We start from the raw sequence: 57,671 nt of genomic DNA on the forward strand, positions 1-57,671 counted from the left end.
CGGTCGGGACCGCCATTTATGAAGGCTCGGTAGCTCAGTCGGTAGAGCAGAGGACTGAAAATCCTCGTGTCGGCGGTTCGATTCCGTCCCGAGCCACCATTTTAGATATAATGCCGGCTTAGCTCAATTGGTAGAGCAACTGACTTGTAATCAGTAGGTTGGGGGTTCAAGTCCTCTAGCCGGCACCATGTAAGTCGGAGGGGTAGCGAAGTGGCTAAACGCGGCGGACTGTAAATCCGCTCCTTCGGGTTCGGCAGTTCGAATCTGCCCCCCTCCACCATTTACATTTTATATAGGGGCATAGTTTAACGGTAGAACAGAGGTCTCCAAAACCTCCGGCGTGGGTTCGATTCCTACTGCCCCTGCCAACACAGCATGGCGGCTGTGGCGAAGTGGTTAACGCATCGGATTGTGGCTCCGACACTCGTGGGTTCGATTCCCATCAGTCGCCCCATTTTTAAATATTACTTTACAAATTAAATTAGTTATGATAATATACTAAATGTCGAGTTTGGATATTTAAAGTAATAAAAATGATAATAAATCATATAATGTATTAATAATTCGATGGGCTATAGCCAAGCGGTAAGGCAACGGACTTTGACTCCGTCATGCGCTGGTTCGAATCCAGCTAGCCCAGCCATTTTTGCGGAAGTAGTTCAGTGGTAGAATACAACCTTGCCAAGGTTGGGGTCGCGGGTTCGAATCCCGTCTTCCGCTCCAAATTTAATATGGCGGCATAGCCAAGTGGTAAGGCAGAGGTCTGCAAAACCTTTACCACCGGTTCGAATCCGGTTGCCGCCTCCATATTATGCCGATGTGGCGGAATTGGCAGACGCGCACGACTCAAAATCGTGTTCCGTAAGGAGTGTCGGTTCGACCCCGACCATCGGTACTGTTTAGACGAGGATAACTCGTTTTTTTTGTGTTTCTAGACGTATAATAGGCGTGGATAATTTGATTATATCAAGCGTTTTCTACCGCAGTAGAAAACGTTTTTTTTCTTTCATTTAAATTACAACTTTGTAAGGAAGTTGTAAGAGAAATCGATTGGATATTTTTAAAAAGCAAGGTATTCTTAAATTAAGAACAATGAATATTGGAAGGAACGGGGGGTGTCTGTTGTGAAAGAACGAACAGTACATCGTACTGCTTTTGATCATCATATTACTTTAACTCCGATAACAAAAATTTTTTATAGAGCTCTTATATTATTATTATTACTAGGCTGTGCATTATTATTTGCTGGAAATAAAATGATTGAAAACAAAGATATAAGTAAATTGAAAGTACCTGTTCATTTTGAGGTGCCAGAACAATTAGGTACTGCATTTATTGCAACTGAAGATAAGCGCTTCTATCATCATAATGGATTAGACTATATTGCAATTGTCAGAGCGACAGTAGAAAATATAAAGGCTGGTCATGTTGTACAAGGTGGTAGTACAATAACTCAGCAACTTGCAAAAAATGTTTTTTTAACAAATGAACGAACATTTTCTCGTAAATGGGATGAAGTTTTCTATACAAAAAAAATAGAACGAACATTTACGAAAGATGAGATTTTAAAATTGTACTTAAGCAATATTTATTATGGAGAAGGAGCATGGGGAGTTGAGGAAGCAGCCAAACTTTATTTCGGTAAAGAGGTAGATCAATTAACATTGAGTGAAAGTGCTATGCTTGCAGCTGTTGTGAAAGCTCCAACTTATTATTCACCAATACAACATTATGATAAAGCTGTAGAAAGACGTAATATTGTGCTAAAGCTTATGGAGCAAGAAGGGTATATTACTCATGCAGAATATGTACAAGCTACAAATGAAAAGCTTGTCATTCGTCAGGATATTCCTAAAAATCAACCAGTACAGCATGTAAAGGCGGTTAGTTAAGAGTAAGTTCAAAATGAACTTACTCTTTTTTATCCCGCACTAACGGGCAGTAAGACTCCCACCTCAAGATTCTGAGAAAACAAAGAAGATAGGTGGGAGATAACTGCCCGTAAGAGCCCGATTGGTTAACCATCAGTGAGGGATAAAGAAAACCCCCACTGATGGAAGTTTCACTTTACGTGAATGAATTTAAGAAAAGTGAGACACAATATTGTCACATTTGTTTAATTTTGCTTATTTTATGAGCAACTTCAATGGACTGTTTATATGAGAATTGATATCATGAGTAATGTATATAAGCATCATACAAAGAATAAAAACATTAAAGAGGAATGTGTATGAAATCAAAAAATATTATAATTCTCGGTGTTATTTTTACTGTTGCGGTACTTATTGTAATTGGGACGATTGCATATAGCATTGTGAGTAATAAGACGGAAAAAGGAAAAGATACATTTTCATATGGTACACAACAATCGTTAGGAGAGAAAGATGCTCCAATTCATGTTGTTGAGTTTGGAGATTTTAAATGTCCAGCTTGTCGTACATGGGATGCAACGGTATTACCACGTTTAAAAGAAGATTATATTAACAAAGGGAAAATTCAGCTGCATTTTATTAATTTTCCATTCATTGGGAAAGATTCTGATTTAGGAGCAGCTGCTGGGGAAGCGATTTATAAGCAAGATCCAAAAGCTTTTTGGACATTTTATGATGAAATATATCAAAAGCAACAGAATGAACAAGAAGAGTGGATTACAGAGGATTTATTAGTAGATATAGTAAAGCAAAAGCTTCCTAGTATTGATGTAGCGGAATTTAAAAAGGATTTAAATAGTAAGGAAATAAAAGATAAAGTACAGAAGGATCTTGACCTTGCTGAGAAATTAAAAGTACAAGGTGCACCATCCATATACGTAAATGGTAAGCTTGTTAATCCGGACTACGATAGTATTAAAGCTGCAATTGATAAAGAGTCGAAAAAGTGATGAGTGATTCATCACTTTTTCGACTTTTTTCGATAAAATTCTTGCAACACCTTATATTCCATGCTATACTTCTTAACATAAGTTAACAAAAAATTAATATTTTCTTTATATTTGCGGGTGTAGTTTAGTGGTAAAACAAGAGCCTTCCAAGCTCTGGTCGAGAGTTCGATTCTCTTCACCCGCTCCAGATATCATTCCAAATTTCTATAATAATTGTGATCAACGCAGTGTTTCGTTTCTCAGATAAACGAGGTATTGCGTTTTTTTATGTTTGGAATGCATGAATATGCGTGAAAATAGTAATGTGGAATTTCCTATGATATATGTTGTTATAATAAAGTGAAATGTTTATCAGTGAATATATTAAGAAATAGTGAATCGTTTGTAAATATAAATGAAACATAATTAATGAGGACATTAAAGTGTGAACAACAACCTCTATATGGATTGTATCCCGCTATTCGTGGGCAGTAAGACCCCACCTCAAGATTGAGAAAGCAGCGAGGAAGATAGGTGGGGTCTTACTGCCCGTAAAAGCCCCATTGGGTGGGCTTTCCATCAGTGGGGGATCAAAAAACCCCACTGATGGAAGTTTCACTTTATAAAAAGAAAGGTGGTAAAACTGTTACTGAAAAGAGGCGGAACCTCAATAAGCAGAATATGTTGTATGAATTTAATCAACCAACATATATATACCGATGGCTGGGCAAATAATTAGGCCTATGGGGGACGATACAAACCAAGGTGACGAGATTGGGTTTGTAGAAGCTGGAAAACTCTAAATGGGTATGTTTGTACACATTTTCAGTAGCAGAGTAAGTGTGAACTTCGAACAATTAAAGCAAGATGTGATAGCTTATAGTAAAACAATTGGAATTGATAAAATAGGCTTTACAAGTGCTTCGCCATTTGAAGAGTTAAAGCAACGACTTATGCAGCAGCAACAATTGGGATATCAATCTGGATTTGAAGAATCGGATATAGAGAAAAGAACGAATCCGCAATTATTATTACCGGGTGCAAAATCAATTATTGCTATTGCATTGGCTTATCCTTCAAAACTAAAAAATGCACCGCTAAGCAAACGCGGTGAGCGACGAGGTATTTTTTGCCGTGCTTCTTGGGGACAAGATTATCATCTTGTTTTGCGTGATCGTTTAGAGAAACTGGAGGCATATTTAATCGATCGCTTACCAAATATAGAAGTTAAATCGATGGTAGATACAGGGGAATTAAGCGACCGTGCTGTTTCAGAGCGAGCAGGCATTGGGTGGAGCGGAAAGAATTGTTCTATTATTACACCGGAATTTGGTTCGTACGTTTATTTGGGCGAGATGATTACAAATATTCCTTTTCCACCAGATACTCCAATTGAAGATCAATGCGGGAGCTGTACGAAGTGTATTGATGTTTGTCCGACAGGAGCGCTTGTCCAAGGAGGACAATTAAATTCTCAAAAATGTATTGCGTTTTTAACGCAAACGAAAGGATTTCTTCCGGAAGAATATCGAGATAAGATTGGAAATCGCATTTACGGATGCGATACGTGTCAAACTGTTTGTCCAAAAAATAAAGGGATCGATTTTCATAATCATCCAGAAATGGAACCCGATCCTGAACTTGTAAAACCGCTATTAAAGCCTCTTCTGACCATTAGCAATCGTGAGTTTAAAGAAAAGTATGGGATTATGTCTGGATCGTGGCGCGGGAAAAAGCCGTTGCAGCGAAATGCAATCTTGGCACTGGCTCATTTTAAAGATGAAACGGCCATTCCGGATTTAATTGCTGTAATGAAAGAAGATCCTCGTCCTGTTATTCGCGGCACAGCAGCATGGGCACTAGGTAAAATTGGCGGAGAAGGTGTGCAAGAGGCGATTGAAAAAGCGAAAGAGCGAGAAAAAGATGAAGAAGTTCTTTATGAGATGAATCGCGGTCTTGAACTGTTAGCTGAGAAAAAATAGCAGATTATCCCTCGGTCCCTCATATTGTAATAAGGGGAGGGGAGACTCTATGTCTATAAAACAGCATCTTCAACAGTGTCTGCAAGGGCAATTGGATTATATAACAAATAAACGTATGAATGAAGCAGAAATTCCAGATGATATTGTAGACATGTTACACCGTAAAAAGAAGCTCTTTACAAGGCGTAATGCGGAGATTGTAAAAAGCAATGCTAACGTATCTTTTCTTAGACAGTTAAAAGGTGTGAACTATGATGAAGTAGATTATCAAATTCATTTTCAGTATTTTATTCGTCATCATCATTTATTTTATGTAGAGGAAGAACAAATGGAGAGGCGTTTACGATTAGAAGATGGATGTATCAAGCAAGATATAGCAATTGGAACGCCGATAGATGAACAGAAAGTTGGAACGTTAGAACGTGAAGTAACAAAGGGAAAAGGACAATATATTCCATACAGTTATAATCGCTTAGAGGCAGTGAAATATGCAGAGCGGTGGTGGGATGATCGGAATCCAGCTTATCAGAATTTCCAAGATAATTGTACAAATTTTATTTCTCAATGTCTGCATGCTGGTGAAACACCAATGAGTGGATATCCGAATATTCGCAGTGGATGGTGGCAGCAAAATCGCCAATGGAGCTGGAGCTGGGCGGTAGCTCATTCTTTTCATTGGTACTTATCAAGTGATTCTCTAGGACTTCGAGCAAAGCAAGTTGAGAAGCCACAGGATCTAATGCTTGGAGATATCATTGTATATGATTTTGAAAATGATGGCAGATGGAATCATACGACAATTGTCGTGGCAAAAGATGCGAATGGTATGCCTCTTGTAAATGCACATTCTGCCAATAGTCGCAGACGTTATTGGGATTATGAAGATTCAAGTAAGTATACACCGCAAATGAAATATAAGTTTTTTCATATTCTTGATAATGACTAGAGATTTTTTATCCAAGTGGTATAATACGTAGTAGAAAAAGATTGAGGTGAACATTGTGGGAATACATGTTGTTTTATATCAACCAGAAATTCCAGCGAATACAGGTAATATTGCGCGTAGTTGTGCAGCAACAGGTGCAGAATTACACTTAATTAGACCGCTTGGATTTTCTACTGACGATAAAGCGTTAAAGCGTGCTGGATTAGATTATTGGGAGCACGTAAAAATTACGTATTATGACTCTATTGAGGAATTTTATGAGAAAAATGAAAATGGTGAATTTTTCTACTTAACAAAGTATGGAGAGAAAGCACACACAACATTTGATTATAGCAATGTGGAGCAAGATTACTATTTCGTATTTGGAAGAGAAACAAATGGTCTTCCAGCAAATGTGATTGAACATAATTTTGATCATTGCTTACGCATTCCAATGACTGATAAAGTCCGTTCTTTAAACTTATCTAATACTGCAGCAATTTTAATTTATGAGGCATTGCGCCAGCAAAATTATCCAGGATTAGATGTAGAAATTGTTTATTAAAAACCGTCATATGACGGTTTTTTTTTGAAGAAAACTAATATTTTTTAATAAAGCTTGCATCTGTTTGAAAAAACGACAAATTTCATTAGGGTTGAATATCATTGCCGAAGGAGCAGAGGAGGAAGAACAAATTCAATTTTTGAAAGAAAAAAATGCGATCTTAGCCCAAGGTTATTATTTTATGACAGATAAAAAGTGATGAGCATCAAGCTCATCACTTTTTTTATTTTGTTCCTGGTTTATCATTGTACCCTGATGTGAAAATAGCAGTGAGAAATGTGAGCATAACACCTAAAATTAATAAAAGTTTCATGAGAATTTAGCCCCCCATTCATATTCAGTCCCTATTACTTGTATTATATCGAATTTTCTTTCAATTTTGGTAATAAAATTTATAAAGTTTGTGTGCGATTTCATTTGGATTCGTACGAATGTTTAAGGACATCCTCGCATACTTTTATAATAATCCGCTTGAACAAGGAGATGGGGGAGGAGCTATAATGGATATTTTAAAGAAAATTGAACAGCACCGGGAAACAGAAGAACGTTTAAAGTGGGAAGGGACATTTGCTGATTATTTAGAACTTCTTAAAGAAAGACCATGGGTGGCACAAACAGCACATTCTCGTATTTATAATATGATTAAGGATGCTGGAATTGAAGAAGTAGACGGCCTGAGAAAATATAATTTCTTTAGTAATCAATTATTTGGATTAGAAGAAGCATTAGAGCGTCTTGTAGAAGAATATTTTCATCCATCTGCAAAACGTTTAGATGTAAGAAAACGGATTTTATTATTAATGGGACCAGTTAGTGGTGGGAAATCTACATTGGTTACGATGTTAAAGCGTGGATTAGAGGCATATTCACATACAGATCGCGGTTCGGTTTTTGCAATAAAAGGATGCCCAATGCACGAAGATCCGCTTCATCTTATTCCGCATCATTTACGTGATGATTTTTATGCAGAGTATGGCGTGCGAATTGAAGGGAATTTGTCACCATTAAACTTAATGCGCCTAGAAAAAGAGTATGGAGGCAGAATTGAAGATGTAATTGTGGAGCGTATTTTCTTCTCAGAAGATCGCAGAACAGGGATTGGAACATTTAGTCCATCTGATCCAAAATCACAAGATATTGCGGATTTAACAGGTAGTATTGATTTTTCTACTATTGCTGAATTTGGTTCAGAATCAGATCCACGCGCTTACCGCTTTGATGGAGAATTAAATAAAGCGAACCGTGGGATGATGGAATTTCAAGAGATGTTAAAATGTGACGAAAAGTTTCTATGGCATTTATTATCGTTAACGCAAGAAGGGAATTTTAAAGCAGGCCGATTTGCACTGATTTCCGCAGATGAATTAATTGTTGCACATACGAACGAAACAGAATATCGCTCTTTTATTTCTAATAAGAAAAATGAAGCACTTCATTCGCGGATTATTGTAATGCCAATTCCATATAACTTACGGGTAAGTGAGGAAGAGCATATTTATGAGAAAATGATTCATGAAAGTGATGTTTCTGATGTTCATATTGCACCGCATACACTTCGCGTTGCAGCAATGTTTACAATCTTAACACGCTTAAAAGATCCGAAGCGGCCAGACATCGATTTAATTAAGAAAATGCGTTTATATGATGGTGAAATGGTAGAAGGGTACAATTCTATTGATGTAGAGGAACTGCAGCGCGAATATCAAGATGAAGGTATGAGTGGAATTGATCCGCGTTATGTTATCAATCGTATTTCTTCTACAATTATTCGTAAAGAAATAGCATCAATTAATGCTTTAGATGTATTACGTTCTTTAAAGGATGGATTAGATCAACATCCATCTATTAGCAATGAAGATCGTGAGCGCTATATGAATTTCATTTCATTAGCACGTAAAGAGTATGATGAAATTGCGAAGAAAGAAGTACAAAAAGCATTTGTATATTCATATGAAGAATCCGCGAAGACACTTATGGATAATTATTTAGATAACGTAGAAGCATACTGCAATAAATCAAAACTACGCGATCCATTAACTGGAGAAGAAATGAGTGCGGATGAAAAACTTATGCGCTCTATTGAAGAACAAATTGGCATTTCAGAAAATGCGAAGAAAGCGTTCCGTGAAGAGATTTTAATTCGTATCTCTGCATATGCTCGCAAAGGGAAGCGATTTGATTATAATTCACATGAGCGTCTTCGTGAAGCAATCCAGAAGAAACTATTTGCCGATTTGAAGGATGTTGTGAAGATTACGACTTCAACGAAAACGCCGGATGAAAATCAGCTGAAGAAAATTAATAATGTTGTAGCACGATTAATTGATGAACATGGCTATAATTCCACATCTGCAAATGAATTATTACGTTATGTAGGTAGTTTGTTAAATCGATAATGATCATAGTTGTAGAAAAAGAAAAGCTGTCTCTTGGAAAGGGGCAGCTTTTTTATATTTTATTTTCGACTATAAGAGGTGCTTGTCCACTATGAGTAAATTAAAATGCAATCTTATGAATTTATTTGTCAATTATTTTCACAATGAGCATATGATAGAGTAACCAACCATTCATACAGAAAAAAGTCAACACAATACAATATGTTGTGCAGCTGTAAAGTGTGCAACAATGCATTGTGTTTCTTTCTTAATTGCGAAAGTGTATCAGTTTTTATTAATGTAAAAGTAAATTTCTCTTAGTCGGATTTTCGTGTTTTAATCTGTGTTTAAGTGAAAGTATAAAAAATTATGTAAGGAGGGAAAGGAATGGCAGAAGAAAATCAATATAATTATACGGTTTCACAGGAAAATTGGTCCCTCCATCGTAAAGGACATGATGATCAACAACGTCATCAAGAAAAAGTACAAGAGGCAATAAAAAATAATTTACCAGACCTTGTTACAGAAGAAAGTATTATCATGTCCAATGGTAGGGATGTTGTAAAAATACCAATTCGTTCACTAGATGAATATAAAATTCGTTACAACTATGATAAAAATAAGCACGTTGGTCAAGGAACTGGTGATAGTAAAGTCGGGGATGTTGTAGCGAGAGATGGATCGAGCGGTCAAAAGCAAAAAGGACCAGGAAAAGGGCAAGGAGCAGGAGACTCTGCAGGAGAAGATTATTACGAGGCGGAAGTATCGATTTTAGAGCTTGAGCAAGCATTTTTTAAAGAATTAGAGCTTCCTAATTTACAGCGTAAAGAACTGGATGAAAATCGTATTGAACACATTGAATTTAACGACATTCGTAAAACAGGACTTTGGGGAAACATCGATAAAAAACGGACAATGATATCTGCTTATAAACGAAATGCAATGAATGGCAATCCAGCTTTTCATCCAATTAAGCGGGAAGATTTAAAATTCCGTACGTGGAACGAAGTCTTGAAGCCAGAATCAAAAGCTGTTGTGTTAGCAATGATGGATACGAGCGGTTCGATGGGGCTTTGGGAAAAATATATGGCTCGTAGCTTTTTCTTCTGGATGGCCCGTTTTTTACGTACGAAATATGAAACAGTAGATATTGAATTTATCGCACACCATACAGAAGCAAAAGTTGTTACAGAAGAAGAATTTTTCTCAAAAGGTGAAAGCGGTGGAACAATTTGTTCATCGGCATACAGAAAAGCATTAGAACTGATTGAAACAAAATATTCTCCGGAACGCTATAACATATACCCGTTCCACTTCTCGGATGGAGATAATTTAACATCTGATAATGCCCGCTGTGTAAAACTTGTGCAAGAATTGATGAAAGTATCTAATATGTTTGGGTATGGAGAAGTGAATCAGTATAATCGTCATAGTACACTCATGTCAGCATATAAAAATGTGAAAGATGAGAAGTTTCGCTATTATATTTTAAAACAAAAAGCTGACGTGTTTCATGCGATGAGGAGCTTTTTCCGAGAAGAATCGAAGGAAAAGATGGCTTGAACCCCTAAGTGAAGGGGTTTTTGTTTTCTAGTGAAACCAAAAAGATTGAGTAGTAAAAACTACTCAATCTTTTTTATGCGATCAAATAATAAACCATCTGTCGTACCATTTTCTCCTATTACAAAATCTTTCATATAATATGAAAGATAATCACCATACTTCGAATTTGTATTTAAAAGAAGTTCATCTACAAAATAACAACCAAGCGGTAAATTGTCGAGTAAGAGGCTAGCAAGTGCCCCGTAAACGCCGCAAGCCACTTGAAAATAAGTTGCATTTGTTCCGTATTGTGTGTACACATGCTGGGTAGCAGTAGTGTTGTACATATATACCTCTTTTTCTTTATACACAAGTAAGATGCCAATTAAGTCTTCACCGATGAGTTGTCCGTTTTCTGGATTTAATACGTGATGATTCCAGCTCCATAATTCATCAATATTATGTTGATTTTTATGGATTAATTGTGTCATATAATCATTGATACGATATAAAAAACCAACCTCCATGTCGTACAATTTTCCGAGATTAATTACTTCTTCATGCCCCATTAAACAACCGAAAAACTGTTTATCTCCTAACGTTACTTTAAATTCTTGTTCATAAGCAGTGTTACATAAGAGAATGGGAGTTTGATGTTTCATAAAAAGAGGATAGTTTAAAATGCCTTCTTCTAAAAAACCTGCTGGAGACCATGTCGAGTATACTGTTTTTTCTTTAATAAGAGTTGGATCATGATAGAAAGTTGTATCGTGTTCGACGATGAAACAAGCAAGGGGGATTTCCGTAGGATTTTGCTTCATTAATTTAATTGCCATCCATTGGACGACGCCGGGATTCATACCGGAACAAATAATACCTGTCATTTGTGTGAAAGTAGGTTTATGCTCTTCAAAGAAATTTTGTCTTTCTAGTAAACTGAAGCGTTTTATATGCTCATTCGCATCGATTTTTGGTGATTGCAGTGCCGTATTAATATAATGCACACCAAATTCATTGCAGCATGTCAACATTTCTACTGCATCTGCCAAGGAAGCATCAACGACCAGGGTTGTCCCCGTTTTTTGTAGATGGTTTCGAAATAATGCGTTATCGCTTAGATCGAACATATGAAATGTAAAACTCTCGTATAATGCAGGATACATTTCTTTAAAATAGGATTGCGGTTTTTGCTTTATGTCAATTAAATGGATCGAACAGTTTTGCAATTGAGAGTATAAAGGATTATGACTATCTTTCACGGCATGATTTAATAAAGATAAAAATGCACGAGCAGCGCCGCCGCTGCTTCCAAGTATAGTAAGAATGAGTTGTTCTTTTTTCATGTTTTCCCTCCTATGTGATTAAGATATGCTCTTCATATGAGAAAGGATTATTTGTTTGTCCATACATGCATAAAAATTCATTGTTTATCCCGTATGGCAGTAAGCCCACCATCTCAAGATTGAGAGAGAAGCGAAGAAGATAGGTCCACTGATAGAAGTTTCACCTAATCTATGAATATGGAAAAAACCGCAGTCTATTTGGAAGACTGCGGATGGAATAGTGAAAAGTATGATTATCCAGTTTTTTGCACACTTTGCGATTTTGGTGTTCGTTGTATTGTAAAAGCTTCTTTTCGTAATTCTTTAAATAGCGATGTCACCATTAATATAATAACAATTGAAAATGGAAATGCTGCGAGGATTGCTGCAATTTGCAGAGCATCTAAACCACCTGCTTGTAATAAGATTGCTGCAATTGCTGAAATGGTAAGTCCCCAAATGAGTTTTAAGCGATTGCTAGGAGATAAATTTCCATTACTTGTTTGCATGGCTACAACAAACGTTGCGGAGTCTGCAGATGTAACAAAGAATGTAGCGATTAAAATTAACGCAACAATTGTTAGAAATGATGAAAACGGTAAATGAGAAATGACAGCAAAAAGACCGGTTTCTATACCGTTTTTTGTAATTTCGTCCGCGATTCCCAATGATTGGAACATATCCATGTGAATGGCTGTTCCACCGAATACTGTAAACCAAAATGTGCAGATTAATGTTGGGACTAATACAACGCCGAAAATAAATTCACGAATTGTGCGTCCACGTGAAATTCGTGCAATAAATGTACCGACGAATGGCGACCAAGAAATCCACCATCCCCAATAGAAGAGTGTCCATTTTTCAATCCATGCAGAATCGTGATCGCTAAAAGCACCTAAGTTCAAGCTCATACTTGGCAATGACCCTATATAAGATCCTAATGTTGATATGAAATATTTTATAATAAAAACAGTTGGCCCGAAAATTAAAAAGGAAACGAGTAAAATTCCTGCAAGGGAAATGTTCAAGTTACTCAAATATTTAATCCCACGATCTAATCCTGTTTGTGCACTCGTTAAATAGAGGACTGTAAAGATTAAAATTAGTACGAGCTGTGTGCCAACTGTATTGCTAATAGAAGGGAATAAGTAATGTAATCCACTAGCAATTTGCTGTGCACCAATTCCTACGGATGGAACGATTCCGAATACTGTGGCTAAAACAGCTAAAATATCAACCGTTTTTCCGATAGGTGATGTTTTCGATCGATTAAATAAAGGAGTAACTGCAGCGCTAATTGTACTACCTTTTTGTTTGCGAAAGGTAAAGTATGCAAGAACTAAAGCGACGATTGCATATAATGACCAAGGGAATAATCCCCAATGGAAGAATGAATATTGCATTGCGAGTTCAGCACTTTGTTGGCTGCCAGGTTCACTTGTAAGAGGAGCATTTAAATGTGATATTGGTTCGGAAATGCCATAAAAGACGAGGCCGATTCCCATACCAGCTCCAAATAACATTGCGATCCATGAAAGGTAACTATATTTTGGTTTTTCATCATCTTTACCAAGACGAATGGAACCGTATTTCGAAAATGCTAAGTAAGCGGCTAAAAGAACCATTGCGGTCATTAATAGAGAATAAAACCATCCAAAATTACTGAGGATAAAAGAGTTTAACGACGAGGTAACACTTTGTAAATCATAGCCTTGTATCCATTTTGCTGGAAGTACACCCCATATAATAAACAAGGTTGTCAGCAAAATAGAGATATAAAATACACTGTTTTCTTTTTTGAGCATCCAATCCCACCTTTATTTAATAAAGTTAATAATTATATTAACCATAACAATTTTTAAGAGACGTGTCAAAACACGACCTTAGAAGTCGATGATAGATAGTAGAAAATGTAATATAAACTGAAACGTTTACAAATAGAGTTTTATATATTGTTTGTTCATCATTTTTTGCCACTTAAGTGTGTTATATTTCCAACAAGTATTATCAATCATTTTTATGTAAATAAGGCATTCTACAATTAATATCAATAAACCATAATTTATGTGATTTTACATCATTTACCTTTTATCATACCATAATTTTTAGATGAATAAAAATGGATCAAAAGCTACTATCTTTGATTTTGTAGGAGTCATAAGTTTTTGTATTACAACAGCAATTATTAACATTATTTGGTTTTTTATAGTTTTTCGTTCATCGTCAGTATCAAGTAAAGTTAATTTTTAAAAAATTCTAACGCATGTACATCTTTACTTTTTATGTAAAATAATATATTATATGGATATACAACATACCGGTTATTTTTGAGGAGGAGCCTGTCACTACAGGCTCCTCTTGTGTCTTTTTAAGGGGTCTGTGATGCAGACCCCTTTTGCTACGGAATAAATAAATGAAAATTTCAAAAAGATAAAATTTGAAGGGGGAGATGCATACATATAAGAAGATGGACGCATTGATGAAAGGAGGGGGAAGCGCTGTTGTTTAGCCATGAACTTGAAATAATTTACTTATACGGGTTTATTATAACGACATTCATTACTGTTATATATTTATTTTTTAGTGATGTGTTTGAATCATTATTTCACATAGTAGGCGGACCGACTTCACCTGTAACAATATTATTTAGCTTTCTTGCTATGTTTTGTGGTTTTGGATATATCTTTGAATATATGCTTTCTTGGGGAAGTATTTTTATTTTTGTCGTTGCCTTTTTTCTTGCACTTGTTGGTGTTATTACAATGAAAATGCTTATTTTAGCACCAATTTCTAAGGCAGAGCAAAATACAATGCACCGTATGGAAGAATTTATTGGGTGTAAGGGAGAAGTGATTATAACAATTCCGAAAGAAGGACTAGGTGAAGTTTTGTTAGTTTCTCAATTTGGCAGTAATGCGATGCCAGCTAAAACGATAGGAAAGAAAGATATTTTACAAGGATCTTATGTCATTGTTGAAGCTGTGCAAGACGGTGTTTTGCTTGTGCAAAATTTAGCAATGTCTTTAAAGAAACCAAAATAATAAGGAGGATTTATTATGGTTCCATTAATTATTGGCGGTGTTTTATTAGCAATATTAGCTATCCTTATTTTAGTCTTTATTACAAAATATCGTACTGTCGGTCCAGATGAAGCCTTGATTGTAACGGGAAGCGGACTAGGCAGTGGGAAAAATGTTGTTACAACAGATGATGGTAAGAAAATTAAGATTATTCGCGGTGGTGGTACATTTGTTGTACCAATTATGCAACAAGCAGAACCTCTCAGTTTATTAAACTATAAGTTAGAAGTGGGAACACGCGATACATATACGAAGCAAGGCGTTCCTGTAACAGTAAATGGTGTTTCTATTATTAAGGTGGGTTCTACAATTGAGGAGGTATCAACAGCAGCAGAGCAATATTTAGGAAAAGAAACAGAAGAATTAAAAATAGAAGCAAAGGAAGTGTTAGAAGGGCATTTACGCGCCATTTTATCTTCTATGACAGTTGAAGATGCTTATAGTAATAGAGAACAATTTGCACAAAAAGTACATGAAGTGGCTTCCACTGATTTGAAGAAGATGGGACTTCGCATTGTATCATTTACTATTAAGGAAATTAGTGATAAAAATGGATATTTAGATGCACTTGGACAGCCGCAAATTGCAACAGTAAAACGTGATGCAACAATTGCAAACGCAGAACGAGAAAAAGAGGCACGGATTGAAAAAGCGCGTGCTGAAAAAGAAGCAAAAGAAGCAGAGTATCAACGAGATGCACAAATTGCTGAAGCAGAGAAACATAAAGAATTAAAGGTGCAAGCATATAAAAGAGAGCAAGAACAAGCGCGTGCTGATGCAGACCTTTCATATGAATTACAGCAGGCGAAAGCACAACAAGGTGTAACAGAAGAGCAAATGCGTGTAAAAATTATTGAGCGTGAAAAACAAATCGAATTAGAAGAAAAAGAAATTGCTCGTCGTGAAAAGCAATACGACGCAGAAGTGAAGAAAAAAGCAGACGCTGATCGTTATGCAGTTGAGCAGGCAGCTGAAGCAGAAAAAGTGAAACAAATAAAAAGAGCAGATGCTGAGCAGTATAAGATTGAGGCTGAAGCAAGAGCACGCGCAGAAGAAGTGCGTGTTGAAGGTTTAGCAAAAGCAGAAGTACAAAAAGCACAAGGTACAGCGGAAGCAGATGTCATTAAACTGAAAGGTCTTGCTGAAGCAGAAGCAAAACAAAAAATTGCTGAAGCATTTGAACTATACGGTCAAGCAGCGATTATGGATATGGTACTGAAAATGTTACCAAGTTATGCGAAAGAAATTGCAAGCCCGCTTAGTAATATCGACAAAATTACAGTTGTGGATACAGGCGGCGGTGGAAAAAACAGCGGTGCTGGTAAAGTAGCAGGCTATGCAACAGATTTAATGGCAACGATGCAAGAAACATTAAAAGCTTCTTCAGGGATTGATTTGAAAGAATTGCTGGAAAGTTTTGCAGGGAAAGGTGCAGTGCAGCAGACAACGAAGGAAAAGATGGTTGTGCAAGTAGTTGAAGAAAACAAAGATAATAATTAGTTAAAAATAAGAAAACTCTAGNNCTAGAGTTTTCTTATTTTTAGTATATCTATAAAAAAGACTAGATATGATTGAATCAAGTGACATAGGGATTACATTGCTATAAGGTTGGTTATAGATTCATAGCTTGTATAGGAAATAGATCTCCTAGTACAATCTATATAAGAGGAATGTGTTTCATATAATGCAAATTTAAATTTCTGTATATTCTTAAAATTAAAGTGTGATATCAGTTAGGGGATCTTGCTTTGAAACTGAAAAAACTAAAATTGCAGCCAAGAGTTGCATTATTTATAGGTATTCTTGTTTTGTTCGTTATCGTTCAAATGAGTATTTTATTTTATTACATATTATCTGATAGCATGGAAGATCAAATTGGGAAGAAAGCTTTACAGGTAGCTAAGACAGTGGCTTCTATACCAGAAATTCATAAGGCATTTCACACAAATCATCCATCTGAAGTGATTCAGCCGATTGCAGAACAAATTCGAGCTGAAACGGGTGCAGAATTTATTGTAGTCGGTAATAAGGAAGGGATTCGGTACGCGCATCCTGTGCCGGATAGAATTGGTGAAAAAATGGTTGGTGGAGATAACGAAGGTGTGCTAAAAGAGGGAAGGTCTTACGTATCAAAGGCGACTGGAACTTTAGGGCTTTCTGTACGTGGAAAAGTTCCAATTCGTGATGAAACGAATAAGGTTATAGGAGTTGTGTCCGTGGGATTTCTTGCGGAGGATATACATGAAGTAATAGAAAAACATAGTGTTCCAATCTTGTGGGTAGCTGTATGTGGACTTGTAGTAGGTATTGTTGGTTCTGTCTATTTGGCACGGGGTATTAAAAAATTAATGTTTGGATTAGAGCCGGAAGAGATTTCTTCTTTGTATGAGGAGCATAGCGCTGTAATTCAATCTGTACGTGAAGGGATTATAGTTATTGATAAACGAGGGTGTATTAGTTTAGTAAATCAGGCAGCCTGCGATATCCTTTCTCTAAGGCAAGAGGAGTCTGTTATTGGGAAGCCTATTTTGCAGATTGTGCCCAATTCTTCCATATTAGAAGTACTTCGGACTGGAGAGGAACAATTGGATCGACAAATGGATTTAAACGGGAAAGTAGTGATTGTAAATCGATTGCCTGTCAAAGTAGAAAATGAAGTAATCGGAGTCGTTTCTAGTTTCCGGCTAAAATCAGAGATTGATCAGTTAACCGAAGAACTCTCACAAGTAAAAACATATACAGAAGCACTTCGTGCTCAGACACATGAATATAAGAATTTTTTATATACATTATCAGGATTAATTCAACTAGAATCTTATGAGGAAGCGATAGAGCTTATTCATAAAGAAACAGCTCTTCAGCAGGATTTTGTGCAATTTATTATGACAAAATTACAAAATCCGTGGTTAGGAGGAATTGTAGTTGGTTTTTATAATCGTGCTAGAGAATTAAAAATTGATTTAATAATAGATCGAGAGAGTTGTTTGAAAGAATTGCCAACTCATATAGATAGTAACCATGTTGTATCAATTCTCGGCAATTTAATCACGAATGCTTTCGAATCAGTAGAGAGAAAAGAAGAGACTAAGAAAATAGTAAACTTATTTGTAACAGATATTGGAGATGAAATTATTATTGAAGTAGAAGATTCTGGATTCGGAATTGATGATAAGATTGTTGCACATATCTTTCATAAAGGTTTTTCTACGAAAGAAGGAGAAAAGCGTGGGTATGGATTGGCTAAAGTGAAAGAATTAGTAGATGAATTGCATGGTAACATTACGATTGAAAAAGGGGACTTAGGGGGAGCTTTATTTATTGTGGCGTTACCAAAGGAAAGAGGGGAATAGCATGTCTCAAACTATTGAGGTGTTAATTGTAGAGGACGATGTTCGCATTGCTGAAATTCATCGCCGTTTTACTGATAAAGTGGAAGGGTTTACTGTAGTGGGTACAGCAATAACAGGGGAGCAAGCAAAGGAATGGATCGAACTTGTAAAGCCGCAGCTTGTATTACTTGATGTTTATTTACCTGATATGAAAGGAACAGATTTAGTAACGTTCATTCGTCATAATGTGCCAGATACAGATGTTATTATGATTACTGCAGCATCTGAAGTTGAGGTTGTTCAGCGTGCACTCCGTGGTGGTGTATTTGATTATATTGTAAAACCGCTTATGTTTGAAAGATTCAAGGAAAGTTTAGAAAACTATCGAAATAAAGTGGAGAAATTAAAGCAATCTCAAAAATTATCACCAGAACAGATTGAAAGTTTATGGAACAGGAGAACGCAGGGGGTGGGTATTCATACAGAACATTCACCTAAGGGGATTGATCCTCTGACTCTAAAAAAAATTTTACAGTGTGTGCTAACAATGGAGTATAACGGAATAACTGCGGAAATGCTTAGTAAAGAATCGGGAGTCAGCCGTTCGACAGCAAGGCGATATTTAGAGTATTTAATTTCGCAGAAGAAAATTTATGCTGAACTGATTTATGGAAATGTGGGACGACCAGAAAGAAGATATTTCCCTATTTCTTCATAAATAAAGTAGAAGAGCAGCCTTCATACAAAGGGGATGCTCTTTTTTGTGGGAGGAGTAGCTCAGAGTAGATGAAAAAAGAAACTCCTTATGGGAAAGGAGTTTCTTGTATAGAATATAAGCGATTCTTGTTTCTATCGTATTAGACTAAAATATGATTATACATGTTACAAATTATTGTGATGCGGGCTTCTTTATCCCGCATTAACGGACAGTAAGCCCCCCCGCTTCAAGATTCGCAGGAGATAAGTGGCGGGAGTTTTCATAAAGAAATTACCCCTGTAAGAATAGCAATGAATAACATAAAGAGTGTCGTTCCAACGGCCCATTTTAATGTGAATCGTTGATGATCTCCAAAATCAACTTTCGCCATTCCTACTAATAAATATGTAGATGCAACGAGTGGACTAAGCATATGAACAGGTTGTCCTAATAAGGAAGCTCTTCCCATTTCAGCAGCACTAACTCCGTAGCTTGCTGCAGCTTTCGTAAGAATAGGTAGCACACCGAAATAGTAAGCATCATTAGACATAAAAAACGTGAATGGCATACTTGTAATTGCTGTAATGATTGGCAGATGCGGGCCAAGGGAATCTGGAATAAGAGCAACTAAACTATGTGCCATCGCATCGACCATTTTTGTTCCTGATAAAATACCCGTGAAAATACCAGCTGCGAATACTAAGGAAACAACTGCTAATACATTTCCAGCATGAGAAGCAATCCGTTCTTTTTGTTGTTCAAGGTTCGGATAGTTAATCATGACAGCAATTGCAAAGGCAAGCATAAATAAAACAGGAAGAGGTAAAATTTCCATAATTAAACATGTCATAAGAACCACAGTTAATAAGAAATTAATCCATAATAATTTTGGACGTTTATAATCATATACTTCTACAGTTGCTGCTTGCTCTGTAAAAGCTGATTTCTCTGCTTTGGAAAATTGAATATCGACGATTCCTAATCGTTTCTGTTCCTTTTTTCCAAGCATGTAAGCGACAAAAATCACCCATAGTGCCCCGCCGATTAACGCTGGAATAAGCGGTGTAAATAATTGAGAAGCGTCAAGGCCAAGTGCGCTCATTGCTCTAGCAGTAGGACCACCCCATGGAATAATATTTGTTACACCAGCGCCTAGCATGACAATTCCGGCCAAAATGAGCGGATTCATATTAAGGCGTTTATATAGCGGATACATAGCAGATACAGTAATCATATATGTTGTTGTACCATCACCATCTAAAGAAACAAGTAGTGTCAAAATGGCTGTTCCAACAACAATTTTTAATGGATCTCCTTTTACAATTTTTAATATTCTCGAAATAGCGGGATCGAATAAACCGCTATCAATCATAATACCAAAGTATAAAATAGCAAACATTAACATAATACCAGTGGGTGCTAAATTTTTAATCCCCGCTAACATCATCGGTCCTACATTAGCATAAAAACCGCTTATTATAGCAAATAGAGTAGGAATAAGCATTAAGGCCACTAGTGCGGACATTCGCCTTGTCATAATTAAAAACATGAACACAAATACCATTGCAAATCCTAATATCGCTAACATGAAAAACCCCTCCTTAATAAATTGATTACGCTTTCAATAAATGATTTAATTTTCAGATAATGGCGTTATTACGGTCATGATACGTGATAAAGGATACCTGGTAAATAATTAGAGAAATAAATCTATTAAAAGCATAATTTTTATATAGTTCATTTTGTTCACAGGTTTATCAGAAAATGGGCAAGAAACTCCCATCTTCAAAACGCGCAGGGCATAGCCCAGTTTAAGGTGGGGATGAAGCAACCCCGCTGATGGAAGTTTTACTTTACTATATTGGTATAGCTAACTAAAAAATGTAATACAATTCAAATCTTTTAAAATATAAAAGATCTGGAATAACAGTGATAGAATGGGTGAGGAAAATGAGATTTTGAATAGGAAAGTAAGGAGTAGAGCTTGTATGAAAGCAGTTATTGAAAGTGTCTATAGTCCATGTAATGGAGTAGTAGAAGAAGTGTTAATCAATGAAACGTCTCATATATATGAATGGGAAAAGTTACTTATTATTAGAAATAATAAAGGTGTATTAGAAGAAGCAGCGGTTGGGATTAGTGGAAATATAGTATCTGTAGATGTAGTAGTTGGACAGGAAGTAGATACGAATACGGTATTGTGTAAAGTAGAAGATGATTTTTTAATAACGGGATGCGAATAAATTTCATTTTATTAAAATATAAAAAACAAAAACGAGTATGTGTGTAAGTAATACATGTACTCGTTTTTTGTAATGAAAAATGATATACCGAAGGGTTCTATTCATTGCTATCTATTAATATTTTTAATATGAATGAAAGATTATCCCGCTATTCCCACCTGAAGATTGAGAGAAACGAAGAAGATAGGTGGGGAATAACTGTTGGCATGCTCCCGATTGGTGAGAGCTTTCCATCAGTGGGGATGAAGAAGACCCCCACTGATGGAAGCTTCACTTTATTTTTTATTTATTTTTGTTATCATAATTGATAATATAATCATAAGATATAGAAAAGGAAGTAGGTTTTTATATATGAAAGAAAAAAAGATGGATATATTATTTCATCCAATTCGCTTTCAACTTATTCAAGAGTTTATTGGAGGAGAACGGTTAACAGCAAAGCAGCTTGCTAAAAAATTACCTCATATTCCACAAGCGACGTTATATCGCCATTTAGAAAAATTAACAACAGCACATATTTTACAAGTTGCTCAGGAAACACAAATACGAGGAACGGTTGAAAAATTATATGTGTTAAATATCAGTATGGCCAGCATTTCACAAAAGGATTTGCAAGATGTAACGAAAGAAGAACATATGCAATATTTCATGATGTTTGTTACACAGCTTACAGCAAATTTTAAGGATTATTTGCAGCAAGATCAGATTGATTTTGAGAAAGATGGAGTGGGGTATCGTCAAGCAAGTTTTTATATGAGTGATGAGGAGTTTCAAGAATTTGCACAGGAAATGAGTGGATTGTTTTTAAAAGCAATGGAGCGCAAGCCATCTCCAGAGCGAAAGAGAAGAACAATTTCAACAATTGTAATTCCTGAAAAAAATGGGAAGGGAGAATAAAAAAGATGGGAAAAGAATTGTTCGTTACAATTGAAAGTGCAGTTTCACTTCAAGGGACGTTAACAATTCCAGTATACGAAGCACAAACATACCCAGCTATTTTACTTATTGGCGGAACTGGAAAAGGAGATCGGGATGGAAATGTTCGCGGTTTAAAACTACATTTATATAAAGGTTTAGCAGATTATTTCACTTCATTAGGATTTGCAACGCTACGTTACGATAAGCGCGGTACGCACAAAAGTGAAGGCGATTATTACAAAACAGGTGTTGCAGACTTAATTGATGATGGGGTTGCTTGCGTACGTTTTTTAAAGGAGCATCCGCAAATTGATCCAAAGCGAATCGTAATTGTAGGTCATAGTGAAGGAGCTTTACTCGCGCCAGCTATTTATGTAAGAGAATCAGTTGCTAACTTAATTTTACTTAGCGGCGGAGCTGAGCCTTCGAAAACATTACTTCCAAGACAAATGGAAACGGTAGTGAAAGAATTGGAAGTAACACCTGGATTTCGAGGATGGTTATATCGCTTTTTAAAACTTCCACAACGTATTAAGAAACAGAATGAAGCGGTGATGGGAAAAATACAACAATCATCAAAGCCTGTTATGCGAATAAAAGGGGCAAAGGTAAATGCAAAGTGGATACGTGAACAATTTCAATATAATGTCGTAGAGTATTTAGAGAAAGTAACATGTCCCGTTTTGGCGATTACTGGAGATCGAGATATACAAGTGCCGCCAGAACAGGCAAAGGATATTGCTGAATATGTAGCTGGTGAGGCAGAGTGGCATGTCATCCCGAACATGAATCATATTTTACGAGAAGTCGAGAAAAATCATACAATGCTAGGCCTAATGAAGGAATATAAGGGGCTTGTGGATAAGAATATTCAAGAAGAGTTATTGTATGTTATGAAGGATTGGTTAGCAAAATACAATCTTCCATAGGAGATGGGACTGTGCGAAGAAAAAACGTTTCATTTCTCGTGTTACTTGGACTATTGGTGGTAATGACAGCTTGTGGAAAACAGAATCAAACAGAGTTTATGATAGTGAAAAAGGAAGACGTAGATACAAAGAAAGAGAACTGGATGGATAAGCAGTTATTACTTTCATCACAGCTCGGAGATACAGAAACAGTTGTAAAATTGATAAAAAGCGGAGCAAATTTGAATGTAAGAGGTACACAAGGGGAAACACCGGTTATGGCAGCAACGTATTATAACCATATTGATACTGTGAAAACATTATTAGCAGCCGGAGCAGATGTAAATATTCAAGATAATCACAAAGATAATCCGTTTTTATATGCTGCGGCAGAGGGGACTTTAGAAATTTTAAAGTTAACAATTGAAGCAGGTGCGGATCCAAAGATAATGAATCAATTTGGCGATACAGCATTAATTCCAGCAGCAGAGCGCGGCCATGTTGAAGTTGTAAAGGAACTTCTCGCTTATACAGATATCGATGTCAATCATATTAACAATCTTGGCTGGACTGCATTAATGGAAGCTGTTCTTTTAGGAAGTGGAGGTAAAGAATATCAGCAAATTGTACAGATGTTAATAGAACACAATGCTGATGTAAACATTCCCGATAAAGAAGGGGTTACTCCGCTTCAGCATGCTAAAGAAAGAGGATTTACAAAAATCCAGTCTATACTAGAAAAAGCGGGGGCTTATTGATGGAAACACCTTACACGTTTCATTGTGTGAGGTGTTTTTTTATTATTAAAAGCATTATTTTTTGGTTTGTATCCAAATACCACTTACCATTCTTTTGTATCCATTCTTTTTGTGTGTAGTTATTTTGGTTTTATGATTTATAAGATAGTTGTGCAGCTTGTAAGATTTTTTTATCCCACATTAATGGGCAGTAAGACCCATTACCTCAAGGTTTAGAGTGAATCGAGGAAGATATAGGTGGGGGATGAAAAAAAACCCACTAATGGAAGTTTCACTTTATTACAATCATAGCAAAAAATGCAGAAGAACTGTTCTGATTTTGGTTGTTTTATCTTAAAAAACATAGTGTTAGCAAGGACTTTTAACTGTAGCTATCTCTTGTACAAAATACGTGCAAGAAATAGAAAAGTTAATTATACTAGTGCTACATTTCATTTTTTATTAAAAGAGGGATTCAGATGAATATGAGTAAGAAAATTTTCACACTAATGTTAGCTTTCACTTTGTTTGCCGTACCAACATTTGCACAAGCAAAAACCTATAGTGGTAGTAAATCGTCAGTTTCATCTCATTCTAGTAGCGGAGGATTCAGCACGAAAGGATCGACTTCTGGCAGCTCTCGTTCTTCAGATGGGACATATCATTCTGGCTATAAATCTTCGTCATCAAATGTGCAATCGAAGAAACCAGCTTCTGTAGATCGTACACCACAGTCACAGCCAGCTCCTAAGAAATCTAGCTTTTGGGGTCATGCAGCATCATTTGGGGCAGGAGCTTTACTAGGTAGTATGCTACATCCATTTGGAAATCATGGAGTTGGTGGAGTAGGCGGAAGCTTCTTTTCTAGTGGTTTATTAATAGATATCCTCATTATTTTAGGAATTATTTGGATTATACGTCGTATTTTCGCAAGACGTTAAGAAGGAGGGACGACGATGAAGATTTACTTTATTGAACAAGATATAGTTGATGCGGTTTGTGTACACTCGGCCGCTATACATGCGTATCGTCCGGAGCAAATTGATGTTGATTTGCAGTTTCATCCGAATAGAGGGTTTGGCGCCAGTGCTCGTTTACCGTATCGAACTGTAGAGCTTGGTGAGCAGGAGTTAATTGATGCAATTGCATTTTATCTAAGGGAATATCACAACTTTATTCCAGAAAGTTTGCGTATTGACTTACAATTCCATGAGCAAACAGGGTTTGCAGCGGATGTCGAAGTAGCGTAGATAAGAAACCCTTCCTAAAGTTAAGTTACTTTAGGAAGGGGGAGGAAAAATGCTTTTTTACGGAATAAAATAATATAAATGTGAAATCAACCTGATTATAGTATATGAAGTATGTTTTAAAGACTAGTGTCTAAATAGACGCTAGTCTTTTGTTTTAATAATATTTTTAGTTTGAAAATTGAGATATTAATAGAGCCTCTCTATAATATGAATTAACTTTTACAACTAGAAGGAAGGGAATAGATATGAGAAGGATGCTTGTGATAAGTGATATTCATGGTGAATTAGAGAAGTTTGAAAAGTTATTAGAAAAAGTAGAGTACAATCCAAAAAATGATCAATTAATTTTGTTAGGAGATTATGTAGACCGTGGTCCTAATGCTAAAGAGGTAATTGAAAAAGTAATGCAATTAAAAGAAGTTGGCGCGTTCGTCTTAAAAGGTAATCATGAAGATATGATGATAAAAGCCTTAACGACAGAGGAAGAAAAATTCTGGAATCATTGGGTAAAGAGAAACGGAGGAGATCAAACGTTACATAGCTATGGCTTTTCTGAAAGTGATATTGCTGTAAGTGAAGAGGAATTCATAAGACCGCAGTTACAGTCTGAGGTGCTAGAACAACATATAGAATTTATAAAAGAGCTAGACCACTATATTGAAACAGATGATTATATTTTTGCTCACGCGGGTGTACAACCAATGACACCTGTTTCTGAAACGGATGCGTATACATTAATGTGGATTAGAGATGAGTTTCATAATGGATATACTGGCGAGAAAGTGGTTGTATTTGGGCATACAGAAACAAAAGTCCTTCACGGGGATAACGAGAATTTTGGCGTGTATTTTGGTGAAAATCGTATCATTGGTATTGATGGAGGGGCCGTATACGGCGGCCAGCTGAACTGTTTAGAATTGCCAAGTCAAAAAGTATATTCTATAAAATAAGAAAGATTCCCTATACAAACGAGCTAATGTAGGGGAAAAGAGGAGATAAGGGATCAAAACAATGATGAACCCTTATCTCTTTTTATTTTTGTTAAGGGAATTTTAAGGAATAGATTCGATAATAAGTCTTACTTAATGAATAATGAAGCATAGGAAAGGAGAAAGGACTTTGAAAAAGTGGATTAGTATTTTAGGAGTTCTTATCATTGTACTCGGTGCAGGGGCTTGGTATGTATTTAGGGATAAATCGCAACCAGTGACGAATCAAGCAGTAAGTGTGGCAGTTCAAAAAGGGAAACTAGATGTGAAAGTAACAGGTTCTGGTTCTACCCAATCTATGACAAATGAAGATATTACAGCAGGCTCAAATAAAGTAGTTGAGTCAGTATTAGTTTCAGCAAACGATGTAGTGAAACAAGGTCAGGAGTTAATTACATTTACAGATGGAAGTGATTCAATTGTAGCACCAGCTGATGGAACGATTACATCTATATCAGTGCAAGCTGGAGATCGTGTAACGAGTGGGAAGGCTGTTGCTCATATTACAAACTACAGTGATTTAGAAACAGTTATTCAAGTTGATGAATTAGACATTCCAAAAGTGCAGGTTGGACAAAGTGTAACATTAAAAGTGAATTCATTCCCAGATACAACCTATACAGGAAAGGTAACAGATGTAGCGAAGGAAGGAACAGTTTCTAATGGTGTATCTTCCTTTAATGTAACGATTCATATTGATGATCCAAAAGATGTGAAAATTGGAATGACAACAGAAGCTAGTATTTTGACTGATAGTAAAGACAATGTTCTATATGTTCCGGTAGAAGCAGTTCATACAAAAGGAGATCAAAAATTTGTTTTTGTTCAATCTTCAGCATCTTCTTCTAATGGAAAGGCAAATATGCAGCGAAAAGTTGTTAAAACGGGTATTCATAATGAAGATTCCGTAGAAATTACGGAAGGATTGCAAGAAGGAGAAAATATTCAATTGCCTATGGCTGCACAAGGAAATGGAACGAATAATTACAATAATAAACAAGGAGGCTTTATGATGACACCAGGCGGAGGCATGGGAGGAGGCTTTGGTGGCAGAGGGATGAATAGAAATAAATCTGAAGGGAGAGGGTGAGAATGAAACCGATTATTGAGATTCAGAATATGACCAAATCATATGAGATGGGCGGAGAGATTGTACGTGCACTCGATGGTGTTTCTCTTACAATCTATGAAAGTGATTTTCTCTCTATTATTGGCCCTTCTGGATCAGGGAAATCTACGTTTATGAATATGGTTGGTTGTTTAGATCGTCCAGATGATGGACAGTATCTATTGGATGGAGAAGTAGTAGATAAACTGAATGATAATCAACTAGCCACGATTCGAAACGAAAAAATTGGTTTTATCTTTCAAAACTTTAATTTGCTAACGAAATTAACAGCAATTGAGAACGTTGAACTTCCGCTTTTATATCGGGGAATAAGTACAAAAGAAAGAACGAATACCGCGTATAGTTGTTTAGAAAAAGTTGGTTTGCAACAGAGAGCTCATCATTTACCTAGCCAATTGTCAGGTGGACAGCAGCAGCGCGTTGCAATTGCACGCGCTTTAGTTGGAAGCCCACCAATCTTATTAGCCGATGAGCCGACAGGAGCATTAGATAGCAAAACAAGTGAAGAAATTATTGGGGTAATGAAAGAGCTGCATGTGCAGGGACATACAATTATTTTAATTACGCACGACTTAGAAGTAGCAAAACAAGCAAACCGAATTGTTCGTATACAAGATGGACAATTGTTTGAAAGTAGAGGTGAGTACATTGGGGCTAATACAATCCATCAAAATGGCAATGCGCAGTATCAAAGGTAATAAACTACGAGCATTTTTAACGATGCTAGGCATTATTATTGGTGTTTCGTCTGTTATTGTACTCGTCTCAATTGGTCAAGGCTCAAGTCAAGCTGTAACAAATCAAATTAATAGTTTAGGTACGAATTTGTTAACGATAAATATGATGGGATCTGACGCGATAAAACTTACTGAACAAGATATTGCAAAGTTTCAAAAGATTGATGGGATAAAGGAAATGTCTCCCGTTGTTTCGGGACGAGTTACTGTAAAGAATGGGACGGTTTCAACACAAGTATCACTTACTGGCACAAATAGTTCTTATCAGCAAGTTCGCGATATGAAAATAAACGAAGGTCGTTTCTTATCAGATATGGATGTAGAATATAGACAAAAAGTCATTGTACTTGGTGCGAATACAGCACAAAATTTATTTGGATTTGAAAATCCAGTTGGAAAAGATGTACAAGTAAATGGTAGCTCTTTTAAAATAGTAGGTGTACTTGCCTCAAAAGGTGGTTCTATGGGGCAAAGCGGTGATGATGTTATTATTATGCCGTTGAGTACAGCACAGCGAATTGTAAAGAACACAAGTATACAGACAGTGTATGTACAAGTGAGCAGTGAGGAAAAACTAAATACTGTCATGGCACAAATTCAAAATAAATTAGCTGTAATGTTCCCGAATAAGCAAGATAACTACAGCGTATTTAATCAAAAAGATTTAGTAGATACGATGAGTTCGGTAACAGGTACAATGACGATGATGCTTGGAGGAATTGCTTGTATTTCCTTATTAGTCGGCGGAATCGGAATTATGAATATTATGCTTGTATCTGTTTCAGAACGAACGAAAGAAATTGGCATTCGTAAAGCAATTGGGGCGAAAAGAAGAGATATTTTACTACAATTTCTGATTGAAGCAGTAGTACTAAGTTCACTTGGAGGATTAATCGGAATGGGAATAGGGCTATTGGTTGCAAAGGTTATTTCCATGGCAGCAGGCATGACAATTGCTTATTCCCTCCCTGTTACATTGCTTGCATTTTTGTTCTCCTTATTAGTAGGAGTTGGATTTGGGGTATTTCCAGCCAATAAAGCATCGAAGTTGCACCCTATTCAAGCACTTCGCTATGAATAGAACATGTTATTGGCAGTAGTTTTGCCTAGAAATTGAAGCGATCGCATAGTGCGGCCGCTTTCTTTTGCTAGGATAAAGTGAAATTTCCAATAGCAATTTTCACCCTACTGATTAGTATCAGCAATCGGACTTTTACGGACAGTTATCGTATACCTATCTTCTTTATTTTTTAGAATTATGAGGTGAAAGTCTTATTGTTCGTGAATAACGGAAGAAAAAATAAGAGGTGAAGAAGTGAGATGCGTTTATTAGTTGTAGAAGATCATCCTCCATTATTGGAGTCCATTACACAAATTTTACGAAATGAATTTGAAGTAGATACAGCAAAGAATGGTGAGGAAGGATTATTTCTAGCATTGCAAAATATTTATGATGCAATACTTCTGGATGTGATGCTTCCAGAGATGGATGGATTTGAAGTAATTCAGCGGATTCGAAATGAAAACATTCAAACGCCTGTTTTATTCCTTACTGCAAAAGACTCTTTAGAAGATCGGGTAAAAGGGTTGGACTTTGGCGGAGATGATTATTTAGTGAAACCGTTTCAGGCGCCAGAACTTCAAGCGAGAATTCGCGCTTTATTAAGAAGGAGTGGAAGCTTAACGACTAATCAAACAATTCGGTACCGTGGTATTGAGCTGTTTGGAAAAGAGAAAGACATTCAAGTGGATGAGGTACCTATAAAATTAACTTTAAAGCAATATGAACTATTAGAATATCTGATTCAAAATAGTGGGAAGATTTTAATGCGTGAACAAATTTTTGATAGAGTATGGGGATTTAATTCTGATACAACAGTAGCCATTGTAGAGGTATATGTGCATCATTTGCGAAAGAAGCTCGATCCATTTGGCTATCATAAAGATATTCAAACTATACGTGGTATTGGATATATCTTAAAAGAACAATGAGACAACATAGCATGTTTCAAAAGACGCGCATTCAACTTACGATTTTGAATTCATTGGTATTTATTATATTAATTGGTATGTTAGGAAATGTTATTTATTCTTACACACATAAACGACTATATGAAGGAATAGATGATTCAATTGACAGATTCATTAAGAAACAACAAAAAGAAGACAAGTCTATTCCGGGTCAGTTTGGTTTTAGCAAAGATGTGCATATTGGCGATTCACGGATTATCGTTTTAAAATGGGATGCAAAGAATCAACTGGTAGATATGGAACCACGATTTATAGATCCAAACTTTTTTGAGAGAAATCAATCTAATTTATTTCCTAAAACATTTGGAGAACGGCAGGATATAGAAGTGGAAGGCGTAAACTTTCGGATGATTGCAGTTCAGGGAGATACAGATTTAGGGAAAGTCACGTTTCAAGTATTGCGGGACATAAACCCTGAAAAGGAAATGCTGCATACACTGCTACTTATTCTTGTAATTGGGTGCAGTATAGGAAGTATATGTGCGGTAGGGATTGGCTTTTTTTTAGCTGGTAGGGCGCTTGTACCAATTAAGAATGCTTGGCATAAACAGCAGCAGTTTGTTTCAGATGCTTCACATGAATTACGAACCCCTTTAGCAGTGATTCAATCTAAAACAGATGTATTGTTTCAATCACCTACCGCAACAATAGAAGATAAGGCGATGGATATTTCAACTATATCAAAGGAATGCCGACGCTTATCCAAACTAGTTGCAAACTTACTAACATTAGCACGTTCTGATTCAGATCAAATTGAAATGGACAAGAAAGCTTTTGCATTAGATAAATTGCTAAGCGAAATTGTAAATCCTTATTCGGAAATTGCTTTGTATGAAGAAAAAACAATTACGTTGGATGCCGTTCCTTCTATTTTATTTATGGGAGATAAAGAGCGTATTCATCAATTAATTGTAATTTTATTAGATAATGCGATGAAGTATACAAATGCAGGTGGAAATATTAAGGTATCTTGCTTTGAAACAACAAATGGGATTGTCATCCAAGTAAAAGATGATGGGATTGGCATCATTGAAGAAGATATCCCGAAAATTTTTGACCGTTTTTATCAAGGTGATAAATCAAGATCAGCATCAAATGGAGCAGGATTAGGTCTTTCTATTGCAAGCTGGATTGTTGAAAAGCATTCCGGAAAAATAAAAGTGCATAGCAAAATTGGAGAAGGTACTTGTTTTGAAATTGTATTTCCAAAGAATCAAAAGTACGAAATATTTCTAAGAAAGAAAAATAGGTAATTAAAAAGACGATCTTGTTTTATACAGGGTCGTCTTTTTTAAGGGAAAGTTAAGGAACCTTTTTCATAATAAATATAGACCTAATGACGAATTACAAATGATAAATGATGAAAAAGGGGAGTGGAAAATGAAAAGAATGAGAAAACTTCATTTTTGGATTGGGTTAATTGCTTCGGTATTTATTTTTATTCAATCTGCAACAGGGATATATATGTATTTTAATGAAAAAGGCCACGGTGGAGGAGCTGCTAATTTTAGAGAACGAGGATTTGGCAGAAATGGTGCTATAGGGAATGGACAAAATGGACAAGGAATGCAACCTGGGAATTCCGATTTTAATCAAAGAGGTGCAGCGAAAAATGGACAATTTTTTCAAGATAAAAATAATGGGGGACTCAATTCTCTATCAAAATTAGTTAAGGAACTGCATACAGGAGTAATTGGATTAATCGGTGCGATTGTTATGCTTATTTTAACTGGAACTGGACTATGTATATCTTTTGTCATGTTGCGAGCGAAATGGAGAGTAAAGCGTCAAAAAGACATAACGGCTTAAGGAACAGTTATGATGAAGGGAGGAAGTGAAAGGTGATTAGAAAAAAGACGTTTGGTCTACTAGTTGTTGGAGTATTAAGTCTCAGTGTAATGGGTGGAGCTTCAGCTTGTACAAATAAGGAGATAGATAAAGGAATACAATCGTCTCAACCTAGTAGTGCACAAGTCAATGGTGAGACTATACATGCTGCATATACAGAAGATAAAGCGCAGAATTTAGGAATTGAAACACAAGGAAAAGAGCTACTTACACTTGAGAAGGAAATTCATGAAACGGAAGTAGAGAAAGAAGCAAATCAGCTGGGAATTTCTACAGAAGGAAAAGATGTTGGAACACTTTCTGAAGAAATATATGAAGCGAAGGTCAAATTAGAAGCAGAAAAACTTGGAATACCAGTAGAGGGAAAAGCAATTGTAGATTTAATAGCGGAAATTAATAAAATCAAAATAAAAAGTGAAGCAGAAAAATTAGGGGTTTCCACAAAAGATAAAGAGATTGGTGCGATAGCTGAAGAGCTTTATGGCACAAAAATAAAAAACGAAGCAAAGCAACTTGGTATTTCAGAAAAGGGAAAAAGTATGGAAGCGTTAGCGAAAGAAATATATGAAACGAAAATTCAAACAGAAGCGAAAAACCTTCATATTGATCTGTATGGAAAAGATATTTATCAAGTGCTACAAGAAATTAATGAACAAAAGGCTTTGCAAGTGGCAAAAGAACTTGGGATAGATGTGACGGATAAGGATACACAGAAGCTTACAGAGGAAATTGAAAAACAACAACCAGATCGAGTACAAGAACTTCATTTTTCACCTTGGGTACAAACAGATGCAGAGGCATTTTATTATTATTTAACAAGTGGTTGATGTTTTGAAAAGGGAAAAGAAATGGACAGAAAAAGGAGTTTAATATAGTATGCTGTTCTTTCATAATAAGAGGGAGATAAGGGATCAAAACAATGAAACCTTATCTCTTTTTATGTGATTGTATGGGGGATATTCATTATTTGTTGACCTCCAATGCAATATTTTTACCATTCACTAAAACTAGGACTACCGCTACTACAACTTCCATTATTTTTTTCATCTCTTATCTCTCCTTGTTTTTGGTTTCATTTCTTACTTTTAGTATAGTGAAAAGCTCATTTCGGAACTATTGAATTAGATGACATAAGGATTACAGTGTTGTAAGGAAAATACTATGGTTTGTCACCTTCTTCTACATGTACAACAATCTGTCCATACAACTTTTCTCCAATGTATACATTTAATAGCCATAAGCCAGAAGAAGGGAGTAACATACTAGAGGGAATACTTGTGATATCTTTTGTAATCTCTTGCGGTGCTGTCCAAACATTGCCTGTTATCTCATCTTGAAAAAGGACAGGAACTGGTTTCGTTGAGCCTTGTTTTATTGCAATGACGGTTAGTTTTCCAGAGGGTATATTTGAGTTGAGAAAGAACCACATATATTTATTTGGTTGATTAGCAATCCAAGTAGCATCTACAATTGCAACCTTGTCTTGTATACCTTTTACAGATATTTTATCGTGCTGAAATGATGGACTTTCTTCCCAATTGACATCTTTAAGAATGCTAAGGTGAAAGAAAGAGGGAATGTTATTTTGTGGTTGTATCGTTTCAATTATTTTTGGGGAAGTAGATTTCTTTACCGTAGTCGTACAGCCAGTGATGAGACAGGAGAGAAGTAGCACGGTTCCAAGTTTTTTCATTTGGCCACGCTCCTATTCATATTTGTATTTTAATTGTATTGGACAAAAGAAAGAACAATTCCTGTAAAAGAAAAAGAGAGGCTACGCGGATAGCGTTTCCTCTTTTCTTACATGTGTTCTGTTGCTAGATTTTTCTGGCATTGTTAAAAAGACAACTGCGACAATAATGAAAATACCGCCTAATAGTTGATAGGCTCCAAATGATTCATTTAACCAGATGATTGAAACAATGGCTGCTACGAGCGGTTCAATACTTGATAAAATACTTGTTTCCGTTGCAGATAAATATTTTAGACTACCAATATAGAGCAGGAAAGAAAGTGTTCCGCTTATAATTACGAGAATAAGCATAGAAAATGTGCTCATTGTTAATGTATTTGTTACATAACGGAAATGAAATTCTTGATTATATAGAAATAAGGAAATTCCTCCAAGTAACATCCCCCAACCAACAATTACTGATGTCCCCCATTGTTTAATGAGAGAAGCGGGATGGAGTGTGTAAAAAGCAAAGCCGACTGCTGTTAAAATACCAAATAGTATTGCTTGTTTAGAAAGAACAATATTTTCAATTGAACCATTGGTAATAAGGAAATACGTGCCTGCCAGTGCAGCAGAAATTGCTATGACCTGCATAAAGGAAGGAAGTTTTTTATGCTGCATTGTAACATAAATAGTAATAAGAACTGGACCAAGAAATTGAAATAGTGTTGCAGTTACAGCATTACTTATATGCACTGTTTCAATAAATGCGTACTGAGCACCAAGCATGCCAACAACCGCAAAAATTAGTAGTTGAATCCAATGATGTGGATACTTCCAAATTCCAAATATATTTTGTTTTGTAAATAGTAGGGAGCATAAAATAAACATGCCTGCTAATAGTAGACGAATGACTAAAAAGTCACTAGATGATAGTTCAGTATGGTTAAATAGCCACTGAATCATAGGACCAGATAACCCCCATAATGTTGCTCCGCTAATAATCATCATCAGACCGATATGGCGAGGTGATTTCATGATGTATCCTCCTTTGTATGACTTGATTTCTTAAAACAGAAATGATAAGTATGATTATATATAACTTCTGATACCATAAAAAGTGTCAGTTTTCTATAAAATAAAGGGGTCAGTTTGTATGTTAGAATTAACACCGAAACTTGATATTCATAGTAAAGAACCACTATATGTACAACTATATAATTACATGAAAGAGGAAATGAAATCTGGAAATGTCCCGCCTTATACAAAATTACCATCGAAGCGAAAATTAGCTCAATATTTGCAAATTAGCCAAAATACAATTGAAGCCGCTTATGGTCAGCTTGTTGCAGAAGGTTACATAGAGGCGATTCCACGTAAAGGATATTTCGTATGTGAAATGGAACAAACTGTATTGCATGTAAAACAAAAGATGCAACATGTAAAAGAAATACCTTATTATGAACGAGACTACGTATTTGACTTTACGCATACAGGTGTTGATGCTCAGTCATTTCCATTTGCTCTATATCGCAAATTGGCAAATGAAGTGCTGCAGATTGAGAATGAAGAAGTACTACTACTTGGGCATCCGCAAGGTGAATTTGGATTGCGAAAAGAAATTGCAAAATATATGTACGAATCGCGCGGTGTCCATTGTTCACCAAGTCAAATTATTATTGGAGCAGGAACCCAATATTTAATAAGAATGCTATTTCAATTGTTAAAGGAAAGTACATTTGCGGTAGAAAATCCAGGATACCATCGAAGAATGGTTACGTATGAAAAAGGGATAGAGCATGTAGAACAGCTTCCTCTTGATGAAGATGGAATCATGCTTTCATGTTTAGAAGAAAGCAATGCAGATGTTGTGTTTGTTACACCATCCCATCAATTTCCATGCGGGATGATTATGCCAATTTCAAAGCGGATGCAGCTTTTACATTGGGCAGAAAAAGAGGAAGGACGTTATATTGTAGAAGATGATTACGATAGTGAATTTCGTTATTCTGGTAAACCCATTCCAGCTCTCCAAGGATTAGATACAAATGGGAAGGTTATTTATATGAGTACTTTTTCGAAAGCACTACTTCCATCGTTACGTATCAGTTATATGGTGCTCCCAAAAGCGCTAATTGAAGTATATCAACAAGACTATTTCTTTTATACGCAGACTGTATCGCGAATTGATCAAGAAATTGTGAAACGTTTTCTCGAGGGTGGACATTGGGAAAAGCATATTCATAAAATGAGAGTTGTGTATCGAAAGAAGAGAGATACACTGGTTTCAGCAATTTCAACATATTTTCCGAAATATGTTGAAATAATTGGACAAGATTCAGGGCTGCATATATTATTGCGCACAAATAATGGTATGGCAGAACGAGAGCTTATTGAACGGGCGGCAGCATATAGTATAAAGGTACATCCTGTTTCCATGTACTATGATGATGTGAAGGTTGATAATAAAACCGTCTTGCTTGGTTTTGCAATTTTATCTGAGGAAGAAATTGATAAAGCGGTTCAATTGCTGGCAAAAGCATGGTTTGATTGAAGGGATATTACAAGGAGCAAGCAATTTTACTTCATTAACATAGGTTATAAAGAAAAGGGACTTTTAAACAAGTCCCTTTTCTTTATTCGTTTTCTTCATGTAAAAACAATACCATGTGTTCTTCGTCCCAATATTGATCGTTATATTTTAACGAACGTTCTTGTACGCCAAATGTTTTAAAGCCTAATGATTCATAGAGTTTTTTCGCGCCTTCATTGCCAACGACAACATCAAGCATAAGTTGTTCTACTTCTAATTCTTTTGCTTTTTCAATTGCTGCCTGCATAAGTGCTTTACCAGCACCAAGGCCACGCGCTTTTGGAGAGACATAAACAGCACCGATTTTTGCTTTGTGCTCTTGCTTTAAAAATGATTTCGTTTCCAGAGTTGCAACACCGATTAATTCACCATCTTTAAAAGCACCAAGTGTGTAATTTTCATTTTGAGATAATATTTCTGCTTTATATTCAACAGGGTCTTCCTTGTTAATGATATCTTCATAAGAGGAACTGAACGCTTCTGGATTTTGCTTTAATCCTTCAACGCGAAGTGCTAAATAAATTTCTGCATCCTTTTTTGTCAATACACGAATTTCCAATCATATCACCTTCTAAATCTTTGGTAGTTGTACATATATATCTTATATTAAAGTAATAATAATTTCAAAAATATAGTATTTATGGTTAATGTTATTAGTTGAAAATTATTTACTAAAATAATAAAAATGTCTATTGAATTGGTAATTCTATCGTAAATATAGTTCCAATTCCAACTTCACTTGTTACATGTATAGAACCACCATGTAATTCTATGATCTCTTTTGCAACAGCTAAGCCAATACCTTTTCCACCAGTTGCTCGCGTTCGGGATTTATCGACCCGGTAGAAGCGTTCAAAAATATGTGGTAAGTCTTCACTTGGAATTCCCTCTCCTTCATCTTGCACTTGTACAAGAAAAGTATGCGCCTTTTTAAATACTCGTACTGTAATTTGAGAATCTTCGTGAGAATGTTGGTGTGCATTATGTAACAAATTCAGCATGACTTGCTCCATGCGGCGTTCGTCTATGCAGACATATAAATCTTCTGGGCAATATAAAGAGATGCCTATTTTCTTTTTTTGAAGAGATGGCTTTATTTTTTCAACCATACGCTCTACAAATGGTAGCAGTGAAACAGGTTGCTTTTTTATAGCAAATTGGTGTTGTTCAAGTTGTGCAAGTTCAAATAAATCTTGTACGAGTTCGGTAATATTTTCTGTTTCTTCTTCAATAATTTGTAAATATTCTTCCCGTTCTTCTTTAGATAAAGACGTTCTTTTTGCAACTTTTGTATATCCTTTTACATATGTGAGCGGGGTTAATAATTCATGTGCAACACTTGCGAGAAACTCATTTCGTTCCTTTTTCATATAGGTTAGCTCACTAGAAAGCTGTTCAATTGTTTTTGCTAAACTTCCTAATTCATCCTTACTCTTAATACCTAATGTAATCGGTTCATTTTGCTTCATCATTCTTTCGGTTGCTCGCTTCATTTTGATAAGTGGATTTGTAATAACTCTTGAAAATAAAAATACTAAAATTGTTGTGAGAGCTACTGTCAAAGCACCAACGGAAACGAACTGTTTTGTTAGGCGGAAAATCATTTCTTTTATAGAAGCAGTTTCTAAAAACATATGGACATAGCCAACTACTACTCCATATTTTGTAATAGGACTGACTGTTGAAATATATTTTGATTCTTTCCAGCGATCTTCTGTTATCATTCCGTCTCTAGGAATATACTCAATCTTTTGTTCAAGTTGTTTGTGCATGCCTTCTGTAATGGGATCGGAAGAAGATAAAATATTACCTTCTGCATTTGTTATGACGAGTTTCGTATGAGAAGGGGCGTTAGATTCCATCGCCGCGACATGTTCAACGGCTCGTTCGCTATAGCGTTTTTCAATAATATCACGATACCAATTTCCTTTTGCCAATAAGGACGTAGTTTCTTCATTTACACGCATTTGCGCCAGTGTTGTATGAAAGGATACAAATAATACCGATTCAATGCAAAGAGATAATAATAAAAAGTATGTACCAAGTTTTATAGAAAGTTTATTCATTATGATTCACAACCTTTTTCCTGTACTAACAGGCAGTAAGACTCCCGCCATAAATTTCTGAAGAAATAATGAAATTCAGTAGAAGAAAAACTGCCGGCATATGCCTGAGTGGTTCCAATAAAGGTTCTTCACTAGTGGAAGTTTCATTTTATCCCGCTATTCGCGGGCAGTAAGACCCCCACCTCAAGATTGAGAGAAAATCGAAGAAGCTAGGTGGAGGATAATTGCTGGCATGCGCTCGATTGGTTCAACTAACCATTAGTGGGGGATGAAGCCGTCCCCACTGATGGAAGTTTCACTTTATCTTTACGATTAGTTACCTTTCCATTTGTAGCCGATTTTATAAACGGTTTCCAGGTAATCTTCGATAGGGAATCCTGCTTTTCGAAGCTTTTCGCGTATATTACGAATGTGAGAATCAACGGTACGATATTCAATATCTGTTTGAAATCCCCATATTTTTTCGATAAGTTCATCACGGCTATAAGCACGGTTTATATTTTGTAAAAAGAGTCCAAGTAATGAAAATTCAATTGGCGTAAGAGAGAGTTTTTCATCGTAGACAGTCACCGTATGTCGCGTTTTATCCCAGTCAATTCCGTTAAAGCTTATGAATCCTTCTTTCTTTGTACGACGCAATACAGCTTCAATACGAGCAATTAATACTTTCTCATCAAACGGTTTTGTAATATAGTCGTCAGCGCCTAAGGTGAGACCTTTTACCATGTCATAATTTTGATTACGTGCTGTTAGCATAATTATGGGTACGCTACTTATTTGCCGAATTTGAAAGCAAGTCTCCCAGCCGTCCATTTTTGGCATCATCACGTCTAATAAGATAAGATCAAACTCTTTTTGTTGAACGAGTTCAAGTGCTTCTTGTCCTGAAGTTGCCTTTATGCAAAAATGCCCGCGCGGACTTAAAAATAAATCTAATAAGCGCAGCATGCGTTCTTCATCATCTACTAATAATAGTTTTGCCATAATGATGTACACCTCAAGTTTCCAGTATTTATGTTTATCCCGATATTCGCGGGCAGTAAGACCCTACCTTAAGATTTAGAGAAAAGTGAAGAAGATAGGCGAAGCCAAATCCTCACTGCTAGAAGTTTCCCTTATATATTTTACATGAACTTTTACAAAAAACACTGTTCATATTATGAAGAAAAGGACAATTGCCATAAAAAATGCACTACTTTTGCAAATCTTTCTTTTATAATGAGAATGTAGCAGCACAAAAATACCCTATGTTGCGACATAACGTCATGTCATTTTGTTTTTCAAAATGACAAATTCCATTCTATTGTGTAAGTGAGATAGAGAACATTTTTCGTATTCACCTCGCATCGGATAAGGAAAATTTCTATCTCACCTTTTTTTTGTTAATAAAAAGGATTTAAATAGTGAATAAAAAGAACAATTCCTTGAAAAGTAGGAACACAATGCAGCTATAGTGTGCATTGCATTAATGATGATGACTATCCTTGTTTATGCTAGGAAGTTTTTTTGATTATTATAAAGTAAAATTTTTATCAATGAAGGGTTTCCTTACTGATAATGAACTGAGCCAATTGGGCTCTTATAGATGATTTCGTATTAAACACCCGCCTGTTAGAGCGGGATAAAAATAAGAAGCCTCGCACAATGTGTGCGGGGCTTTTTTTAGCGGTCTTTTATGTGTAAAAGAAGACTAAGCATTTAAAAATAAAACCATATGCTCTTCATCCCAATATTGTCCGTTATATTTTAAACCACGTTCTTGTACGCCGTATGTTTGGAAACCAAGTGATTCGTATAGTTTCTTTGCCGGTTCGTTTCCGACAACAACATCAAGCATGATTTGTTCTATATCTAATCTTGGTGCATTTTCAATGATTGTTTCAATTAATGCTCTTCCAGCACCAAGACCACGTGCCTTCGGAGAAACATACACAGAGCCAATTTTTGCTTTATGCTCTTGTTTAATAAAAGGTTTAATTTCAAGTGTGGCAATGCCAATTAATTCATCGTCTTTAAAAGCGCCTATTGTAAATTTTTCAGGATTATCTAATCGTTTTGCCATCGCAGCAACAGGATTTTCTTGTTTCATAACATCTTCATAAGAGGAACTAAATGCTTCTGGATTCTGAGTTAACCCTTCTACGCCAAGCTGTAAATATATACTTGCATCTTCTTTTGTTAAGACACGAATGTTCATACAAGCAACCTCCTAATGTAATGGTTTTATGTAATGAAATTATATATTAACTTTATTAACTATTCAACATTTATATATGTTACATTTTTATAACTAAAAAGATTTCTCATGTGAGAGGCCTTTTTAGCTTTTTATTGGAAGTTTCACTTTACCCCGCTCTAACAGTCGGTAAGATGCTTAGCTACGAAGTAATGACAAACCGTCTGTAAGAACCCGATTGGTTCAACTAACCTTTTGGAGAAGAGCGCTCCAAAAGGAAGTTTCACTTTATAAATCCTTCAATTCGTTCTGGATGTGTGTAAATATTGCAAGAATCACCACGAATAAAGCCAACGACAGTAATACCTAAATCATGGGCAAGTTCTAGAGCTAATTTTGTTGGGGCTGATTTTGATAGGACAATTTCACAGCCGATTTTTGCCACCTTGAGTAAAATTTCAGATGATATGCGGCCGCTAAAGGCAATTACTTTTCCATGTATTGAAATGTTATTACGTAAGCAATAACCGTAAATTTTATCTAAAGCGTTATGGCGTCCAATATCCATTCGTGAAATAATAATCTGTGTTGCATCACATAATGCAGTGTTATGTACACCGCCTGTTTCTTTAAAAGTAGTAGAGGATTGCTGTAGATCTTTCATTAAACGAAAGCAATCTTCGGGCTTGAGGGTAATATGAATATCGTGCATCGTTTTTGCTTTTGCAGCATCATTGACAAATACAAAGCCTTGTCTGCTTTTTCCGCAGCAAGATGTAACATACCGTTTGTTATAGCAAGTTTGATATAGTGGATTTGTTTGCGATGTTGTTACATGAGCAAATCCTTTTTCTTTTTGGATCCATAATTGTTCAATATGTTTATAGGAAGGAATAATACCTTCTGATATTAAGAAGCCAACAACCATATCTTCAATATGATCAGGTGTACAGACAATCGTTACATATTCTTCACCATTTAGTTTAATTGTAAGTGGATATTCTGTTACAATTTCGTCATCTTTTTGATGAAATGTACCATTTCGGTACTGAATCATTGGATATGTATCTTGAACAGACTCCATATAAAATTCCCCTTTATCGATTATTCTCCCATTTTTATCATAAAACAATAGAAAAAGAAAAGCATTCGTTTTGCATTTTTATTACATTCCTTGGTGATTATTTGTGTTCTACGATATAATAGAATAGTAGTAATATACATCAATTGTAAGCTTATTTTATACATCAAGAATCTAACTCTAAGAACTGTTTTCTGTTTTGAAAAAGAGCGTATAGCAACATTATTTTGAAAACGCATTCAAAATGTGGTTAAAACGTGTTGTACGGTTGGTTGTAAGGAGAGGGGAAAGATGTCAGAACACACAATTCGTGTAACTGTTGATGGTACAGAGTATATTTCATCTGGTAAGAAAACGATACTTCAGTTATTAAACGAAAGAGAACTTGAACACCCGCAAATTTGTCACGTACCAGAAGTAGATCCGATTCAGACATGTGATACGTGTATTGTTGAAGTAAATGGGAAATTGATGCGTGCTTGTTCAACAAAACTTGAAGACGGTATGCATATTGAAAGAAAATCAAAGCGGGCGGTTGAGGCCCAAACAGAAGCGATGGATCGGTTACTGGAAAATCATTTATTGTACTGTACTGTTTGTGATAATAATAACGGAAATTGTAAGGTGCATAATACAGTGCATATGATGGGAATTGAAGAACAGAAATATCCATATGAACCAAAAGTGAGCGCTTCAGAGGTGGATATGTCTCATCCATTTTATCGTTACGATCCAAATCAATGTATTGCATGCGGGCAATGTGTAGAAGTATGTCAAAACTTACAAGTAAACGAAACATTATCAATTGATTGGAATTTAGATCGTCCGCGTGTAATTTGGGATAATGGTGTATCGATTAATGATTCGTCTTGTGTAAGTTGTGGTCAATGTGTAACTGTTTGTCCATGTAATGCCTTAATGGAAAAGTCTATGCTTGGAGAAGCTGGCTTTATGACAGGGCTAAAACAAGATGTATTAAATCCAATGATTGATTTTGTTAAGGATGTAGAACCGGGTTATAGCAGTATTTTAGCTGTTTCGGAAGTTGAGGCGGCAATGCGTAAAACGAAAATAAATAAAACGAAAACCGTTTGTACGTTTTGCGGTGTAGGATGTTCATTTGAAGTATGGACGAAAGATCGTCAAATTTTAAAAGTACAGCCTGTATCAGATGCACCAGTAAACGGGATTTCAACGTGTGTAAAAGGAAAGTTTGGCTGGGATTTTGTAAATAGTGAAGAGCGTATTACAAAGCCGCTTATCCGTCAAGGAGACATGTTTGTTGAAGCAACCTGGGAAGAAGCGATGGAAGTTGTTGCAGCAAATATGAGTCATATTAAAAATCAATACGGCAGTGATGCTTTTGGTTTTATTTCTTCTTCTAAAGTAACAAATGAAGAGAACTATTTAATGCAAAAGCTTGCGCGCCAAGTATACGGAACAAATAACGTGGATAACTGTTCCCGTTACTGTCAATCACCGGCAACAGACGGTCTATTCAAAACTGTAGGCATGGGCGGTGACGCAGGGACAATTAAAGATATCGCAGAGGCTGGACTTGTTATTATTGTTGGGGCAAACCCAACAGAAGGTCATCCAGTTCTTGCAACGCGTGTGAAACGTGCACATAAACTACATGATCAAAAATTAATCGTGGCTGATTTACGTAAACATGAAATGGCAGAGCGTGCCGATTTATTTGTTCACCCGCGTCAAGGTACAGATTATGTTTGGCTTGCAGGTGTAACGAAATATATGATCGATCAAGATTGGCATGATAAAGCATTTTTAGCTGAAAACGTAAAGAACTTTGATGAGTATAAAACGATGTTAGAGAAGTATACGCTTGATTATACAGAAAGTATAACGGGGATTTCTAAAGATACATTAAAAGAAATGGCAAAAATGATTCGTGATGCAGATGGAACGTGTGTACTTTGGGGCATGGGTGTTACCCAAAATACAGGTGGAAGTACAACATCTGCTGCTATCTCAAACTTGCTGCTTGTAACAGGTAACTACCGTCGTCCTGGTGCAGGAGCATACCCACTGCGTGGACATAATAACGTACAAGGTGCTTGTGATATGGCAACATTACCAAACTGGTTGCCTGGTTATCAAGCGATATCCGATGATGCACTGCGCGCGAAATTTGAAAGAGCATACGGCGTTTCTATTCCGAAAGAGCCAGGGTTAAATAATATTGCGATGCTGATTGCTGCAGAAGCAGGGGAATTACGTGGTATGTATGTCATGGGAGAAGAAATGGCATTAGTTGATTCTAACGCGAATCATGTGCAGCACATTTTAGAGAATCTTGATTTTCTTATTGTACAAGATATGTTCTTAACAAAAACAGCTCGTTTTGCAGATGTTATTTTACCGGCAGCACCAAGTTTAGAAAAAGAAGGAACATTTACGAATACAGAACGCCGCATTCAACGTTTATACGAAGTAATGCCGCCGCTTGGTGATTCGAAACCAGATTGGTGGATTCTTCAAAAGGTAGCTCGTACGCTAGGGGCAAATTGGAATTATGAACATCCAAGCGAAATTATGGATGAAATTGCATCGCTTGCTCCGTTATATTCACAGGCAACATATGACCGTTTAGAAGGATGGAATAGCTTGTGCTGGGGTAGCCATGATGGAAGTGATACACCATTATTATATGTAGATGGATTTAATTTTCCTGATAAAAAGGCACGTCTATCACTTAATGAATGGATACCGCCAGTCGAGGCGCCGGAAGAATATGATTTATTATTAAATAATGGCCGAATGCTCGAACATTTCCATGAGGGGAATATGACAAAAAAATCGGCAGGTATTTTATCGAAAATGTCAGAGGTATTTGTTGAGATTTCTCCAGAGCTAGCGATGGAGCGAAATGTGAAAGATGGTAGTCTCGTAGAACTTGCATCACCGTTTGGAAAAATAAAAGTTCCAGCACTTATCACAGATCGTGTAACTGGAAACGAATTATATTTACCGATGCATGCAACAGTAAATGAAGAAGCAATTAATATTTTAACAGGAACGGCGACAGATCTTTATACATGTACACCGGCGTATAAACAAACGCGTGTGAAAATGCGTGTGCTGCGTGAAAAAGGAAATCGTCCGCTTCCAGCTTCCAACCCGCGAAATAAAAAACGTCATCCACAAAATGGTGTAGAAATAGAGAAGAAATGGCAACGAAAACAATATGTATCACTTGTGGATGAAAACTAGGGGGGAGCACTGTGGCAAAAGAAATTACGATGATTCAAAAAACGGTTTTAACAGAGGAACAAACAAAGCAACAACTATCTAAAGAGTTATTACAACAAGTAGAAGAGAATCAAGAGGCAATTGAAGAAACAATTCAATTGTTAGCGCAGCTTCAAAAAGCGGGATTGTTAGATGCTGCAGTGAGCTTGCTGGAAGCGAAAGAAGATGTTTCGAAAATTGCAATTGAACAACTAAACCGTGAACCAGTGAAGAATGCATTAAATAATATAATGGGTGCAGGAGAAGCGTTATCTTCAGTAGACCCAGAAGTGACCAAGCAAGTAACATCTAGTTTAGTTACAGGTTTACAATATGCAACAGATGAATTAAAAAAAGGCAAGAAAACAAGTGTAATGGATTTCTTTAAAGTATTACGAGATCCAGATATAAATCGAGCAATTACATTTGGATTTAACTTTTTGAAAGCATTTGGCCAAGGACTAGAAAAGAAGAAATGATGTGAAAAATAGGCTGCTAGCTAAATACTAGTAGCCTATTTTTTTGTATAAAGAGATCTGTACTAAATTGTTGTCAGTATAAATAGGATGGTAGAAGAGTACAACAAAGGAGGCTCGGAATGGAACGGTATCGTATCATTGGGAAAAGTGTTAAGCGAAAAGAAGGTGCTGATAAGGTAACGGGAAGAGCGAAGTATATTAATGATGAAATAGAGGTTGGTACGCTATATGCGAAACTTCTTACTAGTACATATGCGCATGCTTACATTAAGAGTATAGATATTCGTGAAGCGAAGAAAGTACAGGGCGTACATGCTGTGATAACAGGGGCAGATTATCCTATTCTTGTGGGTTCAAGTATCGTTGATCGCCCTCTGTTGGCCTTTGAGAAAGTAAGGTATTTTGGTGAACCTGTTGCGCTTGTTGTAGCGGATAATGAAGCGATTGCAAGAGAGGCAACGACACGAATCCGTGTGATATATGAAGAGCTTCCGGCTATTCGTTCGCCCTTGCAGGCCTATAACGAATCAAACATATTAGTCCATGAACATGTGGAACAATACAAATTAGAAGATAAAGTATACCCAAAACCAAATACAAATATTGCAAATCGGACGAAAATTCGTAAAGGGGATATTCAAAAAGGATTTGCTAACAGTGATGCGATTGTCGAGGAAACATTTTCTTTTCGGCAATCCGATCATGCAGCGATGGAAACACGGTGTGCTAGGGTAGAAATTAAGCCTAATGGAGACGTTATTGTTCATTCTACCTCACAGGCTCCTTTTGAAATCAAGAGGCTGTTAAGTAAAGCGTTTCAAATTGATGAAGGGAAAGTCATTGTATATGTACCGTTAGTCGGAGGCGCATATGGCGGAAAAACAGCGGTACAACTTGAATATTTAGCATATCTTGCTTCAAAAGCAGTAGGGGGAAGACGAGTTACTCTTCGAAATAGTAGGGAAGAAGATTTTATAACGTCTCCTGTTCATATCGGTTTACAAGCAAAAGTAAAGCTTGGATGCACAAAAGATGGAAAGCTGCAAGGAGCCGAAATTTTGTATTTATTTGACGGCGGTGCTTATGCTGATCGGGCAGTAAAAATGAGTCAGGCGGCTGGACTGGACTGCACAGGCCCATATGCTATCGAGAATGTTTGGTGTGATTCTCTTGCTATGTATACAAATCATACATATGCAACGTCGTTTAGAGGTTTTGGACATTCGGAGTATACGTTTGTAATGGAACGAACGATTGATATACTTGCTCAGAAGTTAGGGATGTGTCCGCTTAAGTTTCGCCTGAAAAATTCGATTAGACCAGGAGATACAACACCGACACAAATACCTGTCACATCAAGTAATACGGGAGATGTAACAGCGTGTTTACAAAAATTAAAATCGCTTATAAATTGGGAAGAGGGAAATAAAGTTGTTCTATCTAATGGCATGGTACGTACAAAAGGGATTAGCTGCTTCTGGAAAAATTCGACTACACCAAGTGATGCCGGAGCAGGTGCTGTGTTAACCTTTAACGGTGATGGTAGTGTAAATATCAATTGCGGTGCTGTTGAAATTGGGCAAGAAACAAAAACGGTGCTCACACAAATGGTTGCAGAGAAAATGAACATGAATGTTGATGATGTGCATATTATGATGGAAGTCAATACACAAGTTTCTCCAAAACATTGGAAAACAGCAGCAAGTCGAACGACACTCCTTGTTGGAAATGCGGTTGTAATGGCTGCAGAAGATGCAATGAGACAGTTGCGACAAACGGCTTCAAATTTACTTGGATACCCAGTGGAAGAATTAGAGATTGCAGGAAAACAAGTATATGTTAAAACGAATCCAAATATATATGTACCTTTTTCTAAAATTGTGTTTGGGTATGTAGATTCGAATGGAAATGTAAAAGGAACAGAAGTAGTAGGGAAAGGGAGTTACGTACTTGAGGGACTTACAGACATTGATTATGAGACAGGGAAAGGCAGACAAGGACCTGAATGGGGAGTAGGAGCGCAAGCAGTAGAAGTGGAGTTTAATCCTAAAGACTATACATATCGACTATTGAATGCTGTAACAGTTGCAGATGCGGGAACAGTTTTAAATAGAAAGGGAGCAGAGACGCAAATTATGGGAGCCATGAGTATGGGGTTAAGTTTTGCAACGCGAGAAACCTTTCACTATGATGCAAAAGAAAGGAACTTGAATCATCAGTTTCGTTCTTATAAAGTAATCCATTACGGACAACAGCCGAAGTATATAGTGGATTTTGTAGAGGTACCGCATGAGCAAGCTGCATTTGGTTCTAGAGGACTTGGGGAACATGGAATTATTGGCATGCCGGCAGCTTTAGCGAATAGTCTATCAATTGCGGCCGATATTTCACTGCGAAATTTACCGCTTATTCCGGAATTAATTTGGAAAGAAAAGCAAAAAAAGGAGAAGGGATTGTATGATACCATTTGATTTTGAGTATTATCGTCCGGATTCTATTCAAGAAGCTATTCGGTTATTTCAGCAGCTAGATAAAGAGGGAAAGAAGCCGCTCTACTATGGAGGCGGCACAGAAATTATTACGCTGGGGCGTTCGCAGCGGATTCGAACAAAAGCTGTTATTGATATAAAAGATATTCCGGAATGTAATGTTTGTGAATGGAAGGATGACAAACTTTTCCTTGGTGCAACATTGACGATAACAAATGTTCAAGAAGCGCAGGTTTTTCCGCTCCTTGGTGAAACTGCTGGCCGAGCTGCAGATCGCACAGCAAGAAATAAAATTACGATTGGTGGAAATGTCGCGGGAAGGATTAGATATAAGGAGGCGGTTCTGCCTTTTTTACTAGCTGATAGTACATTTGTCATTGCAGGAACAGAGGGTATGAAATATGTACCTGCTCACCAAGCCTTTGTGGAAAAATTACAATTACAAAAGGGCGAGTTTCTTGTACAAATCATTACAGATCGGCGGTATGTGACAGCGCCGTATTATAGTGTGAAAAAACGTCAACTAGAAAAAATTGATTATCCACTTGTGACGGTTGCAGCGATAAAATATGGAGACGAAATTCGGATGGCATGCAGCGGCTTATGTGCTTTTCCGTTTCGTTCACTTATTATGGAAGTTGCTTTAAATAATAAGCATATTTCATTAGAGAAAAGGATTGAACGCGCTTTAACTTATATTCCTGCTCCTGTGTTAGATGATATAAGAGGCTCACGTGCTTATCGTACATTTGTATTTCAGTATGTACTTCATGATATGCTGATTAAGCTTGAAGGGGTGGAAGAATCATGAGGAATGTCCAGCTTATTTTGCATGTAAATGGAGAAAGGCGAGAAGCAGTTGCCAGAATGGCTGATACGTTACTATATGTATTACGTCATGAACTTGATTTAACAGGAGCGAAGCCTGGCTGTGAAAATGGTGATTGTGGAGCTTGCACAGTTCTTGTTGATGGGACACCCATTAAGTCTTGTATTATGTTAGCCGTTGAAGCTGTTGGAAAGCAAATTACAACGATTGAAGGATTACAAGGAGCACCTATCCAACAAGCCTTTGAAGAGAAATGGGCTTTCCAATGCGGGTACTGTACACCAGGATTTATTATGAATTGCCATGGACTTGTTACACAAAGGCCTGATGCAGATGATCGAACCATTGAAGAATGGTTAAGTTCTAATATTTGCCGATGCACGAGTTATCAAGAAATTGAAGAAGCTGTAAAGTCTGTCTTACAAAAGCAGCGAGGGGATTCATAATGGCTTCCACATATGATGTATTAGAAGCGTTATTATGTTGTGAGAAACGCTGTGCATTAGCGACGATTATTCATGTTGAAGGATCGGCATATAGAAAAGAAGGAACGATGATGCTTTTCCGAGAAGATGGTACAAAAGTAGGAATGCTAAGTGCAGGTTGCATAGAAGAAGAACTTTCCTACTATGCTGCAGATGTTATGGAGCATAACACTTGGGATATTCATACATTTAATACGAAAGCAGAAGATGATTTGTCTTGGGGAGTAGGATGTAATGGTATCATTCATGTATTAGTAGAACATATAGATGATAACTATAAAGCGATTTTACAAGATTTATATATTCGCCTTGCAAATGGTTCCTCCGCTTGGATGGTGAAAAACCTTTCCTTAGAGCAAACTGTACTTATATATAATAATGGTAATACGCGTGGTAATTGGGAAGGACCTATTCCATCGACGACTTACTTGAAAAATGGTTTACAAGATACACATTATAGTCAACATTTTATACCAAAGCCCCGCCTTTTTATTTTTGGCGCAGGAGAAGATGCAAAGCCACTCGTTCGTTTTGCGAAGGAAACGAGCTTCTTTGTAACAGTTTGCGATTGGCGGGAGGCCTTATGTAATACCAATCACTTTCCAAATGCTGATGCATGTGTGGTTGGCTTTCCAGTAGAAATGATACAAAAACTTTCATTACATCCAAGTGATTTTCTTGTAATTATGACGCATCACTTTGAAAAAGATCGACAATTACTATCTCTCTTATTAGAAAAAAATGTTCGTTATATAGGTGTTTTAGGACCACGTCATCGTACAGAGCGCTTATTAGAAGGTAAACCAATCCCTCATCAACTCCATTTTCCTGTTGGAATTTCAATTGGTGCACAAGGTCCAAGTGAAATTTCCATTAGTATCATGGCTGAAATCATCGGGCAGTTGCGGGGGAAGTGAGATGAAGATCATTGGTGTATACTTGGCGGCTGGAAATAGTAGACGAATGGGACCGGGAATACATAAACTTTCTCTTCCTTTACATAATGAACCACTAGGTAATGCAGCCCTCAAAACTGCTTTATCCTCAAATCTCTCCGATATTATTATTGTCACAAATGATGCGAATTGGGTTTCACAATCATTACGATATGAGAACGTGCACATTCTTTCTTGTTCCCACTCTAGTCAAGGACAATCATATTCACTTCGCTGCGGTGTTAAGAAAGCAATGCATATGAAAGCGGATGGAATTGTTGTCTTACTTGCTGATCAACCCTTTATTAAAACAGAGCTAATTAATGAATTAATAGATTGTTATAAACAAAATGAAACGGCCTATTATGTAGCAGCAAAGTATCGTGGAATTGCAAGACCGCCTGTTTTGTTTGCAAAGAAAACATTTCCTTTCTTGCAAACGTTAAAAGGTGACCAAGGAGCTCGTACTATTTTTCAAGAGTCATTTGTAAAGGGCATAACGATATCATATGAAGAAGCGGCCTTTTTTTATGATGTGAATAGTTGGAGTGATTATACGAAAATAATAAAGTGATGAATGTATTTGGTACAAGAAAATAAGCAAAAAATACTCAATGATAAAAAAGCCTTAGAAAAAAATTGAGCAACGAATCGAACAACGTTATATAACAAAAAAACTAGCCTAGTAATGGCTAGTTTTTTATTCATGCACTAGTTGGCATAAAATCTAATTATTGGAAGTCATTCTTCTTGGCACTTATTTTTCTTCCACATATATTTCTTAGATGTTCCCCAATACATTCATTCTTGAGAGGATGATAATATTAGCATATCCAAGTTTGGCAAATTTCTCATACCAGAGCCTTGAATTTCTTTCATTTTATTTGTATCAATAATATGGATTGTTCGATCAGAAAGTTTAATTATTCCATCCTTATTCCATTTTTGGATAATTTTATTTACGGTAATACGAGATGTGCCAATGTAACGGGCAAATGATGTTTGATTAATGGTAAACTTACCATTTTCGTTAACAAGCTTTAGTAAATAGTGTGCCATTTGTTGCTCAACAGGGCTATCAAGAAAAGCAATAATTTCTGCCAATAATCTGAATTTATAAATTAAGGAATTTGTAAATATGGTTGTTGCATTGGGGTGTTTTTTACATATTTTTGTTAATGCTTCATCAGAGAAATGATACAAAACTGAAGGGGATGTTGTGATTGCAGTAGTTAAATAGGATTCTTTATTAATTCCATTCTCCCCAAACAGCATACCTTCTGGAACATAGTTAACGGTACGCTCTTCTCCTTTATCGGATAGAATTGTAATTTTTATTTCTCCTCTGCTTAAGTAATAAAATCCTTTTCCGCCGCTTCCTTGGTGGTAAATAACTGTATTTTCTTTCATCTCCATAAATTTTCCATATTTTAAAAATGGACTCCATGCGTAGCGAAGATTTAACATTCGAACCCCTTTTCTGATAAATAATGTGTTTTTTCTTAAGGCTATGCTTACTTTAGGTAATACAACAGAAATTTTATATTTCAAATAATTCCCCTCTTTTTATCTCTACCGAAGTGGATAATTAAGGAATATACACTAAATGAATGTTAGAGGAAAAAGTTTGTACTATATGCGTTAAGCACAAGTGTCTATGAATTGATAACATAGTTTCTTAACAAATCTGGATTTGTAATTATAAATTTTCGCTTTTGAATGTCTATTATATTTTCTTTCTGCCATTGTTTTAATATTTTGTATACAGTTATTCGTGTTAAGCCTGTACACTTCACGAGATCTTGTTGTGTTAGAAGAACTTCGTAATTTTTAAATTCATAACAAATATTTAGAAGGATTGAGGCAATTTGTTTCTCTGCAGAATGCGTGTTTAAATGAATTTGCTCAGTAAGAATGCGCATTTTTTGGATTACCGTTTTTGCAAAAAGGTTTAATAACGTTGGATGTAAGCTTATGAGTTCCTGGAACCTTTCATAAGAAAAATAATAGAGTATGGAGTCTTTTGCTGTTATAGCCGTTGTAAAGTGAACCTGTCGATCCATTGTTTGGACACCTAATAATTGGCCAGGGACTACGATATTTAACATACGGTCACTTTCCTTTGTTGTAGAGGTAATCACTTTAACTAAGCCCTTATGAACATAGTAAAAGCCATCTCCGATTGTACCCTGTTCATATACCACTGTTTTTTCCTTGAAAAATTGCCTAGTTCCAAATTTTAAATACTCATTCCAAATAATGTGATTATTAAAGAACATAATCATAGTATTCACTCCTAGAATATTTATTTTTGAAAATTAAGAATATTTATTCTGGATCTATCAGAACTGCCCCCGCTTTATAAGGAAATAAAAGTAATCGGTACCATAATATTTAGTTATATTAAATTGGTTTTCAATGAATATTCTTTGATGGGGAATCTACTTCATATATAATTGGTAGCGCTTTCTTTTTAAGGGATTTGATTACCTTTTATAGGATAAGACTCTTTAAATCATTTCTATCATACCTGCGCCGAAAAAAATTAAAAATGTTAAATACTTTACACTAGTTTAAATTTAAATGTATTTAAAATCAATATAACACAGATTATTATCTGAAAAATCAATAAAATGTTAACTAGATTACAGTTGTCCAAATGATTCATCACTATAATATGCCTTAGGTAAGCAATATCAATTGAGATCTGTAAAAAATTTTGAAGGAAGTGGCAAATGAAAGGACATTAAAAGCAGCTTATCGATAATTTACTGAGTCTTCAGTGGAATTATCGAGCGATGATTTAAGTTAATCTTGTTTAAAGAGAATATTATTTGAAATCAAAGAGATGAAAAGATAAAAAACTATAAAACTATAAAACTAGGAGGATTGTTATGGGAATCCGTACAGGTGATCAATATATTAATGCTGTAAAGTCTCGAAAACCAGAGGTATGGCTCGCAGGAAAAAAAGTTGAAAACGTGTTTGATGAGCCAGTATTAAAACAGACGGTGCTAGAAATCGCAAAGCTATATGATATGCAACATAATCCGGAATATCAAGATAAGATTACCCACATCTGTGAAGAAACTGGAGAAAGAGTGAACAATGCGTTTTTGGTTCCAAAAAACTATGAAGATTTAACGAAACGCAGGGCGGCATTTGAAGCTTATGCAAAGGCTACTTTTGGTTTAATGGGAAGATCTCCGGACTTTTTAAACATAGTAATTACCTCAATGTATAGTAATTCTGACTTTTTTGAAGGATACAATAAGCAATGGGCTGAAAATATACGCAAATATTATCGCCATGTTCGCGATAATGATTTGTTTTTAACACATGCCATTATCAATCCTCAAAATGACCGAAGCAAATCTTCTCATGAGCAACAGGATATGTTCACTCATTTAGGAGTCGTTGAAGAGACGTCTGAAGGACTTGTCGTGAGAGGTGCTAAATTTTTAGCTACACTTGCTCCTGTCACAGACGAAGTTATTATCTATACCTTCCCAGGATACAAACCTGGTGATGAACGTTATGCGCTATCATTTGCGCTGCCAATTGATACGCCAGGTCTTCGAATCATTTGCCGTGAACCGATGCAGGATGGAACCCGTCCGTTGTTCGATCATCCATTAGCATCACGCTTTGAAGAAATGGATGCGCTGTTAGTCTTTAAGGATGTTTTAGTTCCTTGGGATCGAGTATTTATTTATAACAATGTGGAAGCCGCAAACCTTCTTTATCCAAAAACAGGAATCGCACAGCAGCCAGCGCATCAGTCTGCAGTGAGAGGGCTCTTAAAACTTCAATTTGCTACAGAAGTAACATGCAGGTTAGCTGATTCAATTGGAGTAGATGGATTTTTACATGTTCAAGAAAGCCTTGGGGAGTTACTCCAAGCTGTGGAATCCATAAGGGCATTATTGCGTGTTGCAGAGTATGAGTATGAGACTAACCCTAAGGGTGAGGCTATGCCAAATTGGGAGCCTCTTGAAACGATTCGTGGTTTATTGCCAAAGATGTATCCGCGTGCCATTGAACTGATGCAAACTATAGGAGCTGGCGGATTATTGTTGTCTCCAACTGGTGCTGATTTTGAAAGTCCGGAATTGAGAGAAGATATGGATCGTTATTATGTTGGAAGAGCGGGCGTATCTGCAACAGAACGTGTAAGCGTATTCAAGTTAGCTTGGGATTTGTGCGGCGAAGCTTTCGGTCAACGATTACTTCAATATGAACGTTATTATACAGGTGATCCAATCCGGAAAAAAGCTATATTTTACAATTCAATTAAACGTCAGCGTACATTTGATATGGTTGATGACGCATTACAAGTAAGTAAGTTGAAAGAAATAGTAACAAATAAATAGATATAGAGTTTATCTGTAAATACATGAAATTTGTGTTCACGATTCAACTTGAAACAGCTTTTAATCCCAAGAGGAGGCGGGGGATATGGAAACGCATGTAAATGAAATTTTAAGGTTACCTGGATCGGTGATAGCAATTGGCGCTTTTGATGGAGTTCATCAAGGACACCAAGCTGTGATTAGAGAAGCGGTGAAAAAAGCTAGGATTCTAGGGGTACCAAGTGTGGTATATACTTTTGATCCGCCTCCTCGACATTGTTTCCAAGGTGCACGTATTTTGACACCAGTTCCAAAAAAATTGGTTCGATTGGAACAGTTGGGAATAGATCATGTAATCATTGCAAGGTTCGATGAATTATATGCTAGTCGCCACCCTCTTGATTTTATTAAAAATTTAATGAATCTGAATCCTTTAGAAATCATGGTGGGAGAAGATTTCCGCTTTGGAAAAAACAGGGAAGGGGATATAAATCTTCTGGCACAGCATTTTTGTGTTCAAATTGCTCAACCTGTTTGTTGTTCAGATGGAATCCTGATTTCGTCTACTAGAATACGTCAATTGATTTCCAAAGGAGACATCAAACAATCTTATTCTTTATTAGGATGGCCGCTTGGAAGCTAGGGTTTGAAAGAATTAATATTGTCCATCGTCGTTATGATGAAGGGGAAATTTGGAGGTTAACCTGGATAAATCGATATATTAAGAGTTTTATTCGATAGAGTAGGGTAATGAAGAGTTTTTAGGAGGATAGATTAGGATGAAATTATTGGGTATATCCGGAACGATTATTGGTGCGAAACCGCGTATTGTCGTGGAAAAAGTATTAGAGGAAGCGAAGCGTCTGCATCCTGAAATTGAAGTGGAATTGTTAGATTTGAAGGATTATAATGTCCAGTTTTGTGATGGCCGAGATCCATCCACTTACAATGAGGATACGAAAAAGGTTATAGATATGGTTTCTTCGGCTGATTTTTATATTATTGGTACTCCGATTTTTCAGGGATCTCTCACAGGAGCTCTAAAAAACCTATTTGACTTGATCCATCCACAAGCTCTTCGCCATAAAGTGATGGGATTTATTGCTACAGGGGGGACTTATCAACATTACCTGGTGATTGAAAATCAATTAAAACCAATCGCTGGTTACTTCCGCGCCTATGTGGCACCGGGCTCTGTTTACGCTCATACCGATCATTTTAATAAGCAGAATGAAATAGTGGATGAGGAAGTATTAAGCAGAATTGCGGATTTGGCTAAAGAAGTAGTATTGATGCAAAAAGGATTAAAGAATAATGCATTAGCTCCGTTGTAATGCGTCTGAATGGTAATTTGGTTTTTAATTTTGTAAACGGGGGATTCCAATGCCTATTGTTGAACTGAAAATTATCGAGGGTCGAGATCAAGAAGTAAAAGAACGTTTGATTGAGAATGTAACACAAACGGTATCCGAAACGTTAGCGGTTTCTCCTGAAAGGGTTAGGGTATTAATTTACGATATTCCATCGACACACTGGGCAATTGGTGGAACAACGGTGGAAAAAAGAAGAGGCTGAAAATAGAAAACATTCATCTTTGTTTTCGCTTCAAAATAAAGTGTCAAGAAATACAGCCAATATTAAATGATATGAGGAGTGTATAAAACGATGAAAATGACGAGCGCATTCAAACCGATTAATTTGTGGAAGTTTATCGAGGAAAATAAAGATCAGCTAAAACCACCAGTAAATAATAAAGTGATTTGGAAAGATTCAGAGTTAATGTTTATGGTACTTGGAGGCCCGAATAAACGACGTGATTTTCACGTAGATCCCTCAGCGGAAATTTTCTATCAACTACAAGGAGATTGTTACGTTGAAATTATTAATGAAGAAGGAAAGCGAGAAGTAATCACTGTAAAAGAAGGAGAAGTATTTTTACTCCCTCCGAATGTTCCACATTCTCCACACAGGGTTGCGGATACAATCGGTATTGTTATAGAACGTAACAGGAATGAAGGTGAATTAGAGGATTTTGTATGGTTCTGCGATGAGTGTGATTCTGAAATGCATCGGATTAGTGTTCAATTAACCAATATTGAAGTTCAAGTAAAAGAAGCCATCAACCAGTTCAATGGCAGCCTGGAATTGCGAACATGCAAACATTGCGGACATGTTATGTCGCCGGAAGCGAGTGAATGGAAATGCGAATAGATTTTCATACACATATTATTCCGGAAAGCTTTCCGGACTTTGCCGAGAAGTATGGAGGGGAACGCTGGCCGGTGCTGCAACGGACGTGTACGTGCGGTGCATCTATTATGGTGGGAGGAAAGAACTTCCGCGATGTAACCGATCAGGTGTGGTGTCCTGAAAAACGTATAGCGGATATGGATCGTGAAGGAGTAGACATTCAAGTATTGTCACCGATTCCTGTTACTTTTTCTTATTGGGCGGAGCCGAAGCATGCGGCGGAAATGGCACGAATTCAAAATGACTTCATTGCCGAAACGGTTGCAAAGTATCCCGATCGCTTCGTTGGATTAGGGACGGTTCCGATGCAGGATGGACCAACCGCTGTAAAAGAGATGGAACGCTGCATGAACGAATTACAGCTGCATGGGATTGAAATCGGTACGAACGTAAACGGCCAAAATTTAGATGATCCTTCCTTCATCGAATTTTTCCAAATGGCTGAGAAGTGGGAAGTGCCTCTTTTTATTCATCCATGGGAAACGTTAGGCCGTGATCGAATGCCGAATCATAATTTCATGTACACAGTAGGGATGCCGAGTGAAACGGCTCTTGCTGCGGCGACGTTAGTATGGAGCGGTATCATGGAGAAGTTTTCAAGATTGAAAGTTTGTTTTGCGCATGGAGGCGGATCCTTCCCATACATACTTCCTCGATTAGATAAAGGGTGGGAAGTATGGCCGCATTTACGGTTGACGACACATCCTCCAAGTCACTATGCAAAGCAGTTTTATTTTGATTCGTTAAATTATGACCCACTAAATATTAAATACATGATTGAGCGTTTCGGACATGAGAAGATTTTCATGGGTTCGGATTATCCGTTTTTGCTTCGTGAAATCGACCCTGGAAAAGTCATCGACGAAACGATTGAATTAACAGAGCAGCAAAAAGCAGATATGCTGGGCGGCAATGCTGCCAAGTTTTTAAATATTGAAAAGAAGAAAAGAGGAGCTGTCTATGCCAACAGTGCAAACGCCGGAGAGTAGATTAAAGGAAATGGGATTAACGCTGTCACCCGTTCGTTCTGCGGTAGGAAATTACGTGAGCTGCGTACGGACAGGAAACTTATTGTTTACAGCTGGACAGGGTGTTGACCAATATCATGGGAAATTGGGAAGAGATTTGACAGTTGAAGAGGGTTATCTGGCCGCCCGTCAATCGATGCTAAATTTATTGAGTGCTGTCAGCCATGAGCTGGGCGGGTTAAGCAAAGTGAAGCGTGTTGTCAAAATTCTTGGATTTGTGAATAGTACGGAAGATTTTACGTCTCAGCCTAAAGTGATGGATGGGGCTTCTGACTTGCTTGTGAAAGTATTCGGCGAAAAAGGGAAGCATGGCCGCTCTGCAGTGGGAATGGCTCAATTGCCGAACAATACAGCCGTTGAAATTGAAATGATTTTAGAGATTGAGGAATAGGAGGAGGGATCGTATGAGCAATATTTTAGAAAATCAAATAAAAATCAAGGACGCAAAGCTATTTATTAATGGCGAATATATAGACTCGATTTCCGGAGAGACATTCGATACGATCGATCCTTC

At 36.6% G+C, this 57,671-nt stretch carries 55 protein-coding genes and 10 tRNA genes (1 of these 65 running past the window's edge); 53 read left to right on the forward strand and 12 right to left on the reverse strand.

Features of this window, described 5'->3' with window-relative positions:
• Positions 1–23 precede the first annotated feature (23 nt).
• The 18 genes from CN326_RS10365 to yhbH all read left to right on the forward strand — a co-directional run bounded on the left by CN326_RS10365 (position 24) and on the right by yhbH (position 10,270).
• A tRNA-Phe gene (locus tag CN326_RS10365) sits at positions 24–99 on the forward strand.
• 13 nt (positions 100–112) lie between these two features.
• Positions 113–188: transfer RNA gene (locus CN326_RS10370), tRNA-Thr, on the forward strand.
• Between the two features lie 8 nt (positions 189–196).
• Positions 197–280: transfer RNA gene (locus CN326_RS10375), tRNA-Tyr, on the forward strand.
• A gap of 14 nt (positions 281–294) precedes the next feature.
• A tRNA-Trp gene (locus tag CN326_RS10380) sits at positions 295–368 on the forward strand.
• A gap of 10 nt (positions 369–378) precedes the next feature.
• Positions 379–454: transfer RNA gene (locus CN326_RS10385), tRNA-His, on the forward strand.
• 114 nt (positions 455–568) lie between these two features.
• Positions 569–643 (forward strand) — tRNA-Gln (locus CN326_RS10390).
• Between the two features lie 5 nt (positions 644–648).
• Positions 649–723 (forward strand) — tRNA-Gly (locus CN326_RS10395).
• Positions 724–733: 10 nt separating this feature from the next.
• Positions 734–807 (forward strand) — tRNA-Cys (locus CN326_RS10400).
• A gap of 6 nt (positions 808–813) precedes the next feature.
• Positions 814–895 (forward strand) — tRNA-Leu (locus CN326_RS10405).
• 229 nt (positions 896–1,124) lie between these two features.
• Positions 1,125–1,892, forward strand: coding sequence for a transglycosylase domain-containing protein (locus tag CN326_RS10410; protein WP_098308955.1), 768 nt, complete (start codon positions 1,125–1,127; stop codon positions 1,890–1,892).
• 338 nt (positions 1,893–2,230) lie between these two features.
• Entirely contained in the window at positions 2,231–2,881 is a 651-nt protein-coding gene (locus CN326_RS10415; protein WP_098308956.1) for a DsbA family protein, read from the forward strand.
• Between the two features lie 113 nt (positions 2,882–2,994).
• Positions 2,995–3,068: transfer RNA gene (locus CN326_RS10420), tRNA-Gly, on the forward strand.
• Positions 3,069–3,702: 634 nt separating this feature from the next.
• On the forward strand, positions 3,703–4,842 hold the full coding sequence (gene queG / locus CN326_RS10425; RefSeq protein ID WP_098309097.1) for a tRNA epoxyqueuosine(34) reductase QueG: 1,140 nt from the start codon (positions 3,703–3,705) through the stop codon (positions 4,840–4,842).
• 49 nt (positions 4,843–4,891) lie between these two features.
• The gene (locus CN326_RS10430) at positions 4,892–5,788 is read left to right on the forward strand and encodes an amidase domain-containing protein (RefSeq protein WP_098308957.1); all 897 of its coding nucleotides are present in this window, start codon (positions 4,892–4,894) and stop codon (positions 5,786–5,788) included.
• Between the two features lie 55 nt (positions 5,789–5,843).
• Entirely contained in the window at positions 5,844–6,332 is a 489-nt protein-coding gene (gene trmL, locus CN326_RS10435; protein ID WP_098308958.1) for a tRNA (uridine(34)/cytosine(34)/5-carboxymethylaminomethyluridine(34)-2'-O)-methyltransferase TrmL, read from the forward strand.
• A gap of 64 nt (positions 6,333–6,396) precedes the next feature.
• The gene (locus CN326_RS25075; RefSeq protein ID WP_255258121.1) at positions 6,397–6,531 is read left to right on the forward strand and encodes a hypothetical protein; all 135 of its coding nucleotides are present in this window, start codon (positions 6,397–6,399) and stop codon (positions 6,529–6,531) included.
• 301 nt (positions 6,532–6,832) lie between these two features.
• Entirely contained in the window at positions 6,833–8,728 is a 1,896-nt protein-coding gene (locus CN326_RS10445; protein ID WP_098308960.1) for a PrkA family serine protein kinase, read from the forward strand.
• 366 nt (positions 8,729–9,094) lie between these two features.
• On the forward strand, positions 9,095–10,270 hold the full coding sequence (gene yhbH, locus CN326_RS10450) for a sporulation protein YhbH (RefSeq protein WP_098308961.1): 1,176 nt from the start codon (positions 9,095–9,097) through the stop codon (positions 10,268–10,270).
• Between the two features lie 59 nt (positions 10,271–10,329).
• On the opposite strand, the gene CN326_RS10455 is transcribed toward yhbH, so the two are convergent.
• The gene (locus tag CN326_RS10455) at positions 10,330–11,592 is read right to left on the reverse strand and encodes an S-adenosylmethionine decarboxylase related protein (protein WP_098308962.1); all 1,263 of its coding nucleotides are present in this window, start codon (positions 11,590–11,592) and stop codon (positions 10,330–10,332) included.
• Between the two features lie 233 nt (positions 11,593–11,825).
• The gene (gene opuD, locus CN326_RS10460; RefSeq protein WP_098308963.1) at positions 11,826–13,376 is read right to left on the reverse strand and encodes a glycine betaine transporter OpuD; all 1,551 of its coding nucleotides are present in this window, start codon (positions 13,374–13,376) and stop codon (positions 11,826–11,828) included.
• A gap of 693 nt (positions 13,377–14,069) precedes the next feature.
• Here opuD and CN326_RS10465 point away from each other — a divergent pair.
• From CN326_RS10465 to CN326_RS10480, 4 genes are all read left to right on the forward strand, one after another.
• Positions 14,070–14,612 carry an NfeD family membrane protein gene (locus CN326_RS10465; protein ID WP_098308964.1) on the forward strand — a complete coding sequence of 181 codons (543 nt, stop codon included), beginning with the start codon at positions 14,070–14,072 and terminating at the stop codon, positions 14,610–14,612.
• Between the two features lie 12 nt (positions 14,613–14,624).
• Positions 14,625–16,151, forward strand: coding sequence for a flotillin lipid rafts scaffold protein FloT (locus CN326_RS10470; protein ID WP_098308965.1), 1,527 nt, complete (start codon positions 14,625–14,627; stop codon positions 16,149–16,151).
• Positions 16,152–16,399: 248 nt separating this feature from the next.
• Positions 16,400–18,001: an ATP-binding protein gene (locus CN326_RS10475; RefSeq protein ID WP_141525024.1), complete on the forward strand. Its 1,602-nt coding sequence runs from the start codon at positions 16,400–16,402 to the stop codon at positions 17,999–18,001.
• 1 nt (position 18,002) lies between these two features.
• Complete coding sequence (locus CN326_RS10480; RefSeq protein ID WP_098308966.1) at positions 18,003–18,698, forward strand: response regulator; 696 nt, start codon at positions 18,003–18,005, stop codon at positions 18,696–18,698.
• Positions 18,699–18,957: 259 nt separating this feature from the next.
• On the opposite strand, the gene CN326_RS10485 is transcribed toward CN326_RS10480, so the two are convergent.
• Entirely contained in the window at positions 18,958–20,265 is a 1,308-nt protein-coding gene (locus CN326_RS10485) for a CitMHS family transporter (protein ID WP_098308967.1), read from the reverse strand.
• Positions 20,266–20,665: 400 nt separating this feature from the next.
• Between CN326_RS10485 and CN326_RS10490 the strand changes: the two genes are divergently transcribed.
• The 14 genes from CN326_RS10490 (at position 20,666) to CN326_RS10555 (ending at position 32,294) form a co-directional block, all read left to right on the forward strand.
• Complete coding sequence (locus CN326_RS10490; RefSeq protein ID WP_098308968.1) at positions 20,666–20,920, forward strand: hypothetical protein; 255 nt, start codon at positions 20,666–20,668, stop codon at positions 20,918–20,920.
• Between the two features lie 351 nt (positions 20,921–21,271).
• Positions 21,272–21,817 carry a helix-turn-helix domain-containing protein gene (locus tag CN326_RS10495; protein WP_098309099.1) on the forward strand — a complete coding sequence of 182 codons (546 nt, stop codon included), beginning with the start codon at positions 21,272–21,274 and terminating at the stop codon, positions 21,815–21,817.
• Between the two features lie 5 nt (positions 21,818–21,822).
• Positions 21,823–22,767: an alpha/beta hydrolase family protein gene (locus tag CN326_RS10500; protein WP_098308969.1), complete on the forward strand. Its 945-nt coding sequence runs from the start codon at positions 21,823–21,825 to the stop codon at positions 22,765–22,767.
• 11 nt (positions 22,768–22,778) lie between these two features.
• Positions 22,779–23,504 carry an ankyrin repeat domain-containing protein gene (locus CN326_RS10505; RefSeq protein WP_098308970.1) on the forward strand — a complete coding sequence of 242 codons (726 nt, stop codon included), beginning with the start codon at positions 22,779–22,781 and terminating at the stop codon, positions 23,502–23,504.
• Between the two features lie 458 nt (positions 23,505–23,962).
• Positions 23,963–24,424, forward strand: coding sequence for a hypothetical protein (locus tag CN326_RS10510; protein WP_098308971.1), 462 nt, complete (start codon positions 23,963–23,965; stop codon positions 24,422–24,424).
• Between the two features lie 15 nt (positions 24,425–24,439).
• On the forward strand, positions 24,440–24,733 hold the full coding sequence (locus CN326_RS10515) for a DUF2653 family protein (RefSeq protein WP_098308972.1): 294 nt from the start codon (positions 24,440–24,442) through the stop codon (positions 24,731–24,733).
• A 245-nt stretch (positions 24,734–24,978) separates the two neighbouring features.
• A complete protein-coding gene (locus CN326_RS10520) occupies positions 24,979–25,683 on the forward strand; it encodes a metallophosphoesterase family protein (RefSeq protein ID WP_098308973.1) in 705 nt (234 codons plus the stop codon).
• A gap of 169 nt (positions 25,684–25,852) precedes the next feature.
• On the forward strand, positions 25,853–26,812 hold the full coding sequence (locus tag CN326_RS10525; protein WP_255258122.1) for an efflux RND transporter periplasmic adaptor subunit: 960 nt from the start codon (positions 25,853–25,855) through the stop codon (positions 26,810–26,812).
• A 2-nt stretch (positions 26,813–26,814) separates the two neighbouring features.
• Positions 26,815–27,549: an ABC transporter ATP-binding protein gene (locus CN326_RS10530; protein WP_098308975.1), complete on the forward strand. Its 735-nt coding sequence runs from the start codon at positions 26,815–26,817 to the stop codon at positions 27,547–27,549.
• The gene (locus CN326_RS10535; RefSeq protein ID WP_255258123.1) at positions 27,500–28,669 is read left to right on the forward strand and encodes an ABC transporter permease; all 1,170 of its coding nucleotides are present in this window, start codon (positions 27,500–27,502) and stop codon (positions 28,667–28,669) included. Before CN326_RS10530 ends, CN326_RS10535 begins: the two co-directional genes overlap by 50 nt.
• 239 nt (positions 28,670–28,908) lie before the next feature.
• Positions 28,909–29,580 carry a response regulator transcription factor gene (locus CN326_RS10540; RefSeq protein WP_098308977.1) on the forward strand — a complete coding sequence of 224 codons (672 nt, stop codon included), beginning with the start codon at positions 28,909–28,911 and terminating at the stop codon, positions 29,578–29,580.
• On the forward strand, positions 29,577–30,872 hold the full coding sequence (locus tag CN326_RS10545; protein WP_098308978.1) for a sensor histidine kinase: 1,296 nt from the start codon (positions 29,577–29,579) through the stop codon (positions 30,870–30,872). The genes CN326_RS10540 and CN326_RS10545 overlap by 4 nt, the downstream gene beginning before the upstream one ends.
• A gap of 127 nt (positions 30,873–30,999) precedes the next feature.
• Positions 31,000–31,428 (forward strand): hypothetical protein, encoded by a 429-nt coding sequence (locus CN326_RS10550; protein WP_176524587.1) that lies wholly within the window; start codon positions 31,000–31,002, stop codon positions 31,426–31,428.
• A 35-nt stretch (positions 31,429–31,463) separates the two neighbouring features.
• A complete protein-coding gene (locus CN326_RS10555) occupies positions 31,464–32,294 on the forward strand; it encodes a transporter (RefSeq protein WP_098309100.1) in 831 nt (276 codons plus the stop codon).
• Between the two features lie 332 nt (positions 32,295–32,626).
• On the opposite strand, the gene CN326_RS10560 is transcribed toward CN326_RS10555, so the two are convergent.
• Together CN326_RS10560 and CN326_RS10565 are read right to left on the reverse strand one after the other, a co-directional pair.
• Positions 32,627–33,160: a DUF4871 domain-containing protein gene (locus CN326_RS10560; protein ID WP_098308980.1), complete on the reverse strand. Its 534-nt coding sequence runs from the start codon at positions 33,158–33,160 to the stop codon at positions 32,627–32,629.
• An 81-nt stretch (positions 33,161–33,241) separates the two neighbouring features.
• Complete coding sequence (locus CN326_RS10565; protein WP_098308981.1) at positions 33,242–34,180, reverse strand: DMT family transporter; 939 nt, start codon at positions 34,178–34,180, stop codon at positions 33,242–33,244.
• Between the two features lie 118 nt (positions 34,181–34,298).
• Between CN326_RS10565 and pdxR the strand changes: the two genes are divergently transcribed.
• Positions 34,299–35,696, forward strand: coding sequence for a MocR-like pyridoxine biosynthesis transcription factor PdxR (pdxR, locus tag CN326_RS10570; protein WP_098308982.1), 1,398 nt, complete (start codon positions 34,299–34,301; stop codon positions 35,694–35,696).
• An 82-nt stretch (positions 35,697–35,778) separates the two neighbouring features.
• Here the strand turns inward: pdxR and CN326_RS10575 are convergent, their stop codons facing one another.
• From CN326_RS10575 to fdhD, 5 genes are all read right to left on the reverse strand, one after another.
• Positions 35,779–36,294, reverse strand: coding sequence for a GNAT family N-acetyltransferase (locus CN326_RS10575; protein WP_098308983.1), 516 nt, complete (start codon positions 36,292–36,294; stop codon positions 35,779–35,781).
• 130 nt (positions 36,295–36,424) lie between these two features.
• Positions 36,425–37,801 carry a HAMP domain-containing sensor histidine kinase gene (locus CN326_RS10580; RefSeq protein WP_098308984.1) on the reverse strand — a complete coding sequence of 459 codons (1,377 nt, stop codon included), beginning with the start codon at positions 37,799–37,801 and terminating at the stop codon, positions 36,425–36,427.
• Positions 37,802–38,113: 312 nt separating this feature from the next.
• Positions 38,114–38,785, reverse strand: coding sequence for a response regulator transcription factor (locus tag CN326_RS10585; RefSeq protein WP_098308985.1), 672 nt, complete (start codon positions 38,783–38,785; stop codon positions 38,114–38,116).
• Positions 38,786–39,491: 706 nt separating this feature from the next.
• Positions 39,492–39,998, reverse strand: coding sequence for a GNAT family N-acetyltransferase (locus CN326_RS10590; protein WP_098308986.1), 507 nt, complete (start codon positions 39,996–39,998; stop codon positions 39,492–39,494).
• Positions 39,999–40,260: 262 nt separating this feature from the next.
• Complete coding sequence (fdhD, locus tag CN326_RS10595; protein ID WP_098308987.1) at positions 40,261–41,061, reverse strand: formate dehydrogenase accessory sulfurtransferase FdhD; 801 nt, start codon at positions 41,059–41,061, stop codon at positions 40,261–40,263.
• A 288-nt stretch (positions 41,062–41,349) separates the two neighbouring features.
• On the opposite strand from fdhD, the gene fdhF reads away from it, so the two are divergent.
• The 8 genes from fdhF to CN326_RS25080 all read left to right on the forward strand — a co-directional run bounded on the left by fdhF (position 41,350) and on the right by CN326_RS25080 (position 50,170).
• Positions 41,350–44,292 carry a formate dehydrogenase subunit alpha gene (fdhF, locus tag CN326_RS10600; RefSeq protein ID WP_098308988.1) on the forward strand — a complete coding sequence of 981 codons (2,943 nt, stop codon included), beginning with the start codon at positions 41,350–41,352 and terminating at the stop codon, positions 44,290–44,292.
• Between the two features lie 11 nt (positions 44,293–44,303).
• The gene (locus CN326_RS10605) at positions 44,304–44,789 is read left to right on the forward strand and encodes a helical membrane plugin domain-containing protein (RefSeq protein ID WP_098308989.1); all 486 of its coding nucleotides are present in this window, start codon (positions 44,304–44,306) and stop codon (positions 44,787–44,789) included.
• A 119-nt stretch (positions 44,790–44,908) separates the two neighbouring features.
• Positions 44,909–47,260, forward strand: coding sequence for a xanthine dehydrogenase family protein molybdopterin-binding subunit (locus tag CN326_RS10610; RefSeq protein WP_098308990.1), 2,352 nt, complete (start codon positions 44,909–44,911; stop codon positions 47,258–47,260).
• A complete protein-coding gene (locus tag CN326_RS10615; protein WP_098308991.1) occupies positions 47,247–48,089 on the forward strand; it encodes an FAD binding domain-containing protein in 843 nt (280 codons plus the stop codon). Before CN326_RS10610 ends, CN326_RS10615 begins: the two co-directional genes overlap by 14 nt.
• Positions 48,086–48,553 (forward strand): (2Fe-2S)-binding protein, encoded by a 468-nt coding sequence (locus CN326_RS10620; RefSeq protein WP_098308992.1) that lies wholly within the window; start codon positions 48,086–48,088, stop codon positions 48,551–48,553. Before CN326_RS10615 ends, CN326_RS10620 begins: the two co-directional genes overlap by 4 nt.
• Positions 48,553–49,509, forward strand: a complete 957-nt coding sequence (locus CN326_RS10625) for an XdhC family protein (RefSeq protein ID WP_098308993.1) — start codon at positions 48,553–48,555, stop codon at positions 49,507–49,509. Before CN326_RS10620 ends, CN326_RS10625 begins: the two co-directional genes overlap by 1 nt.
• 1 nt (position 49,510) lies before the next feature.
• The gene (locus tag CN326_RS10630; RefSeq protein ID WP_098308994.1) at positions 49,511–50,101 is read left to right on the forward strand and encodes a nucleotidyltransferase family protein; all 591 of its coding nucleotides are present in this window, start codon (positions 49,511–49,513) and stop codon (positions 50,099–50,101) included.
• Positions 50,102–50,104: 3 nt separating this feature from the next.
• Entirely contained in the window at positions 50,105–50,170 is a 66-nt protein-coding gene (locus CN326_RS25080) for an FbpB family small basic protein (protein WP_253631069.1), read from the forward strand.
• Positions 50,171–50,328: 158 nt separating this feature from the next.
• Here CN326_RS25080 and CN326_RS10635 read toward each other — a convergent pair whose 3' ends face one another.
• Together CN326_RS10635 and CN326_RS10640 are read right to left on the reverse strand one after the other, a co-directional pair.
• Positions 50,329–50,994, reverse strand: coding sequence for a Crp/Fnr family transcriptional regulator (locus tag CN326_RS10635; protein WP_098309101.1), 666 nt, complete (start codon positions 50,992–50,994; stop codon positions 50,329–50,331).
• 188 nt (positions 50,995–51,182) lie between these two features.
• Entirely contained in the window at positions 51,183–51,812 is a 630-nt protein-coding gene (locus CN326_RS10640) for a Crp/Fnr family transcriptional regulator (protein ID WP_098308995.1), read from the reverse strand.
• 609 nt (positions 51,813–52,421) lie between these two features.
• Between CN326_RS10640 and CN326_RS10645 the strand changes: the two genes are divergently transcribed.
• The 8 genes from CN326_RS10645 to CN326_RS10680 all read left to right on the forward strand — a co-directional run.
• Positions 52,422–53,900 (forward strand): 4-hydroxyphenylacetate 3-hydroxylase family protein, encoded by a 1,479-nt coding sequence (locus CN326_RS10645; RefSeq protein ID WP_098308996.1) that lies wholly within the window; start codon positions 52,422–52,424, stop codon positions 53,898–53,900.
• Positions 53,901–53,985: 85 nt separating this feature from the next.
• Positions 53,986–54,522: an FAD synthetase gene (locus tag CN326_RS10650; RefSeq protein WP_098308997.1), complete on the forward strand. Its 537-nt coding sequence runs from the start codon at positions 53,986–53,988 to the stop codon at positions 54,520–54,522.
• A 136-nt stretch (positions 54,523–54,658) separates the two neighbouring features.
• Positions 54,659–55,213 (forward strand): NADPH-dependent FMN reductase, encoded by a 555-nt coding sequence (locus CN326_RS10655; protein ID WP_098308998.1) that lies wholly within the window; start codon positions 54,659–54,661, stop codon positions 55,211–55,213.
• Positions 55,214–55,262: 49 nt separating this feature from the next.
• Positions 55,263–55,454, forward strand: a complete 192-nt coding sequence (locus tag CN326_RS10660) for a tautomerase family protein (RefSeq protein WP_098308999.1) — start codon at positions 55,263–55,265, stop codon at positions 55,452–55,454.
• Between the two features lie 96 nt (positions 55,455–55,550).
• On the forward strand, positions 55,551–56,090 hold the full coding sequence (locus CN326_RS10665) for a 3-hydroxyanthranilate 3,4-dioxygenase (protein WP_098309102.1): 540 nt from the start codon (positions 55,551–55,553) through the stop codon (positions 56,088–56,090).
• Positions 56,081–57,118: an amidohydrolase family protein gene (locus tag CN326_RS10670; RefSeq protein WP_176524595.1), complete on the forward strand. Its 1,038-nt coding sequence runs from the start codon at positions 56,081–56,083 to the stop codon at positions 57,116–57,118. Before CN326_RS10665 ends, CN326_RS10670 begins: the two co-directional genes overlap by 10 nt.
• On the forward strand, positions 57,090–57,548 hold the full coding sequence (locus CN326_RS10675; protein ID WP_098309001.1) for a RidA family protein: 459 nt from the start codon (positions 57,090–57,092) through the stop codon (positions 57,546–57,548). The genes CN326_RS10670 and CN326_RS10675 overlap by 29 nt, the downstream gene beginning before the upstream one ends.
• 13 nt (positions 57,549–57,561) lie before the next feature.
• Positions 57,562–57,671 carry the start of an aldehyde dehydrogenase gene (locus tag CN326_RS10680; RefSeq protein ID WP_098309002.1) on the forward strand. 1,357 nt of this gene lie beyond the right edge of the window, so only the first 110 of its 1,467 coding nucleotides appear in the window; it begins with the start codon at positions 57,562–57,564; its stop codon lies off the right edge, out of view.

The organism is Bacillus sp. AFS018417, assembly GCF_002560985.1.
In the GTDB taxonomy this organism is placed as follows: domain Bacteria; phylum Bacillota; class Bacilli; order Bacillales; family Bacillaceae_G; genus Bacillus_A; species Bacillus_A rhizoplanae.

Bases quoted from the DNA above. Each gene is read 5' to 3' on its own strand.
- CN326_RS10415 (WP_098308956.1), top strand. From the start codon at position 2,231: ATGAAATCAAAAAATATTATAATTCTCGGTGTTATTTTTACTGTTGCG.
- CN326_RS10430 (WP_098308957.1), top strand. From the start codon at position 4,892: ATGTCTATAAAACAGCATCTTCAACAGTGTCTGCAAGGGCAATTGGAT.
- CN326_RS10445 (WP_098308960.1), top strand. From the start codon at position 6,833: ATGGATATTTTAAAGAAAATTGAACAGCACCGGGAAACAGAAGAACGT.
- yhbH (WP_098308961.1), top strand. From the start codon at position 9,095: ATGGCAGAAGAAAATCAATATAATTATACGGTTTCACAGGAAAATTGG.
- CN326_RS10455 (WP_098308962.1), bottom strand. From the start codon at position 11,592: ATGAAAAAAGAACAACTCATTCTTACTATACTTGGAAGCAGCGGCGGC.
- opuD (WP_098308963.1), bottom strand. From the start codon at position 13,376: ATGCTCAAAAAAGAAAACAGTGTATTTTATATCTCTATTTTGCTGACA.
- CN326_RS10480 (WP_098308966.1), top strand. From the start codon at position 18,003: ATGTCTCAAACTATTGAGGTGTTAATTGTAGAGGACGATGTTCGCATT.
- CN326_RS10485 (WP_098308967.1), bottom strand. From the start codon at position 20,265: ATGTTAGCGATATTAGGATTTGCAATGGTATTTGTGTTCATGTTTTTA.
- CN326_RS10490 (WP_098308968.1), top strand. From the start codon at position 20,666: ATGAAAGCAGTTATTGAAAGTGTCTATAGTCCATGTAATGGAGTAGTA.
- CN326_RS10495 (WP_098309099.1), top strand. From the start codon at position 21,272: ATGAAAGAAAAAAAGATGGATATATTATTTCATCCAATTCGCTTTCAA.
- CN326_RS10500 (WP_098308969.1), top strand. From the start codon at position 21,823: ATGGGAAAAGAATTGTTCGTTACAATTGAAAGTGCAGTTTCACTTCAA.
- CN326_RS10510 (WP_098308971.1), top strand. From the start codon at position 23,963: ATGAATATGAGTAAGAAAATTTTCACACTAATGTTAGCTTTCACTTTG.
- CN326_RS10515 (WP_098308972.1), top strand. From the start codon at position 24,440: ATGAAGATTTACTTTATTGAACAAGATATAGTTGATGCGGTTTGTGTA.
- CN326_RS10520 (WP_098308973.1), top strand. From the start codon at position 24,979: ATGAGAAGGATGCTTGTGATAAGTGATATTCATGGTGAATTAGAGAAG.
- CN326_RS10530 (WP_098308975.1), top strand. From the start codon at position 26,815: ATGAAACCGATTATTGAGATTCAGAATATGACCAAATCATATGAGATG.
- CN326_RS10540 (WP_098308977.1), top strand. From the start codon at position 28,909: ATGCGTTTATTAGTTGTAGAAGATCATCCTCCATTATTGGAGTCCATT.
- CN326_RS10545 (WP_098308978.1), top strand. From the start codon at position 29,577: ATGAGACAACATAGCATGTTTCAAAAGACGCGCATTCAACTTACGATT.
- CN326_RS10550 (WP_176524587.1), top strand. From the start codon at position 31,000: ATGAAAAGAATGAGAAAACTTCATTTTTGGATTGGGTTAATTGCTTCG.
- CN326_RS10560 (WP_098308980.1), bottom strand. From the start codon at position 33,160: ATGAAAAAACTTGGAACCGTGCTACTTCTCTCCTGTCTCATCACTGGC.
- CN326_RS10565 (WP_098308981.1), bottom strand. From the start codon at position 34,180: ATGAAATCACCTCGCCATATCGGTCTGATGATGATTATTAGCGGAGCA.
- pdxR (WP_098308982.1), top strand. From the start codon at position 34,299: ATGTTAGAATTAACACCGAAACTTGATATTCATAGTAAAGAACCACTA.
- CN326_RS10580 (WP_098308984.1), bottom strand. From the start codon at position 37,801: ATGAATAAACTTTCTATAAAACTTGGTACATACTTTTTATTATTATCT.
- CN326_RS10585 (WP_098308985.1), bottom strand. From the start codon at position 38,785: ATGGCAAAACTATTATTAGTAGATGATGAAGAACGCATGCTGCGCTTA.
- CN326_RS10590 (WP_098308986.1), bottom strand. From the start codon at position 39,998: ATGAACATTCGTGTCTTAACAAAAGAAGATGCAAGTATATATTTACAG.
- fdhD (WP_098308987.1), bottom strand. From the start codon at position 41,061: ATGGAGTCTGTTCAAGATACATATCCAATGATTCAGTACCGAAATGGT.
- fdhF (WP_098308988.1), top strand. From the start codon at position 41,350: ATGTCAGAACACACAATTCGTGTAACTGTTGATGGTACAGAGTATATT.
- CN326_RS10610 (WP_098308990.1), top strand. From the start codon at position 44,909: ATGGAACGGTATCGTATCATTGGGAAAAGTGTTAAGCGAAAAGAAGGT.
- CN326_RS10615 (WP_098308991.1), top strand. From the start codon at position 47,247: ATGATACCATTTGATTTTGAGTATTATCGTCCGGATTCTATTCAAGAA.
- CN326_RS10620 (WP_098308992.1), top strand. From the start codon at position 48,086: ATGAGGAATGTCCAGCTTATTTTGCATGTAAATGGAGAAAGGCGAGAA.
- CN326_RS10625 (WP_098308993.1), top strand. From the start codon at position 48,553: ATGGCTTCCACATATGATGTATTAGAAGCGTTATTATGTTGTGAGAAA.
- CN326_RS10630 (WP_098308994.1), top strand. From the start codon at position 49,511: ATGAAGATCATTGGTGTATACTTGGCGGCTGGAAATAGTAGACGAATG.
- CN326_RS10635 (WP_098309101.1), bottom strand. From the start codon at position 50,994: ATGTTAAATCTTCGCTACGCATGGAGTCCATTTTTAAAATATGGAAAA.
- CN326_RS10640 (WP_098308995.1), bottom strand. From the start codon at position 51,812: ATGATTATGTTCTTTAATAATCACATTATTTGGAATGAGTATTTAAAA.
- CN326_RS10645 (WP_098308996.1), top strand. From the start codon at position 52,422: ATGGGAATCCGTACAGGTGATCAATATATTAATGCTGTAAAGTCTCGA.
- CN326_RS10650 (WP_098308997.1), top strand. From the start codon at position 53,986: ATGGAAACGCATGTAAATGAAATTTTAAGGTTACCTGGATCGGTGATA.
- CN326_RS10655 (WP_098308998.1), top strand. From the start codon at position 54,659: ATGAAATTATTGGGTATATCCGGAACGATTATTGGTGCGAAACCGCGT.
- CN326_RS10660 (WP_098308999.1), top strand. From the start codon at position 55,263: ATGCCTATTGTTGAACTGAAAATTATCGAGGGTCGAGATCAAGAAGTA.
- CN326_RS10665 (WP_098309102.1), top strand. From the start codon at position 55,551: ATGACGAGCGCATTCAAACCGATTAATTTGTGGAAGTTTATCGAGGAA.
- CN326_RS10670 (WP_176524595.1), top strand. From the start codon at position 56,081: ATGCGAATAGATTTTCATACACATATTATTCCGGAAAGCTTTCCGGAC.
- CN326_RS10675 (WP_098309001.1), top strand. From the start codon at position 57,090: ATGCCAACAGTGCAAACGCCGGAGAGTAGATTAAAGGAAATGGGATTA.